At 46.8% G+C, this 57,671-nt stretch carries 46 protein-coding genes, 11 tRNA genes and 6 rRNA genes (2 of these 63 cut by a window edge); all 63 read left to right on the forward strand.

What is annotated here, in order from left to right; translation table 11 throughout:
- Positions 1-219, forward strand: the 3' portion of a protein-coding gene (gene rnmV, locus ACK1LH_RS00295) for a ribonuclease M5 (protein WP_029286041.1). 345 nt of this gene lie to the left of the window's left edge; only the last 219 of its 564 coding nucleotides appear in the window; the start codon falls outside the window, past its left edge; it ends in the stop codon at positions 217-219.
- On the forward strand, positions 212-1,093 hold the full coding sequence (gene rsmA, locus ACK1LH_RS00300; RefSeq protein ID WP_411334265.1) for a 16S rRNA (adenine(1518)-N(6)/adenine(1519)-N(6))-dimethyltransferase RsmA: 882 nt from the start codon (positions 212-214) through the stop codon (positions 1,091-1,093). The genes rnmV and rsmA overlap by 8 nt, the downstream gene beginning before the upstream one ends.
- Before the next feature lie 231 nt (positions 1,094-1,324).
- The gene (yabG, locus tag ACK1LH_RS00305) at positions 1,325-2,215 is read left to right on the forward strand and encodes a sporulation peptidase YabG (protein ID WP_029286045.1); all 891 of its coding nucleotides are present in this window, start codon (positions 1,325-1,327) and stop codon (positions 2,213-2,215) included.
- Between the two features lie 230 nt (positions 2,216-2,445).
- Positions 2,446-2,715, forward strand: a complete 270-nt coding sequence (gene veg, locus ACK1LH_RS00310; protein ID WP_029286047.1) for a biofilm formation stimulator Veg — start codon at positions 2,446-2,448, stop codon at positions 2,713-2,715.
- A 183-nt stretch (positions 2,716-2,898) separates the two neighbouring features.
- Positions 2,899-3,084 (forward strand): small, acid-soluble spore protein, alpha/beta type, encoded by a 186-nt coding sequence (locus ACK1LH_RS00315; protein WP_029286049.1) that lies wholly within the window; start codon positions 2,899-2,901, stop codon positions 3,082-3,084.
- 169 nt (positions 3,085-3,253) lie between these two features.
- Entirely contained in the window at positions 3,254-4,123 is an 870-nt protein-coding gene (ispE, locus tag ACK1LH_RS00320; RefSeq protein ID WP_029566235.1) for a 4-(cytidine 5'-diphospho)-2-C-methyl-D-erythritol kinase, read from the forward strand.
- Positions 4,124-4,178: 55 nt separating this feature from the next.
- Positions 4,179-5,012, forward strand: a complete 834-nt coding sequence (purR, locus tag ACK1LH_RS00325) for a pur operon repressor (RefSeq protein WP_029286053.1) — start codon at positions 4,179-4,181, stop codon at positions 5,010-5,012.
- Positions 5,013-5,028: 16 nt separating this feature from the next.
- Positions 5,029-5,403, forward strand: a complete 375-nt coding sequence (locus ACK1LH_RS00330; RefSeq protein WP_029286055.1) for a RidA family protein — start codon at positions 5,029-5,031, stop codon at positions 5,401-5,403.
- A gap of 191 nt (positions 5,404-5,594) precedes the next feature.
- Complete coding sequence (spoVG, locus tag ACK1LH_RS00335) at positions 5,595-5,885, forward strand: septation regulator SpoVG (protein ID WP_029286057.1); 291 nt, start codon at positions 5,595-5,597, stop codon at positions 5,883-5,885.
- Between the two features lie 217 nt (positions 5,886-6,102).
- Positions 6,103-7,458 carry a bifunctional UDP-N-acetylglucosamine diphosphorylase/glucosamine-1-phosphate N-acetyltransferase GlmU gene (gene glmU, locus ACK1LH_RS00340; protein WP_029286059.1) on the forward strand — a complete coding sequence of 452 codons (1,356 nt, stop codon included), beginning with the start codon at positions 6,103-6,105 and terminating at the stop codon, positions 7,456-7,458.
- Between the two features lie 91 nt (positions 7,459-7,549).
- Complete coding sequence (locus ACK1LH_RS00345) at positions 7,550-8,503, forward strand: ribose-phosphate diphosphokinase (protein WP_029286061.1); 954 nt, start codon at positions 7,550-7,552, stop codon at positions 8,501-8,503.
- A 988-nt stretch (positions 8,504-9,491) separates the two neighbouring features.
- Positions 9,492-10,142, forward strand: a complete 651-nt coding sequence (locus tag ACK1LH_RS00350) for a 50S ribosomal protein L25/general stress protein Ctc (protein WP_029286063.1) — start codon at positions 9,492-9,494, stop codon at positions 10,140-10,142.
- 192 nt (positions 10,143-10,334) lie between these two features.
- Positions 10,335-10,892, forward strand: coding sequence for an aminoacyl-tRNA hydrolase (gene pth / locus ACK1LH_RS00355; protein WP_029286065.1), 558 nt, complete (start codon positions 10,335-10,337; stop codon positions 10,890-10,892).
- A gap of 63 nt (positions 10,893-10,955) precedes the next feature.
- Complete coding sequence (locus tag ACK1LH_RS00360; RefSeq protein ID WP_029286067.1) at positions 10,956-11,186, forward strand: anti-sigma-F factor Fin family protein; 231 nt, start codon at positions 10,956-10,958, stop codon at positions 11,184-11,186.
- A 138-nt stretch (positions 11,187-11,324) separates the two neighbouring features.
- On the forward strand, positions 11,325-14,861 hold the full coding sequence (gene mfd / locus ACK1LH_RS00365; RefSeq protein WP_029286069.1) for a transcription-repair coupling factor: 3,537 nt from the start codon (positions 11,325-11,327) through the stop codon (positions 14,859-14,861).
- 188 nt (positions 14,862-15,049) lie between these two features.
- Positions 15,050-15,586 carry a stage V sporulation protein T gene (gene spoVT / locus ACK1LH_RS00370; protein WP_029286071.1) on the forward strand — a complete coding sequence of 179 codons (537 nt, stop codon included), beginning with the start codon at positions 15,050-15,052 and terminating at the stop codon, positions 15,584-15,586.
- A gap of 160 nt (positions 15,587-15,746) precedes the next feature.
- Positions 15,747-17,339, forward strand: a complete 1,593-nt coding sequence (locus ACK1LH_RS00375; protein ID WP_411334266.1) for an oligosaccharide flippase family protein — start codon at positions 15,747-15,749, stop codon at positions 17,337-17,339.
- A gap of 20 nt (positions 17,340-17,359) precedes the next feature.
- The gene (mazG, locus tag ACK1LH_RS00380; protein WP_411334267.1) at positions 17,360-18,823 is read left to right on the forward strand and encodes a nucleoside triphosphate pyrophosphohydrolase; all 1,464 of its coding nucleotides are present in this window, start codon (positions 17,360-17,362) and stop codon (positions 18,821-18,823) included.
- 18 nt (positions 18,824-18,841) lie between these two features.
- Positions 18,842-19,105, forward strand: coding sequence for an RNA-binding S4 domain-containing protein (locus ACK1LH_RS00385; RefSeq protein ID WP_029286077.1), 264 nt, complete (start codon positions 18,842-18,844; stop codon positions 19,103-19,105).
- A gap of 82 nt (positions 19,106-19,187) precedes the next feature.
- A complete protein-coding gene (gene yabP / locus ACK1LH_RS00390; protein ID WP_029286079.1) occupies positions 19,188-19,493 on the forward strand; it encodes a sporulation protein YabP in 306 nt (101 codons plus the stop codon).
- A complete protein-coding gene (yabQ, locus tag ACK1LH_RS00395; RefSeq protein ID WP_029286081.1) occupies positions 19,490-20,119 on the forward strand; it encodes a spore cortex biosynthesis protein YabQ in 630 nt (209 codons plus the stop codon). The genes yabP and yabQ overlap by 4 nt, the downstream gene beginning before the upstream one ends.
- A gap of 12 nt (positions 20,120-20,131) precedes the next feature.
- Positions 20,132-20,512 (forward strand): septum formation initiator family protein, encoded by a 381-nt coding sequence (locus tag ACK1LH_RS00400; protein WP_029286083.1) that lies wholly within the window; start codon positions 20,132-20,134, stop codon positions 20,510-20,512.
- A gap of 81 nt (positions 20,513-20,593) precedes the next feature.
- A complete protein-coding gene (locus ACK1LH_RS00405) occupies positions 20,594-21,046 on the forward strand; it encodes a S1 domain-containing RNA-binding protein (protein WP_029286085.1) in 453 nt (150 codons plus the stop codon).
- Positions 21,047-21,217: 171 nt separating this feature from the next.
- A tRNA-Met gene (locus ACK1LH_RS00410) sits at positions 21,218-21,294 on the forward strand.
- A gap of 9 nt (positions 21,295-21,303) precedes the next feature.
- Positions 21,304-21,375, forward strand: a tRNA-Glu gene (locus tag ACK1LH_RS00415).
- Between the two features lie 267 nt (positions 21,376-21,642).
- Positions 21,643-24,123 (forward strand): stage II sporulation protein E, encoded by a 2,481-nt coding sequence (gene spoIIE / locus ACK1LH_RS00420; protein ID WP_029286087.1) that lies wholly within the window; start codon positions 21,643-21,645, stop codon positions 24,121-24,123.
- Between the two features lie 103 nt (positions 24,124-24,226).
- On the forward strand, positions 24,227-24,964 hold the full coding sequence (locus tag ACK1LH_RS00425; protein WP_029286089.1) for a VWA domain-containing protein: 738 nt from the start codon (positions 24,227-24,229) through the stop codon (positions 24,962-24,964).
- Positions 24,930-26,012, forward strand: coding sequence for a serine/threonine-protein kinase (locus ACK1LH_RS00430; RefSeq protein ID WP_282035230.1), 1,083 nt, complete (start codon positions 24,930-24,932; stop codon positions 26,010-26,012). Before ACK1LH_RS00425 ends, ACK1LH_RS00430 begins: the two co-directional genes overlap by 35 nt.
- Positions 26,013-26,120: 108 nt before the next feature.
- The gene (tilS, locus tag ACK1LH_RS00435; RefSeq protein WP_411334268.1) at positions 26,121-27,509 is read left to right on the forward strand and encodes a tRNA lysidine(34) synthetase TilS; all 1,389 of its coding nucleotides are present in this window, start codon (positions 26,121-26,123) and stop codon (positions 27,507-27,509) included.
- A 21-nt stretch (positions 27,510-27,530) separates the two neighbouring features.
- Complete coding sequence (gene hpt, locus ACK1LH_RS00440; protein WP_029566244.1) at positions 27,531-28,073, forward strand: hypoxanthine phosphoribosyltransferase; 543 nt, start codon at positions 27,531-27,533, stop codon at positions 28,071-28,073.
- Positions 28,074-28,176: 103 nt separating this feature from the next.
- Positions 28,177-30,108, forward strand: a complete 1,932-nt coding sequence (ftsH, locus tag ACK1LH_RS00445; RefSeq protein ID WP_203289326.1) for an ATP-dependent zinc metalloprotease FtsH — start codon at positions 28,177-28,179, stop codon at positions 30,106-30,108.
- 214 nt (positions 30,109-30,322) lie between these two features.
- Entirely contained in the window at positions 30,323-31,090 is a 768-nt protein-coding gene (locus ACK1LH_RS00450) for a type III pantothenate kinase (RefSeq protein WP_029286099.1), read from the forward strand.
- Between the two features lie 18 nt (positions 31,091-31,108).
- Positions 31,109-31,984: an Hsp33 family molecular chaperone HslO gene (gene hslO, locus ACK1LH_RS00455; protein WP_029566245.1), complete on the forward strand. Its 876-nt coding sequence runs from the start codon at positions 31,109-31,111 to the stop codon at positions 31,982-31,984.
- 23 nt (positions 31,985-32,007) lie between these two features.
- Positions 32,008-32,916: a peptidyl-prolyl cis-trans isomerase gene (locus ACK1LH_RS00460; protein WP_411334269.1), complete on the forward strand. Its 909-nt coding sequence runs from the start codon at positions 32,008-32,010 to the stop codon at positions 32,914-32,916.
- A gap of 119 nt (positions 32,917-33,035) precedes the next feature.
- Positions 33,036-33,959: a cysteine synthase A gene (cysK, locus tag ACK1LH_RS00465; RefSeq protein WP_029286105.1), complete on the forward strand. Its 924-nt coding sequence runs from the start codon at positions 33,036-33,038 to the stop codon at positions 33,957-33,959.
- 112 nt (positions 33,960-34,071) lie between these two features.
- Positions 34,072-35,490 carry an anthranilate synthase component I gene (gene trpE, locus ACK1LH_RS00470; RefSeq protein WP_411334270.1) on the forward strand — a complete coding sequence of 473 codons (1,419 nt, stop codon included), beginning with the start codon at positions 34,072-34,074 and terminating at the stop codon, positions 35,488-35,490.
- Positions 35,491-35,501: 11 nt separating this feature from the next.
- Positions 35,502-36,086: an aminodeoxychorismate/anthranilate synthase component II gene (gene pabA, locus ACK1LH_RS00475; RefSeq protein ID WP_029286109.1), complete on the forward strand. Its 585-nt coding sequence runs from the start codon at positions 35,502-35,504 to the stop codon at positions 36,084-36,086.
- Positions 36,086-36,946 carry an aminodeoxychorismate lyase gene (gene pabC, locus ACK1LH_RS00480; protein WP_203289330.1) on the forward strand — a complete coding sequence of 287 codons (861 nt, stop codon included), beginning with the start codon at positions 36,086-36,088 and terminating at the stop codon, positions 36,944-36,946. Before pabA ends, pabC begins: the two co-directional genes overlap by 1 nt.
- 14 nt (positions 36,947-36,960) lie before the next feature.
- Positions 36,961-37,818 (forward strand): dihydropteroate synthase, encoded by an 858-nt coding sequence (gene folP, locus ACK1LH_RS00485; RefSeq protein ID WP_029566251.1) that lies wholly within the window; start codon positions 36,961-36,963, stop codon positions 37,816-37,818.
- Positions 37,811-38,173 (forward strand): dihydroneopterin aldolase, encoded by a 363-nt coding sequence (gene folB / locus ACK1LH_RS00490; RefSeq protein WP_029566252.1) that lies wholly within the window; start codon positions 37,811-37,813, stop codon positions 38,171-38,173. The genes folP and folB overlap by 8 nt, the downstream gene beginning before the upstream one ends.
- Positions 38,170-38,697 (forward strand): 2-amino-4-hydroxy-6-hydroxymethyldihydropteridine diphosphokinase, encoded by a 528-nt coding sequence (gene folK / locus ACK1LH_RS00495; RefSeq protein WP_029286116.1) that lies wholly within the window; start codon positions 38,170-38,172, stop codon positions 38,695-38,697. The genes folB and folK overlap by 4 nt, the downstream gene beginning before the upstream one ends.
- Positions 38,646-38,855 carry a helix-turn-helix domain-containing protein gene (locus ACK1LH_RS00500; RefSeq protein ID WP_029286118.1) on the forward strand — a complete coding sequence of 70 codons (210 nt, stop codon included), beginning with the start codon at positions 38,646-38,648 and terminating at the stop codon, positions 38,853-38,855. The genes folK and ACK1LH_RS00500 overlap by 52 nt, the downstream gene beginning before the upstream one ends.
- Before the next feature lie 22 nt (positions 38,856-38,877).
- A complete protein-coding gene (gene dusB, locus ACK1LH_RS00505; RefSeq protein WP_029286120.1) occupies positions 38,878-39,879 on the forward strand; it encodes a tRNA dihydrouridine synthase DusB in 1,002 nt (333 codons plus the stop codon).
- A gap of 109 nt (positions 39,880-39,988) precedes the next feature.
- Entirely contained in the window at positions 39,989-41,488 is a 1,500-nt protein-coding gene (gene lysS, locus ACK1LH_RS00510; RefSeq protein ID WP_029286122.1) for a lysine--tRNA ligase, read from the forward strand.
- Positions 41,489-41,776: 288 nt separating this feature from the next.
- Positions 41,777-43,314: ribosomal RNA gene (locus ACK1LH_RS00515) — 16S ribosomal RNA — on the forward strand.
- A 203-nt stretch (positions 43,315-43,517) separates the two neighbouring features.
- A 23S ribosomal RNA gene (locus ACK1LH_RS00520) occupies positions 43,518-46,448 on the forward strand.
- Positions 46,449-46,538: 90 nt separating this feature from the next.
- Positions 46,539-46,654: ribosomal RNA gene (rrf, locus tag ACK1LH_RS00525) — 5S ribosomal RNA — on the forward strand.
- A 32-nt stretch (positions 46,655-46,686) separates the two neighbouring features.
- Positions 46,687-46,762 (forward strand) — tRNA-Val (locus ACK1LH_RS00530).
- Positions 46,763-46,791: 29 nt separating this feature from the next.
- Positions 46,792-46,867, forward strand: a tRNA-Thr gene (locus tag ACK1LH_RS00535).
- Positions 46,868-46,884: 17 nt separating this feature from the next.
- Positions 46,885-46,960, forward strand: a tRNA-Lys gene (locus ACK1LH_RS00540).
- A 14-nt stretch (positions 46,961-46,974) separates the two neighbouring features.
- Positions 46,975-47,055, forward strand: a tRNA-Leu gene (locus ACK1LH_RS00545).
- A gap of 7 nt (positions 47,056-47,062) precedes the next feature.
- A tRNA-Gly gene (locus ACK1LH_RS00550) sits at positions 47,063-47,134 on the forward strand.
- 10 nt (positions 47,135-47,144) lie between these two features.
- Positions 47,145-47,233 (forward strand) — tRNA-Leu (locus tag ACK1LH_RS00555).
- Between the two features lie 15 nt (positions 47,234-47,248).
- A tRNA-Arg gene (locus ACK1LH_RS00560) sits at positions 47,249-47,325 on the forward strand.
- A 5-nt stretch (positions 47,326-47,330) separates the two neighbouring features.
- Positions 47,331-47,407: transfer RNA gene (locus tag ACK1LH_RS00565), tRNA-Pro, on the forward strand.
- 15 nt (positions 47,408-47,422) lie between these two features.
- A tRNA-Ala gene (locus tag ACK1LH_RS00570) sits at positions 47,423-47,498 on the forward strand.
- 159 nt (positions 47,499-47,657) lie between these two features.
- A 16S ribosomal RNA gene (locus ACK1LH_RS00575) occupies positions 47,658-49,195 on the forward strand.
- A 203-nt stretch (positions 49,196-49,398) separates the two neighbouring features.
- Positions 49,399-52,329 (forward strand): 23S ribosomal RNA (locus tag ACK1LH_RS00580).
- Positions 52,330-52,419: 90 nt separating this feature from the next.
- A 5S ribosomal RNA gene (gene rrf / locus ACK1LH_RS00585) occupies positions 52,420-52,535 on the forward strand.
- Together the 16S, 23S and 5S rRNA genes with 9 tRNA genes alongside form the textbook arrangement of a ribosomal RNA operon.
- 579 nt (positions 52,536-53,114) lie before the next feature.
- Positions 53,115-53,576 (forward strand): CtsR family transcriptional regulator, encoded by a 462-nt coding sequence (locus ACK1LH_RS00590; protein WP_029282894.1) that lies wholly within the window; start codon positions 53,115-53,117, stop codon positions 53,574-53,576.
- A gap of 15 nt (positions 53,577-53,591) precedes the next feature.
- On the forward strand, positions 53,592-54,137 hold the full coding sequence (locus ACK1LH_RS00595; protein WP_029282892.1) for a UvrB/UvrC motif-containing protein: 546 nt from the start codon (positions 53,592-53,594) through the stop codon (positions 54,135-54,137).
- 1 nt (position 54,138) lies between these two features.
- Positions 54,139-55,230: a protein arginine kinase gene (locus ACK1LH_RS00600; RefSeq protein ID WP_029282890.1), complete on the forward strand. Its 1,092-nt coding sequence runs from the start codon at positions 54,139-54,141 to the stop codon at positions 55,228-55,230.
- Positions 55,227-57,671: the 5' portion of an ATP-dependent protease ATP-binding subunit ClpC gene (clpC, locus tag ACK1LH_RS00605; RefSeq protein ID WP_029566224.1), read on the forward strand. 6 nt of this gene lie beyond the right edge of the window; 2,445 of the gene's 2,451 nt are visible here — the first part of the coding sequence; its start codon is at positions 55,227-55,229; the stop codon falls past the right edge of the window. The genes ACK1LH_RS00600 and clpC overlap by 4 nt, the downstream gene beginning before the upstream one ends.

Consider the following 57,671-nt stretch of genomic DNA (forward strand, 5'->3'; position numbering starts at 1 on the left):
GATACTGATCCTGTCATTCTTAAAAGCGATTTGCTCACAGCGGGTCTAATCGGAGGTCCAAAAGCAAAGGACCGGAGAGAAAGACTTGGCGTGCTTTTGAAAATAGGTTACACAAACGGCAAGCAGCTTGAAAAAAGACTTCATATGTTCAAGATAACAAGAGAAGCTTTTGCACAAGCTATTGAGGAGATTGTTCGGGAGGAGCAGCAGAATGATTAAAGATATTGCAACACCGGTCCGCACGAAGGCCATTTTAGAAAAGTACGGCTTTTCATTTAAAAAGAGTCTTGGGCAGAACTTTCTGATCGATCCGAATGTCCTGACAAGAATTGTTGACCATGCAGGGGTAACGGAAGAAACGGGTGTTATTGAAATTGGCCCCGGAATAGGGGCACTGACAGAACAGCTGGCAAAGCGGGCCAAGAAAGTTGTTGCCTTTGAGATTGACCAGCGGCTGATCCCGATTTTAGAGGATACTCTGTCTCCTTATGATAACGTTTCTGTCATTCACCAGGATGTCCTGCAGGCTGATGTCAAAGCGGTCATGATTGATCAGTTTAAAGACTGCAAGGAAGTCATGGTCGTTGCTAATCTTCCTTACTACGTGACGACTCCGATCATTATGAAGCTGCTTGAAGATCAGATTCCTTTAAAAGGAATCGTTGTTATGCTCCAAAAAGAGGTTGCAGACAGAATTGAGGCGTCTCCGTCTTCTAAAGACTACGGATCCCTTTCTATAGCAGTGCAGTACTACACAGAGGCCAAAACCGTCATGACAGTCCCAAGAACAGTCTTCATGCCGCAGCCGAACGTGGACTCGGCCATCATCAGGCTTCTGCTCCGAAACGAAGCGAAAGTAACGGTGAAAGATGAGTCGTTTTTCTTTAAAGTGGTCAGAGGAAGCTTTGCTCAAAGGAGAAAAACCCTGCTCAACAATTTGCAGCACTCCCTCCAAAACGGAAAAGAAAAGAAAGCTGCCATTGAAGAGGCCCTTGAGAAGGCCGGCATCGACGGCAGAAGGCGGGGAGAAACGCTTTCTATCGAAGAATTTGCTTTGCTCAGTGATCAGCTCATTGAGGAATTTAAGGAATAACGGCAAGGTGAACCCTGCAGTCCATTAGGCTGCAGGGTTTTTCTGTGTATATGCTGCGGACTGAAGGAAGGAAGCTTCCAAATTATCACACTTTTGCTGAAATGTCATAGGCTAGAAAAGGAGTTCTAAGCACACTGATGTTTACGGATCGGGCACAGCGAGTCCTCTCTTGGTCTGTGCAGTGTCCTGTATGGGAATGTTTCAGCGAATCGGTCATTTGGAGTGAAGAACATGCAAGTTAAAATAGGTGATATTGTAGCCCGCAAATCGTATCAGTGCGATGTCCTGTTCAGGGTCATAGACCTGAAGCAGACAGAAGACGGCAATTGGGCTGCTATTTTATACGGAGAAGAAGTACGTCTGATCGCTGATGCTCTCTGCGATGATTTAGCGGTGATCGATGACCGCGAGCGCATGGAGAGGAAAGTGCACGAAAAAGAAAAGCTTGAGCAGTCTCTCTATCTGCTGAAACAGGATTACCGGCTGCTGCAGGAAAAAAGGGAGTACCAGGCAACAGCAAACTACAGCCATAATGAGGAGTTTTTTCATCTTCCGGGAAAGGTTCTTCACCTGGACGGAGATCCGACTTACTTGCAGAAGTGCCTGTCGCTTTACGAACGGGTGGGCGTTCCTGTTTTTGGCGTTCACGTGAAAGAAACGGAAATGGAAAATGTTGTGGCGGAGCTGATTGAAGAATACCGGCCGAACATTCTGGTCATAACGGGCCATGATGCTTATTCAAAGCATAAAGGGCCGATCAATGACCTGAATGCGTACCGCCATTCAAAGCACTTTGTTCAGACCGTCAGAAATGCGCGGAAAGCGGTGCCGCATCTAGATCAGCTGGTCATTTTTGCCGGTGCGTGCCAGTCGCATTTTGAGTCGATTATAAGAGCGGGAGCCAATTTTGCCAGTTCCCCGTCAAGAGTGAATATTCATGCGCTTGACCCTGTTTATATTGTAGCCAAAATCAGTTTTACGCCATTTTCAGAACGAATCAACGTCTGGGATGTGCTGCGCAATACCCTGACAAGGGAAAAGGGGCTTGGCGGCATTGAAACAAAAGGAGTACTAAGAACAGGAATGCCTTATCGCAGGCACGAAGACAACAGTTCTTCGTGAGACCGCTTCTCGTGAGACAGCGGTCTTTTCCCCCTTAAATCTCTTTATGGAAACAATTTTTCCTTTCTTTACATAAAACAAGAGAATTAGGTAAATCCTACATTGTAGAGATAGAGGGAATTTTGTTGAAAATATTTTGTTGACAGTGATCTTTCATCACTGATATAATTTAAATTTTATTTGACTTAATTTGGGCGGTAGTGTATACTGAATGTAGTGAGGTGGTTGCAATGGCAAAAACGTTAGGCGATATCAAAAACTCCCTGGAGTCCAATCTTGGCAAGCGGCTTACGCTGAAAGCAAACGGCGGCCGAAGAAAAACGATTGAACGTTCAGGTGTTCTTACAGAGACGTACCCAGCTGTTTTCGTTGTACAACTAGATCAGGATGAAAATGCATTTGAACGCGTATCATACAGTTATGCAGATGTCTTAACTGAAACCGTGCAATTAACTTTTTTTGAAGATACATCAGGTTCAGTAGCAGTTGCTGGGCAGTAGACACTCGTTTGCTGCTTTTTTTGTTGCCTTAAAAGGCTTGCAGGCAATTGAAGGATATACATACATGAAGCGGCACATACTAATGGTGCTGCTTTTTTTATTTTAAATAAAAGCAGACTGCCGTCCGGCCGGGCTTCGGTCTTTCCGGCTGCAGCAAAAGCCAGGGGATAGGAGTGTTCTGTGATGGGAAGACGTCGTCAAGGAATTATGTCCGAAGAGTTTAAATACGAGCTGGCAAAGGATTTAGGGTTTTACGACACGGTCAAACAGGATGGCTGGGGGGCAATCAGATCCCGTGATGCAGGAAATATGGTAAAGCGGGCAATTGAATTTGCGGAACAGCATATGGCCGGTCAGGTGAAAAAGTAACGAACTTATAAAGCCGGGGCGCATTCCGCTCCGGCTTTTTCTGCAAGAAAATCTTTTGAAATGCCGAAATATCGCGCCTTACAGCGGTTTTGCCGGAAAAACCCGTTATATTCGCCTTTTTTGTGGTACAATGTGGATAATTTCAGTTCGTTAAAAGTAGGTGAAAATGTTGCGTATTTTGGAAAAAGCGCCGGCTAAAATCAACCTTTCGCTTGATGTGCTCCATAAAAGACCAGATGGATTTCATGAAGTGAAGATGATCATGACAACGATAGATTTAGCTGACCGCGTTGAACTTGTGGAACTGCCTGAAGATACGATTCAAATTATCTCCCACAACCGCTTTGTTCCGGATGATCAGCGGAACCTTGCGTATCAGGCCGCCCTGCTTCTAAAAACGAGGTACGGGGTGAAAAAGGGCGTTTCCATCGCCATTACGAAAGTTATTCCGGTCGCTGCGGGACTTGCAGGAGGAAGCAGCGATGCAGCTGCCGCTCTCAGAGGTCTGAACCGGCTGTGGAAGCTTGGTTTAAGTCTGGACGAGCTTGCAGAGCTTGGAGCGGAAATCGGTTCCGACGTATCATTCTGTGTATATGGGGGAACGGCTCTTGCTACCGGCCGCGGGGAGAAGATTCAGCATATTGATACTCCTCCGCACTGCTGGGTTGTGCTTGCCAAGCCGACAATCGGCGTATCAACGGCAGATGTATACCGGAACCTGAAGCTTGACTCTGTTAAACATCCTGATGTTGACGGAATGATAGAGGGAATTAAGGAACAGGATTTTGACAAAATCTGCAGCCTTCTCGGCAATGTGCTGGAAGATGTCACGCTGAATATGTACCCTGAGGTTGCGAATATTAAAGATCAAATGAAACGCTTTGGTGCGGATGCCGTTCTGATGAGCGGAAGCGGGCCCACTGTTTTCGGGCTGGTCCGCTATGAGTCAAGGCTGCACCGGGTGTATAACGGATTAAGAGGTTTCTGTGATCAGGTTTTTGCTGTAAGGTTGATTGGAGAACGGAATAGCCTTGATTAAATCCGTATATTAAGTTATATTTACTTTAAAATATTCGGATTTTGGAGGTTATTCCATGAAATTTCGTCGCAGTGGACGGCTTGTTGATATGACTTATTACTTGCTACAACATCCACATGCACTTGTTCCTTTAACTTTTTTCTCTGATCAGTACCAATCTGCCAAATCGTCCATCAGTGAGGATTTGACTATTATAAAGCAAACATTTGAACAAAGAGGCATTGGTTCTCTTTTAACGGTGCCGGGAGCAGCCGGCGGGGTGAAGTTTATCCCGAGAATCGGAGCTTCAGAAGCAAGAGAGATCATTGACGAGCTGTGCAGTCTCATGGCTAAACCGGAAAGACTGCTGCCTGGAGGATATTTATACTTAACAGATATTCTTGGCAACCCTTCCATTGTGAACCAGATTGGAAGACTTTTCGCGTCTGTTTTCGCGGACCGGAAAATTGACCTTGTCATGACGGTCGCTACGAAGGGGATTCCTGTTGCCTATGCTGTGGCTAATCAGCTTGATGTGCCCGTTGTCATTGTCAGACGCGACAGCAAGGTTACAGAAGGTCCTACAGTCAGCATTAATTATGTCTCAGGCTCTTCAAAACGGATTCAAACGATGGTTCTCTCAAAGAGAAGCCTCAAAACAGGGTCAAATGTCCTGATCATTGATGACTTTATGAAAGCCGGCGGGACGATTAACGGAATGGTCAGCATGCTCGAGGAGTTCAATGCAAACCTTGCAGGCATCGGTGTACTGGTAGAATCAGAGGGCGTTGAAGAGCGTCTTGTTGATGAGTACATATCAGTAGTCAAACTGACAGACGTTGATGTAAAGGAAAAACAGATAGAAGTTTCGGACGGAAATTATTTCCGGTTTTTAAATAAAACGAACTGACAGGGGAGAGGGTAAGATGAGAACAATCGATACGAAAAAGGCGCCGGCTGCCATTGGTCCATACTGCCAGGGGATCGTCATCAACGGATTATTTTACAGCTCCGGCCAGATTCCGCTTACTCCAGAAGGAGAAATGGTTACAGGCACTGTTGAAGAGCAGACTCATCAGGTTTTCTCAAACCTGAAGGCTGTACTTGAAGAAGCTGGCGCTTCACTTGAAAGTGTCATTAAAGCCACCGTTTTCTTGAAAGATATGAATTCATTCGCCGCTTTCAATGATGTCTATGCCCAGTACTTCAGCGGTCACAAGCCTGCACGTTCATGCGTGGAGGTTGCCAGACTTCCGAAAGATGCGCTTGTGGAGATAGAAGTTATTGCTGCTGTAAGCTGATTTACGCGCTGCTGATCGGTCTGTAAACCTTTTGTACCATACAAACCTGCTGAAGAAATATGAAATGGTATACAAGACTCCATAAAATCACCTGATTTTTCAAAATATTTTTCTGTTCTTGCAGGAAATAGAAAGATTCCGTTGAATAACTTAACTAAAGTTTTTCATACAGGGAAAAGGTGGTGAACAGAATGGAAGTTACTGACGTAAGATTACGCCGCGTAAACACCGAAGGCCGCATGAGAGCGATTGCATCCATCACACTTGATCATGAATTTGTTGTTCATGACATCCGCGTTATTGATGGCAACAACGGGCTGTTTGTTGCAATGCCCAGCAAAAGAACTCCTGATGGTGAGTTCCGTGATATCGCGCATCCGATCAATTCTGGAACTCGAGGGAAAATTCAGGAAGCTGTATTAACAGAGTATCATCGTTTAGGTGAACTTGAAGTTGAATTTGAAGAAGCAGGTGCTTCTTGATTATATGAAGCTTAAAAAAGCCGGTCAGGACAAGATCCTGACCGGCTTTTTACGTAGTGCAAAGAAGATTTTTTAAAATAGGGAATGCTATAAATAAAGCTTGACAGATCATGACAATTTTATGAAATATTATGTACTTTCTCATGTTTTCTTGAAATAAAGGGTTATTTGAGATATATTTTTCTATGGATAAAAAGGGATACTGGAGGCCTCGATAATGGATAACCGATACGCAGTTATTTTAGCTGCAGGACAAGGCACAAGGATGAAATCAAAGCTTTATAAAGTGCTTCATCCAGTTGGCGGCAAGCCAATGGTTCAGCACGTAGCAGATGAAGTTTCAAAACTTGACTTAAGCAAAATCGTTGCTGTAGTTGGTCACGGTGCGGAGAAAGTAAAAGATCAGCTTGGCGATACAGCAGAATATGCCCTTCAAAGTGAACAGCTTGGAACGGCTCATGCTGTTATGCAGGCTGCATCCCAGCTGGAAGGAAAAGAAGGGACAACCATTGTTATTTGCGGCGATACACCGTTAATTACGGCAGATACAATGGCATCCCTGCTTGCTCATCACGCAGAGACACATGCAAAAGCTACGATTCTTACAGCTAAAGCAGACGATCCTGCAGGCTATGGACGTGTTGTCAGAAACGCTGAAGGACATGTTGAGAAGATTGTTGAACACAAAGATTCAAACGAAGAGGAACTTCTTATTACAGAAATCAACACTGGAACATACTGCTTCGACAATAAGGCTCTTTTTGACACATTGAAGAAAGTGTCCAATGAAAATTCCCAAGGTGAATACTACCTTCCGGATGTTATTGAAATTTTAAAATCGGAAAATGAAATCATTTCGGCTTTTCAGACGGCATCTTTTGAAGAGACTCTAGGTGTTAATGACAGAGTGGCTCTTGCCCAGGCAGAGAAGTTCATGAAAAAGCGCGTTAATGCGTTCCATATGAAGAATGGTGTTTCTATCATTGATCCTGACAACACGTATATCTCAAGCGATGCAGTCATCGGAAGAGATACGGTTATCTATCCAGGTTCCGTCATTTCGGGGAAAACCGAAATCGGTGAAGATTCGGTTATCGGACCTCACACGGAAATTAAAAACTGCAAAATCGGAGACCGGACAACAATCCGCCAGTCCGCTGCACACGACAGCGAAATTGGCCATGATGTAAACATCGGACCGTTTGCACATATCAGACCGGATTCTTCAATCGGTGACGAAGTTAAGATCGGAAACTTTGTTGAAATCAAGAAATCATCCATGGGCAAAGCGAGCAAAGCTTCACATCTGAGCTATATTGGAGATGCTGAAGTGGGTGCAGACGTAAACCTGGGATGCGGATCGATTACAGTCAATTATGACGGCAAAAATAAATTCCTCACTAAGATTGAAGACGGAGCTTTCATCGGCTGCAATTCGAATTTAATCGCACCTGTAACAGTGGGCCAGGGAGCCTATGTTGCTGCAGGTTCTACGATTACAGATGATGTGCCAGGCAAAGCCCTTTCCATCGCACGTGCAAGACAAGTCAATAAAGATGATTATTTAAAATAAAAAGTTCAAAGAGCAGCGGCAGGCATTCTGCTGCTGTTCACCCGGCTACTACAGATTAACCAATAAAACCCAGTGGAGGTCTCCTTTAAAAATGTCAAATCGTTATGCAGATTCAAATTTAAAGATTTTTACATTAAACTCAAACACTGCCTTGGCTCAGGAAATTGCAGATGAAGTCGGTGTTGATTTAGGTAAATGTTCGGTAACACGCTTCAGTGACGGCGAAGTTCAGATCAACATTGAAGAAAGTATCCGCGGCTGTGATGTTTTTGTCATTCAGTCTACGAGTGCTCCGGTAAATGAGCACCTGATGGAAGTTCTGATCATGATTGATGCGTTAAAGCGTGCTTCTGCAAAAACAATCAACATTGTTATGCCTTATTACGGATATGCTCGCCAGGACCGCAAAGCCCGTGCACGCGAACCGATTACAGCTAAGCTTGTTGCAAACCTCCTTGAGACAGCAGGAGCGGACCGAGTAATTACTCTTGACCTGCACGCTCCTCAAATTCAAGGTTTCTTTGACATTTTAATTGACCATTTAATGGGTGTTCCAATTCTTGCTGAGTACTTCCAGGAGAAAGACCTTAAGGATATCGTCATTGTTTCTCCTGACCACGGCGGAGTAACCCGCGCCCGCAAACTTGCTGACCGTCTGAAAGCGCCGATTGCCATTATTGATAAACGCCGCCCAAGACCGAATGTTGCGGAAGTCATGAACATTGTCGGTAACATCGAAGGCAAAACAGCCATTTTGATCGACGACATCATCGACACAGCCGGAACAATCACTCTTGCTGCAAATGCACTAGTAGAAAACGGCGCGACAGATGTATACGCGTGCTGTACGCACCCTGTACTTTCAGGACCGGCCATCGAACGCATTCAAAACTCAAATATTAAAGAACTTGTAGTAACAAACTCTATTGCTCTCGGCGAAGAGAAAAAGATCGACAAGCTTAAGCAGCTTTCTGTTGCACCGCTTATCGGCGAAGCCATCATTCGTGTACACGAAGAGCAATCTGTTTCTACTTTGTTTGATTGATTATTACAGCCCCTTCTGCTTAGAGCAGTAGGGGTTTTTTATATATTTTTGTTTTATCGCAGTGTAAAGCTGAATACTCCAGTGGACTGGAGCGGAGGGGAGCGGGTACGTTTTTACAAAAGAGGAGTATCTGAGCTTGGTCTTATAAAGGGATAATAGATGGCACTTATCCGGAAGAATAGAACCCTCAAGCCGAGGAATCAGAAAGTTGATGACACTTATCGGCGAGAACAGAACCTCCAAGCCGAGGAATCAGAAAGTTGATGGCACTTATCGGGAAGAATAGGACCCTCAAGCAGAGGAATCAAAAAGTTGATGGCACTTATCCGGAAGAATAGAACCCTCAAGCGGAGGAAACAGAGAGTTGATGGCACTTATCGGAGAGAATAGAACCCCCAAGCTGAGGAATCAGAGAGTTGATGGCACTTATCGGCGAGAACAGAATCCCCAAGCGGAGGAAACAGAGAGTTGATGGCACTTATCGAGAAGAAAAGAACCCTCAAGCAGAGGAATCAGAAAGTTGATAGCACTTATCGGAGAGAATAGCACCCACAAGCAGAGGAATCAAAGAGTTGATGGCACTTATCGACGAGAACAGAACCCTCAAGCAGAGAAATCAGAAAGTTGATGGCACTTATCCGAGAGAATAGCACCCTCAAGCAGAGGAATCAGAAAGTTGATAGCACTTATCGGAGAGAATAGCACCCTCAAGAAGAGGAATCATAGAGTTGATGGGACTTATAGGCGAGAACAGAACCCTTAAAATGAGAGAGCCGGATGTTGAAAGCACTGATCCGGAAGTGATACAATTTTATTAGATCGGCGAAGATCTTCTTATGCGGCACCGCAAAATAAATGCTGTTTTAAGTAAAAAAAGCACGGTCCCGAGCCAAACAAATCCCCCTTTAAATAAGAAAAAATGTTTAGACCCATTCAATAATGGGAATTAAATAAGACATAACTTATCGTTAGGAAGGTGTTTTGGACTATGACAACTCTAAAAGTAAAAGAACGTACAGTATTTACGAACTCGGCGAGAAGAAAGGTCCGCGAAGAAGGACAAGTTCCCGCTGTGATTTACGGTAAAACAACAGAACCTAAATCTATTTCATTAGATAGCATAGAATTGATTAAAACGCTGCGCGACGAAGGCCGCAACGCGATCATTAAACTGGATCTTGACGGAAAGTCCCATTCTGTCATGCTGTATGAAATGCAGACGGATCCGCTTAAAAACGAAATCACTCATGCAGATTTCTACGTTGTAAACATGAAAGAGGATGTAGAAGTCGATGTGCCGATTACTCTTACTGGAGATGCACAGGGAGTCAAGGACGGCGGCGTTCTGCAGCAGCCTCTGTACCAGGCTTCCATCACAGCCAAACCGGGTGAAATCCCTCAGACAATTGAGGTTGATATTTCAGAGCTTGGCGTAAATGACACGCTGACAATCGGCGATGTGAAGATCTCGGGCAAATACTCATTCAACCATGAAAAGGACGAGGTCGTTGCTTCTATTCTTCCTCCTCAGCAGGAAGAGGAAATCGACAGCGGTGAGGAGCAGGAGCCTGGAGAGCCTGAGAATGCTGAAGGCAGAGAAAACGAAGAGGATGCTGCTGAAGGCGAAAAACAAGAGTAAATTACAAACGCAGCCGTTTAATGGCTGCGTTTTTTATGGTATTGTTGAACTGAAGACACATTGAAAATGACGGCAGCCTGATCTTAAAAGCTCGGGGCTTCATTGGCGCCTGATTTTAAACATAAGGTCCTTCCGGATGGATGGGCATACTGACAAAGAGCCGTTTGGCTTAAAGAATGGGCAGGTACAATCATGAAACTTTTCATTGGACTCGGAAATCCGGGAAAACAATATGAAAACACACGTCATAACGTAGGCTTTATCGCGATTGACGAGCTTTCCAGACGGTTCGGCATCCCTCTTGACCGCACGAAATTTAACGGGATTTACGGAATGGGGCATGTTTCGGGAGAGAAAGTCATATTATTAAAACCACTTACCTACATGAATCTCTCCGGTGAATGCATCAGGCCGTTAATGGACTATTATGAGATCGATGACCAGGATCTCGCCGTCATCTATGATGACCTAGATCTGCCGGCAGGGAAGGTCAGACTGAGAACAAAAGGGAGTGCCGGGGGACATAACGGAATCAAGTCGATGATCCAGCATTTGAATACACAGGAATTCAACCGCGTGAGAATCGGGATCGACCGTCCCTCAGGAGGGATGAGTGTATCCAATTACGTGCTTGGCTCTTTTGGAAAAGAAGAGTGGCCGAGCATTCAGGATGCAGTCGCTCTTTCTGCAGATGCATGCGAGAGTTTTATTAAAGAGCCTTTCCTTCAAGTGATGAACAAATACAATTGATTTAGTATAAGCGCCCCCCTGAAGGTTCATACTGTAACTAAAACCTTTCCAGGAGGGGCTAAAATGGCGCTACACTATACATGCCGCCATTGCGGCGTTAAGGTCGGAACAATTGAGAGCGTTTCAGTATACAGCGAGCAATTGGGTTTTCAGCACCTGTCGCAGGAAGAGAGACGAGAGATGATCTCCTATGAACAAAATGGCGATATTCAAGTAAAAACCATCTGCGAGGATTGTCAGGAAGCGCTCGAACGCAATCCGGACTATCACCAGCTGCAGCGATTTATTCAATAAGCGACGCTTTGGCTTTGTTATGAAGTCAAGGCATTTTTCTGTTAGTTGGCAGGCAGGGAGAAAGACGGCAGAATCCCTGTCCTGCTTCATTCGGATAGATAAACGGCTGAAACACTGCCGAACGGGGAGGTTCCACTTTTGCAAAGTTTGCAGCATTACTTTTATGAAAATGATGATTTTCAAACCATCTTACAGGGGATACAGGGAGGGTTAAAGGAGCAGCTTGTTGCAGGGCTCTCGGGGTCTGCACGCTCTTTGTTCACTTCTTCGCTCTTTAAGCATGCAGACAAACCGCTCCTTGTGATCACCCATAACCTTTTTCAGGCTCAGAAAATTTATGAGGACCTGACGAACCTTGCCGGCGATCAGGTGCTTCTCTACCCAGTTAACGAACTCATTGCATCTGAGCTTGCGATAGCAAGCCCTGAGCTTAAAGCGCAGCGTATGGATGTTTTAAACCAGCTTTCAGAAGATAAAAAGAGAGTGGTTGTTGCACCGATTGCGGCACTGAGACGATTTTTGCCGCCAAAAGAAGAATGGAAAAGAAATCAGTTTCACCTAAAGCTCGGTCAGGATCTTGACCTGGATGAAATTCTCGCCTCTTTGGTGACAATGGGTTACGCGAGGGCCGGTATGGTTTCTTCGCCGGGTGAGTTCAGTCTGCGCGGAGGGATTATCGACATATATCCGCTGACAGAAGAGTATCCTGTCCGCATCGAGCTGTTTGATACAGAAATCGATTCAATCCGCACTTTTAACAGCGAAGATCAGCGTTCGATTGAAAAATTGAAAGAGATCCATATAGGACCAGCAGAAGAGCTTGTTGTTAACGGGGAGCGAATCAAGAAATGCATTGAAAAGCTGGAACAGGCGCTTGCATACAGCCTGAAACGCCTTAAAGACGATAAGCAAAAAGAAATACTTGCTGAAAATATCGGATATGAGCTTGAACAGCTCAGAAACGGTCAGTTTAATCAGGAAATGGTGAAATATCTCACCTTCTTCTATGAGCAGCCTGCTAGTTTACTAGATTATTTTCCGGAGCAGACCATTGTTGTAATGGATGAGATCAGCCGGATACAGGAAATGTATGAGAGTCTTGAAAAAGAAGAGGCAGACTGGTATACAAGCCTGCTTGAGCACGGGAAGATCGTGAACAATATCAAGCTTTCGCACGACTATTCAGATGTGCTGACAAAGACGAAGCATCCGCTGGTCTATCTCTCTCTGTTTGTGCGCCACGTCCCGCATACCAGCCCTCAGAACATTCTTAATGTCTCGTGCAAGCAGATGCAGAATTTCCACGGGCAGATGAATGTGCTGAGAAGTGAAATTGAACGCTGGAAGAAAGCGAATTTTTCCGTCGTTTTCCTTGGCGCAACAGAAGAGCGGGTCAAAAAGCTTGAAGCTGTTTTAGGTGACTACGAAATTAATGCTGCCTTTTTAAAGAAAAATGAGACACCCAAGCTTGGCAATCTGTACATGATGGAGGGCGACCTTCAGACAGGCTTTGAACTCCCGATGCAAAAACTTGCAGTCGTAACGGAGGAGGAACTGTTTAAGAAGAGGGTCAAAAAGCAGCCGAGAAGCCAGAAAATCTCGAATGCTGAACGAATTAAAAGCTATTCAGAGCTTCAGGTCGGCGACCATGTCGTGCATGTCAATCACGGGATCGGGAAGTACCTCGGAATTGAAACGCTTGTCATCAACGGCGTTCACAAGGATTATCTTCACATCCGCTATCAGGGAAGCGACAAGCTGTATGTTCCTGTTGAGCAAATTGACCTTATCCAGAAATATGTTGGATCAGAAGGCAAAGAGCCTAAGATTTATAAACTTGGCGGCAGTGACTGGAAGCGTGTAAAACGGAAGGTTGAATCGTCTGTACAGGATATCGCAGATGATTTGATCAAGCTTTATGCTGAGCGTGAAGCAAGCGTTGGGTACGGATTTTCACCTGACAGCGAAATGCAGCGCGAGTTTGAAGCCGCTTTCCCTTATCAGGAAACCGATGATCAGCTTCGCTCCATTCATGAAATTAAACATGATATGGAACGGGAACGCCCGATGGACCGGCTGTTGTGCGGAGACGTGGGCTATGGAAAGACGGAGGTTGCCATCAGGGCTGCCTTTAAAGCGGTTGCTGACGGCAAACAGGTCGCACTGCTTGTACCTACGACCATTCTTGCCCAGCAGCACTATGAAACAGTCCGTGAGCGTTTTCAGGACTATCCCATTAATATCGGTCTGTTAAGCAGATTCAAAACGAGAAAAGAGATGAATGAAACCGTAAAAGGTCTTAAAAACGGAACGGTGGATATGGTGATAGGTACCCACCGCCTTCTTTCAAAAGACGTGCTGTATAAAGAGCTTGGGCTCCTCATCATTGACGAGGAACAGCGTTTTGGCGTGACGCATAAAGAAAAAATCAAGCAGATGAAAGCCAACATTGACGTACTTACGCTTACGGCTACACCAATTCCGCGGACGCTTCACATGTCCATGCTCGGAGTGCGTGATTTGTCTGTAATTGAAACGCCGCCTGAAAACAGGTTTCCGGTTCAGACGTATGTCGTTGAATACAACGGCGGTTTTGTCCGCGAAGCCATCGAGCGGGAACTTGCACGCGGCGGACAGGTCTATTTCCTCTATAACAGAGTGGATGATATTGACCGTAAAGCAGATGAGATTTCCATGCTTGTTCCTGACGCAAGGGTGACCTATGCACACGGGAAAATGACGGAAAATGAACTTGAGTCAACCATGCTTAATTTCCTTGACGGACAATTTGATGTGCTTGTCAGTACGACGATTATTGAAACCGGCGTTGATATTCCAAATGTAAATACGCTGATTGTCCATGATGCAGACAAGATGGGCCTCTCTCAGCTCTATCAGCTTAGAGGCCGGGTCGGACGTTCAAGCAGAATTGCCTATGCATATTTCACTTACCGGAAAGATAAAGTTCTGACAGAGGTGGCAGAGAAACGTCTGCAGGCGATCAAAGAATTTACGGAGCTTGGTTCAGGCTTTAAAATTGCCATGCGGGACCTCTCCATCCGCGGAGCTGGAAATCTGCTTGGTGCCCAGCAGCATGGATTTATTGATTCTGTCGGATTTGACCTGTACTCTCAAATGCTGAAAGAAGCCATTGAAGAGCGACGTGTGGAAGGGCCGAAAGAAAAGCCGTTCCAGGTTGAAATCGATCTTGAAGTCGATGCGTACCTTCCTGAAACATACATTTCAGACGGCAGACAGAAAATCGACATCTACAAGCGCTTTAGAGCAATCTCTTCTCTTGCCGATCTAGAAGAGCTGCAGGAGGAAATCATTGACCGCTTCGGGGACTATCCTCAGGAAGTAAATGACCTTATGCAGATTGCCAAGCTTAAAGTGTTCGCCGTTCAGGAAAAAGTGGAGATGATCAAGCAGGATAAGGACACGGTGTCCATCTATGTAAGCGAAGAGACAAGCGCGCAGGTAGACGGCCAGAAGCTGTTTGATCTGAGCAATCAATATGGACGCGCGGTCGGTCTTGGCATGGACGGGAAACGCCTGAAGATGACAATTCAGATTAAGGGCGTTAAGCCGGATAAATGGCTCAAGATCGCTGAAGGACTGCTGAACGGTCTTGGATCAGCAAAAAAAGAAGAGATTTCTGCAAAAGGGGTTTAGATCTGCCTCTGACTGTCAAAGCTGTAGAAGAAAATACTGCCTAATCAAGAAAATTTCACTGATGTTGTGTATATTGCGTGCAGGGCTGAAGGATACTATCCGTAAGAAATGGTGGTTGTTGCAAAGAGTTCCTGCGAGCAAGCAATCATCAACTACTCAATCATCAAGTGAAAGTGAGGCAGCATTAGATGAAAGCAACTGGTATAGTACGACGTATTGATGATTTAGGCCGCGTGGTGATTCCAAAGGAAATCCGCAGAACTCTGCGCATCCGTGAGGGAGATCCGCTTGAAATCTTTGTAGACCGCGACGGTGAAGTTATCTTAAAGAAATATTCCCCGATCAGTGAACTGAGTGACTTTGCAAAGGAATATGCAGACGCTCTGTATGACAGCCTTGGACATCCAGTCCTCATTTGTGACCGTGATACCTACATAGCAGTATCAGGCGGTTCAAAGAAGGAATACATGAACAAAAACATCAGCGAGCAGGTTGAAAAAGCAATGGAGGACCGCAGCTCTTTGCTGAATACTGAGGGCGGCAGCATCGAGCTTATCGACGGCAATGCAGAGGAACTTAAATCGTTCACAGTCGGACCGATCGTTGCAAATGGAGATCCAATCGGGGCGGTTGTCATTTTCTCGAAGGATCAGTCTGTTGGGGAAGTAGAACATAAAGCAGTAGAAACAGCTGCAGGCTTTTTAGCCCGTCAGATGGAACAATAGTCTTTATTTATACCGTTTTAATCAGGCAGCAGCTTTTGCTGCCTTTTCTTATGCCTGAAAGAGGGAAAAATAGACAAAAAGGGCCGCTGATTAAGATTTGAAGGGAGTTTCTTGTGATATAATAGGCTCGGTTAGCTTACTATGGAAGGAGAATTGGACGATGGACGTCCGTTCCGGGCCATCAAAACATCTTTTTTTGCAGGGGACAGCGGTATTAACCATTGCAGCTCTGCTTATTAAAATCATGAGTGCGGCATACCGTGTGCCTTATCAAAATATAGTCGGAGACATCGGCTTTTATATTTACCAGCAGGTCTATCCATTTTACGGAATAGCCATCATGCTCGCTACGACGGGATTCCCGGTCATCATTTCTAAGATGATGATTGAATTCGGAGAAAAAGGAAATGCTTCTTCAAACTCGAAAATTTTAAGGGTGTCCTTTCTGTTTTTATTTGCAGCGGGACTTATCTTTTATCTGATCTTATACATAGGCTCCGATCAGCTGGCTTCGTTCATGGGGGACCTTGAGCTTGCGCCGCTGATCAGAGTAATCTCTTTTTCTTTTTTGCTTGTTCCGTTTGTATCCATTTTAAGAGGCTATTTTCAGGGAGAGGAAAACATGCTGCCGACTGCCGTATCCCAGGTGGCGGAGCAGGGAATCAGAGTTTTGACGATTCTCCTCTTTTCCTACTTGCTCATCAATAACGGGTACTCATTGTATGAAGCAGGACAAGGAGCCCTTTTCGGTTCTCTTACAGGAGGATTTGCCGCTTTCATTCTGCTGGCCGTTTTTTTGTCAAAAGACAAAAGGGGCGTCTCCTTTTTCGGGAAAAATGACTCTTCAATAAGGACGTCACACATCCTTTCTTATTTGGTTAAGCACTCCCTAACCATTTCGATTACCAGCCTGATGATTATTTTTATTCAGTTGATTGATGCCATGCAGCTGTATTCAGAGCTTTTGAAAAACGGCTTTGAGATGTCTGATGCCAAAAGAATGAAAGGGATCTACGATCGGGGCCAGCCTTTGATTCAGCTTGGAACCGTTGTTGCTACTTCTTTTTCACTCTCGCTCGTCCCCTTGATTGCTTATGCTAAACGGAGCGGAAATCATGCGGTTATTTCTGAAAGGATCACAGCTTCATTAAAGATTTGTACCGTAGTCGGAGCAGGTGCATCAGCCGGTCTGATTATGATTATGGAACCGCTGAATATTATGCTCTTCAAAAATGAATCAGGGACAGAGGTTCTTGCTGTTCTGAGCCTGTCTGTCATCTTTACTTCCTATTCTCTGACGCTCACCGCCATACTCCAGGGTTTGAATTATACGGTCTTCCCTGCATTTGCTGTCCTAATTGGAACCGCTGCGAAACTAGCTTTGAATGAACTGCTCGTTCCGGAGTTTGGTACGGCAGGCGCAGCGTTTGCCACTGTAGCGGCTTATGGTGTGATTGCGGGACTGAATGCCGGCTACCTGAAGTCGAAAGGGTATGGGCTCGCCGGCAGGGTGAATACAGGAAAGGTTGCGGCTGCAGCGCTTATTATGATGGGAGCTCTCTTTGCCTATTCGGCTCTTTTTTCAGAAAGCTGGATGGCAGGAAACCGTTTGGCCGCATCAGCAGGGGCTCTTTGCGGAGCTTTATTCGGGGGAACAATCTACTTGATTGCCATCCTGAAATTATCTATTTTTACACAAAAAGAACTTGAAGCTTTTCCGGGCGGAAAGAAGCTCGGAGCGTTTTTAAAATAAAGGAAACGGGGTATGAATATATGGCCAGGAAGATTACGGTTGTCGGACTTGGCGGCTCTGATGCAAGCCATATGCCGCTTGGGGTATACCGCAGACTCACTTCAGCATCTGCGCTGTACTTAAGAACAAAGGAGCATCCTGTTGTAGCAGAGCTTGGGGCAGAGCTTCCGGGCTATGTGTCCTTTGATTCTGTCTATGAAGAAAACAGCCAGTTCGGTGATGTATATAAAATAATTGAAGAAGAGCTTTATAAAGAAGCAAGTGACAAGGACATTGTTTATGCTGTTCCCGGACATCCCCTCGTTGCAGAGCAAACCGTTCAATATCTTCTGCAAAACGGAAGAAAAAGAGGGTATGAGGTTGAGATTGCAGGAGGACAAAGCTTCCTGGATCCGACATTTACGGCACTTGGAATCGATCCGATTGACGGCTTTCAGATGGTGGACGGCCTCTCGATGAAAAGAGAGCAGCTGAACTACAGGCAGCACCTGATTATCTGCCAGGTCTATGATCAGATGGTTGCTTCTGAAGTAAAGCTGACGCTGATGGAAGATCTGCCTGATGAGTATGAAGTGATGATCGTCACTGAAGCCGGAGGACGGGACGAAAAGATTGTTAAAGTCCCTTTGTTTGAACTGGACAGAGCCGCGGCAGTGGATAATTTAACAAGTGTCTATGTTCCTCCGATAAAAGAAGAAGAGCAGCTGAATCATCAATTTCAGACTTTGCGTTCAGTCATTGCCGAGCTTCGGGGCCCAAACGGCTGTCCATGGGACAAAAAGCAGACACACAGCTCTCTTAAGCGGTACTTAATTGAAGAATGCTATGAGCTGATCGAAGCGATTGACGAAGAGGACGACGACCACATGGTTGAAGAGCTCGGGGATGTCCTGCTGCAGGTTATGCTGCATGCCCAAATCGGATCTGATGAAGGCATGTTTTCCATAGATGATGTGATTCGGACGCTGACGGATAAAATGATCCGGAGACACCCTCACGTCTTTGGGACGGCAGAGGCCCGTGATGAAGGAGAAGTCCTTGCCAACTGGCAGGAGATTAAGCGCGCAGAAAAAGGCTCACAGCAGAAGGAGCCGTTCCTGAAATCTGTAGCAGCTTCACTGCCTGCCCTGTCAAAGGCCTTTCATCTTCAGAAAAAAGCGGCCAAGGCAGGTTTTGACTGGGATGATGTGAACCCTGCATGGGACAAGGTGCAGGAGGAAATACAGGAATTCAAACACGAGGCAAAAGGAGCGGATTCCAAAAAAGTGCTTGAAGAATTCGGGGACATCCTTTTTGCACTCGTGAATATCGGCAGATTTTATGACGTAGAGCCAGAAACAGCGCTGACGTCTACTAACCATAAATTCACAAGACGATTCGAATATATTGAAAAGCGGGCTGAAGAGCTGAACAAACCGCTTGAGGACATGTCTTTAGAAGAAATGGACTCTTACTGGAATGAAGCGAAACAAAAGGGCCTGTAAAAGGGGAGTGCTTAAACCATGAGACTGGATAAATTTTTAAAAGTATCAAGATTAATTAAACGCCGGACGCTTGCAAAGGAAGTATCCGACCAGGGCAGGATTACTGTGAACGGAACGGTTGCAAAAGCCAGTTCAACTGTTAAAGAAGGGGACGAGCTCGCAATCCGCTTCGGACAAAAACGCATTACGGCCAAGGTCGAAAAACTCCAGGATTCTTCTAAGAAAGAAGATGCAGCCGGCATGTTCACAATCATAAAGGAAGAAAAGCTAAGCGAAGAATAGTCAGCAGGGGCTTGTTCTATTTTGCCTCCCTTTCTCATAGAAATAGATAAGAATATTTCTAAGAAGAATGCGGGGGCTGGCTATGAATCAATATTATGACAATGGATCACAGTCTAAAGGAACCATCCAGGAGCATGACGTGATTATGAGAGGCCGCAAGCTGCTGGACATCACAGGCGTAACCCATGTAGAAAGTTTTGACAACGAAGAGTTTCTTCTTGAGACGGTCATGGGCGCACTTGCCATTCGCGGGGAAAATCTGCAAATGAAAAACCTGGATGTCGACAAAGGCATTGTCTCCATCAAAGGGAGAGTTTTTGACCTTGTCTACCTAGATGACCAACAGACGGAGAAAGCTAAAGGGCTCTTTAGCAAGTTGTTTAAATGACGCTGTCCGTTCAATTCCTTACCATGCTCAGCATGGTCGGATCCGGCTGTTTTATCGGAGTTTCCCTTGATACATACAGCCGTTTCCTCATGCGGTCAAAAAGAGCAAAATGGATTGTGTTTATAAACGACGTCTTTTTCTGGCTGTTTCAGGGCCTTCTTTTATTTTACGTTCTTCTCCAGGTTAATGAAGGCGAGTTCAGGGTATACATTCTCCTTGCGCTGCTGTGCGGATATGCTGCCTACCAGAGTCTTTTGAAAAAAATGTACCTGGCTGTTTTGGAATGGATGATAAGGTTTGCTGTCGGTCTGTACAGAACAGCTTTAAGAATTGGTGATTTCATGTTGGTCAAGCCTGTCACAGGGCTGACAAAATTGCTCATTGCCATTGTCACCGGACTTGTCATCTTTTTATGGAAGTTGGTAAAATGGCTTTGCAGGCTGATATTCGGAACGCTTAAAGTGCTGATGGCTCCTGTCATTTGGATACTGAAAGGATTGCTTAAACTTGTTCCTGTTCGCATCCGGAAATTCTTTCACAATTATTTCAAAAAAGCGGCAGGATTTTGTTTGAAAATCTTGAATATGTGTGGTAACTTATGGATTTTACGGAAAAAGAAGAAGTAAGGAGGCTAATGGATGAGTCTCGCTAAAGAACGGAAAATTACCCAGCTTCAGTCACAGTACGTGCAGCAGCAGGAGCGAAAAGACCAGATCATGAAACGGCGGAAACGCGGCCTTATCAGACGGCTGACGTTATTTGGATTAATTGCAGCTGTAACTTCTGTTATTGTGCTTTCGACCCTGATTTCCCAATCAAGCGCCATTGAAGAAAAGGCAGAAGAAAAGAAAAAGCTTGAGAGTCAGCTTGCTGAGCTTGAGAAAGAAGAAAAGGTGCTCGAAGAAGAAATTGTGAAGCTGAACGACGATGATTATATTGCAAAAATCGCCCGCCGCGACTATTTTTTATCGGATGAGAACGAAATTATCTTCTCTTTGCCAAAAAAAGGTAAAGAGTAGTGTTGTTGACACTTGATTTTTACATTATGTATAATTAACTATAATGAGTTTTTATGTTTATTAAGGAGGAGCATTTTTTTTATGTCGATAGAAGTTGGCAGCAAGCTGCAAGGTAAGGTAACGGGCATTACAAATTTCGGAGCGTTCGTAGAGCTTTCTGGCGGCACTACAGGACTAGTCCATATCAGTGAAGTCGCTGATAATTACGTGAAGGATATTAACGATCACTTAAAAGTAGGTGACGAAGTTACTGTAAAAGTCATCAACGTAGAGAAAGACGGAAAAATCGGTTTATCCATCAAGAAAGCTATTGATCGTCCTGAGCGCCCAGAACGTCCAGACCGCCCGAACCGCTCAGACCGTCCAAACCGCCCAGATCGTCCAAGAGGAAGATCAAATACAAATGAGTTCCGTCCTAAAGAGAATTTCGAGCAAAAAATGAGCAGATTCCTTAAAGACAGCGAGGATCGCTTATCATCTCTAAAACGCAACACGGAATCAAAACGCGGCGGTCGCGGAGCAAGAAGAGGTTAACTTGCTGCTATCTGATATAAATGCTTAATCGTCAGGAGAGCACATGCGCGTGTGCTTTCTTTTTTTTATGGAAAAAATGGATCCTGAAAACTTTTTTAAACTTTTTGTTGACGAAAGGGACAATCCTTTGTATTATATATCTTGTGCCTAACACAAATGGCTTATAAAAATGGCGGTGTAGCTCAGCTGGCTAGAGCGTACGGTTCATACCCGTGAGGTCGTGGGTTCGACTCCCTCCGCCGCTACCATTTTTAACTGGCCCGTTGGTCAAGCGGTTAAGACACCGCCCTTTCACGGCGGTAACACGGGTTCGAATCCCGTACGGGTCATCTTGTAAACCCCGGTTCTCATATTGAGAGCCGGGGTTTTTTGTATGGATTTTTTCCTATCAGTTTCCTGCCATTTCCCCCGGTTGCGACTCATTTCTCAGACTGCTTACCCCCTTTTCCTGTAAAATGACCCTGTTTTTCGTGCATTTTGTCGCTATTCAAAAAAACAGTCGAACGTTTCTTGGTATACCGGCCCCTCGTTTGACAAATTCTTTTTTGAGCCTTTTATATAATAGCCGTAATATCAAAAAACGGGGGAATGAAAATATGGAAAAGGTAGAAAGAAGGGTAATCGAGCCGATGACCGAAGTCAGCCTTGAAAGAACGCATCAGTGGTTCAATCGTTCTTTGAACCGTTTTGGGACAAGAATGCAGCTTCTTTTTTTACATAGAGGCCTGCTGTTTGTGCTGATTGGCTTTCTTCTTGGACGGGCTTTAATTCTGACAGAGGTGCTTCCGTTTGCATTGCCTTTTTTCGGAGCCGTTCTGCTGATGAAAAAAGATAAAGCGCTTTTTGCTTCGCTTGCTCTGATCGGAGGAGCAGCCACCATCTCCTGGCAAACCTCTCTCTTTGTCACCGCCTCAATCTTCGTCTTCCTGGTGATGAAAAAGCTGACATCTATTCTTTACAAAGACAAGATGAAGGCACTGCCATTTGTTGTCTTTGCTTCTATGATGCTTACACGGATCGGGTACTTTTATCTTCAGGGCCCGCTTACTCTTTACGATTATATGATGGCAGGAGTCGAGTCCGGTCTTGCCTTTATTCTGTCGCTCATCTTCCTTCAGAGTCTGCCTCTTCTTACTGCAAAGAAGCACAAGCAGTCACTTAAAATAGAAGAAATTATCTGCATCATGATTCTTCTGGCTTCTGTCCTGACAGGGTTTGTCGGCGTCACTTATCAGGAGCTTCAGGCTGAGCACATCTTTTCTCGCTATATCGTCCTGCTGTTTGCCTTTATCGGGGGCTCAAGCATCGGCTGTACGGTCGGTGTAGTAACGGGATTGATTTTGAGCCTGGCAAACGTAGGGAATTTATATCAGATGAGCCTCCTTGCGTTTTCGGGGCTTCTTGGAGGTCTGCTGAAAGAAGGGCAGAAGTTTGGAGCGGCAATCGGATTGCTGATTGGATCGCTGCTTATTACCCTGTACGGAGAGGGTTCAACAGATCTAATGAAAAACCTGACAGAGTCCGTTATTGCCATCGGCCTGTTTTTGCTGACCCCGAAGGCGATCACCAATAAGCTTGCCAAGCACATTCCGGGTACGAACGAACACACCCAGGAGCAGCAGCAGTATGTGCGGAAAATCAGGGACGTGACCGCGCACAGAGTCGATCAGTTCTCCCAGGTTTTTTATGCTCTTTCTGAAAGCTTTGCCACCTTCTATGAAAAAAGCGAAGAATCAGAAGACCAGCGGGGAACAGATTTGTTCTTGAGCACGATTACCGAAAAAACGTGCCAGACCTGCTTTAAAAAAGAAAGGTGCTGGGTACAGAATTTTGATACAACCTATGAGTTTATGAAGGCCATTATGGATGAAAGCAAAGAAAATACGTATCACAGCAACCGCAAGCTGAAAAAAGAGTTTGAAAAGTACTGCTCCAAACCGAAAAAGGTGGAAGAGGCTATTGAGCAGGAAATCAACTATTATGATGCGAACGAAAAACTGAAGCAGCAAGTGCAGGAAAGCAGGCGGCTTGTAGCTGAACAGCTGCTTGGCGTGTCTCAGGTCATGGAGGATTTTTCAAAAGAAATCAAGCGTGAGCGTGAGAATCATTTTGTGCAGGAGGAGCAGATTCTTGAAGCGCTTCAGAGCTTTGGCATTGAGATAGGGCACGTTGATATATACAGTCTTGAACAGGGAAATGTCGATATTGAAATGAGCATCCCGTTTTGCAACGGCCACGGGGAGTGCGAAAAAATCATAGCTCCGATGCTTTCTGATATTCTGGAGGAATCCGTCATTGTGAAACATGAGGAATGCTCAAGCTATCCGAATGGCTACTGTCATGTATCGTTCGGGTCTTCAAGAACGTATCGGGTTGATTCAGGTGTGGCCCATGCGGCAAAAGGCGGGGGGCTCGTTTCGGGAGACAGCTACTCAACTATTGAACTTGGTTTCGGCAAATATGCGATTGCCATCAGCGACGGTATGGGAAACGGAGTAAGAGCCCATTTTGAGAGCAATGAAACCATCAAGCTGCTTCAGAAAATCCTTCAGTCCGGAATCGAAGAAAAGGTAGCGATTAAAACGATCAATTCCATCCTGTCCCTGAGAACGACAGATGAAATTTTTTCCACGCTTGACCTTGCGATTGTCGATTTGCAGGATGCTACGTGCAAGTTTCTGAAAATCGGTTCTACGCCAAGCTTCATTAAACGCGGAGACCAGATCATGAAGATACAGGCAAGCAATCTTCCGATGGGCATCATTGATGAGTTTGATGTGGAAGTTGTGGGAGAACAGCTGAAAGCGGGAGATCTGCTGATTATGATGAGCGACGGCATCTTTGAAGGGCCGAAGCATGTAGAGAATCACGATCTTTGGATGAAACGGAAGATTAAAGAGCTTGAGACAATGGATCCTCAGGAGGTCGCAGATTTAATTATGGAGGAGGTTATCCGGACTCGGGGCGGGAAAATTGAGGACGATATGACCGTTGTCGTTGCTAAAGTCGACCACAATACACCGAAATGGGCATCCATTCCGACTGCAAAACATATTAAAAAGCAAGGGGCGGTTTAAAGCTTTAAAGCCTTCTTTCAGAGTATAAAACTCTCTATTACTGGCGAGGATGATACTACATTATTTCCTTGGTGATAAGAGGATACCTGGAGGGGCTGAACCAATGAATAAAGGGAAACTGAAACAAATACTGCTGATAACAGACGGGTGTTCCAATCATGGCGAAGATCCGGTCGCGATGGCTGCTCTTGCAAAAGAACAGGGGATTACCGTTAACGTCATTGGAATACTGGAAGAAAACATTGTTGACCAGGATGCGATAAATGAAATCGAAGGAATTGCGATGTCCGGGGGCGGAGTGAGCCAGGTGGTGTATGCTGAACAGCTGTCTCAGACGGTTCAAATGGTCACCAGACAGGCGATGACTCAAACTCTGCAGGGTGTTGTGAACTCCGAACTGCAGCAGATTCTGGGCAAAAAAGTGACAATGGAGGAGCTCTCCCCCGAAAAACGGGGCGAGGTCATGGAAGTAGTCGATGAGCTTGGAGAAACAATCGGCATGGAGATCCTGATTCTTGTTGATACAAGCGGAAGCATGAAACCCAAGCTTCCGACCGTTAAAGAATCGCTGCTTGATTTATCAATCAGCCTGAATTCGAGAATAGGTGAAAATCAATTTTCAGTGTCTGTATTTCCTGGGAAAAAGGAAGAAGTTGAAACGGTCCTTGAGTGGACGCCGAAACTTGAATCTCTCTCTTCTATTTTCCCGAAGCTGACAACAGGCGGCATTACGCCTACGGGACCTGCCATTCGCGATGGCATTCATTCGTTTAAGAAAAAGCGTTCGTTAAGGAGCCTGCTTTCAGATGATGAACAATACTTCAATGAATCAAACATGTAATCTTCTGCCCGGCACTGTCGTCGAAGGAAAGTGGCATCATAACAAGTACCGCATCGTAAAGCCGCTTGGACAGGGTGCTACAGGGATCGTTTACTTGGCAGAAGGGAGAAGTGGACTTGCCGCTTTGAAGGTAAGCGGGAACAGCATGTCCATTACGTCTGAAGTGAATGTTCTTAAGCACTTTTCAAAGGTCCAGGGGAGTTCCCTTGGGCCTGCTTTAGTTGATGTAGATGACTGGATCCATCCTGGAACGGGGGAGCGGGTTCCGTTCTATGTAATGGAATATATAAGCGGAAAGCAGTACCTTGATTTCATCAGCAATCAGGGAATGGAATGGATAGGAGTCCTGACGGTTCAGCTGCTGTCGAATTTAGAGGAGCTGCACAGGGCCGGATGGGTATTCGGCGACTTGAAGCCTGAAAATCTGATGGTGGCAGAACGGCCGGTAAAGCTGCGGTTTATTGACGTTGGGGGCACAACTCTGAATGGAAGGTCGATCAAGGAGTTTACCGACTTTTTTGACAGAGGGTACTGGGGTCTCGGCACCCGCAGGGCTGAGCCGTCCTACGATTTGTTTGCGGCTGCCATGATCGTCATTAACTCTGTCCATCCCAAACGGTTTAAAAAGCAGGATGAGGGCGGCAGACAGCTCCTGGAAGTCATTCAGGACCACCCCTATTTAAGAAAGCATTCAGCTGTTTTGAAAAAAGCGTTATTGGGAAAATACCAATATGCCGCTGATATGAAAAAAGACTTTCTGACGTCGCTCTATGAGCAGGGTTCAGCAGCGCAAAAACAGCAGAAGAGCCGCGTGCAGACAGGACAGGCTCAAGCGGCAAAACCGTCTCAGGTGCATGGACGGCAAAGCAGAGCGTCCAAACAGGCGAAAGCGGGGAGGCCCGTGCCGTCAGGCAATGCCGCAAGTCAGGGGCCGGTCCGTGTAAAAGCAAAAAAGAGAAGCAGGGCAGGAGGATGGGTAGAAACCATCATGATCCTTGCCGCACTGTGCATTATCTACTCGTTTTACGTCTATCACTATCTGATGTAGCGCGAATTTATGGTAAATATGTGAACGGGGGACTTCTTTTTTGCAGGGCTGAAAGCTGTCATGATAGTATGAAGGTACGCAAAGACTATGCTATAAAAGAGGAATGCCATGCTAGAACGTTTCAGACGTTTTCTTACACACTATGCAGTGAAAGACACAGCAGTCGTCATAGGTGTATCAGGAGGTCCTGATTCACTCGCCCTGCTTCATTTATTTATCCGGCTTAGGTCCGAATTCGGCCTGAGTCTTGCTGTCGCTCATGTTGATCACATGTTCCGGGGAGCTGAATCCGCTCTTGAAATGGGATTTGTAAAGGACTTTTGCAGGAACCATGATGTTCTGTGCGAAGCTGTGCAGATCGATGTCCCGAAGTATGCGGAGGAAAACCCTGAAATGAGCCTTCAGAGCGCGGCAAGAGAATGCCGCTATTCCTTCTTTGAAAGTGTCATGAAGAAGCATCATGCCCCGTTCATAGCTTTAGGCCATCATGGCGATGATCAGATTGAGACGATTCTGATGAGAATGACAAGGGGCAGCGCGGGAACAGCGCTTGCCGGGATATCGGAACAAAGGGAGTTTGCAGGCGGAAGCATTATCCGGCCCCTGCTTTCAGCTGATAAAAGGGAAATCCTCGAATACTGCAGCCTGAACCATCTGGCTCCAAGGTTTGACCCAAGCAACGAAAAGCTTGATTACACCCGAAACCGCTTCCGTAAACAGGTTCTTCCATTCCTGAAGGAAGAGAACCCGAAAGTGCACGGGAGATTTCAGTATTTCAGCAGGACTTTCAAAGAAGATGAAGAGTTCTTACAGGAATTATCGAAAGAAAAGTTGAATACAGTATTGAAAAGGAAAGAAAAGCACGAAGCCGAACTCGATATCGATTTGTTCAACACCCTGCCTATGCCTTTACAAAGAAGATGTATTCAACTAATATTAAACTATCTTTATGAAGACCAACCATCTTCCCTTTCTTCTATACATATTGAGAGTCTACAATCCTTACTCTCGCATACACATCCTTCCGGTTCACTAGATTATCCAGACGGCCTTAAAGTAATCAAATCCTACCAAACGTGTTTGTTTACTTTTGAACAAATAAAGGACCAGTCATTTTCAAGGACAGTGCAGATCCCGTCAAGCACAGTACTTCCAGACGGGCATCTCCTCACTTGTAAGATCATCAGCGGAAAGCCTGATGAATGGATAGCTGGAAACGATGTGTTCGTCATGCCGGCCAAGTCTTTGACCAAGCCTCTGCTTATCCGTACCAGAAGGCAGGGCGATAAAATCAAACTCAAGGGCATGAACGGTACGAAAAAAGTAAAAGATATATTTATTGATGCAAAAGTACCGGTCCATAGAAGGAACAGCTGGCCTGTTTTAGAAGATGGCAGCGGCAAGATCCTTTGGCTTCCCGGCCTTAAAAAGTCTTCATTTGAAGATGCCGGGTGCGGCGCAGGTGACTACGTTGTTTTGCAATATAAAGAGCAATGATTTTGTAGGGGGCAACTTGTAATGAAGCAGGATATCGAAAAAGTATTAATAACAGAAGAAGAAATCAGCCGCAAGGTAAAGGAACTTGGAGCGCAGCTTACTGAAGAGTACAAAGACCGCTTCCCTCTTGCTATTGGAGTGCTGAAAGGCGCTATGCCGTTTATGGCAGATCTGCTGAAGAACATTGATACATACTTGGAAATGGACTTTATGGATGTTTCGAGTTATGGTACTTCTACAGTATCTTCCGGTGAAGTGAAAATCCTGAAAGACCTTGACACTTCAGTAGAAGGCAGAGACATCCTGATTATTGAAGATATCATCGACAGCGGGCTTACACTGAGCTACCTTGTAGAGCTTTTCCGCTACCGCAAGGCAAAAACGATCAGCATTGTGACGCTTCTTGATAAGCCAACAGGACGCAAAGCGGATATTCAGGCTGATTATGTGGGCTTTGAAGTGCCGGATGCATTTGTTGTAGGATATGGACTTGACTACATCGAACGCTACCGCAATCTTCCTTATATTGGAGTTCTGAAGCCTGAAATTTATGAAAATAAGTAATTGCTGCATTTGTCAAGTACCAAAACGGCCAATCAGTTGTATTGGAATGATTTTCTATGATACTATTTAAAATAGTTGTGTTTACTGTGGGAGGAGGTAAGGAATGAATCGGATCTTCCGTAATACCATATTTTATTTGCTAATCTTTTTAGTGGTTATTGGAGTCGTCAGTTTTTTCCAGGGAAACAACACAAAAACTGAGCCATTAACTTACAGTACGTTCATTTCCAAACTTGAAGCTGGTGACGTGAAAGAAATTACGATACAGCCGCTTCGCGGAGTATATGAAGTAAAGGGCCAGCTGGATGATTATAAAAAAGATGAGCTGTTTGTAACACATGTACTGAGCGACAAAGCTCTGGACCGTGTGGATGCTGCAGCGCAGGGCAAAACAAGTGTTAAATTTGTTCCTGCAGAAGAAACGAGCGGATGGGTAACATTCTTTACATCCATCATACCGTTTGTCATTATCTTTATTCTTTTCTTCTTCCTGCTCAACCAGGCTCAGGGCGGCGGAAGCCGTGTCATGAATTTCGGCAAGAGCAAAGCGAAGCTCTACAGCGAAGAAAAGAAAAAAGTGCGCTTTAAAGATGTTGCCGGTGCAGATGAGGAAAAACAAGAGCTTGTCGAAGTTGTTGAGTTCCTTAAAGACCCGCGCAAATTTGCCGAGCTTGGCGCCCGTATTCCAAAAGGCGTTCTGCTAGTAGGACCTCCGGGTACAGGTAAAACCCTGCTTGCCCGTGCTGCAGCAGGTGAAGCCGGCGTTCCGTTCTTCTCTATAAGCGGATCTGACTTTGTTGAAATGTTCGTAGGGGTGGGAGCTTCCCGTGTCCGCGACCTGTTCGAAAATGCAAAGAAAAATGCACCTTGTATCATCTTTATCGATGAAATCGATGCTGTTGGACGCCAGCGCGGCGCCGGTCTTGGCGGCGGCCATGACGAGCGCGAGCAGACGCTGAACCAATTGCTCGTTGAAATGGATGGATTCGGCGGAAATGAAGGCATCATCATGATTGCTGCAACGAACCGTCCGGATATTCTTGACCCGGCATTGCTTCGTCCGGGACGTTTTGACCGTCAAATCACAGTTGACCGTCCGGATCTTAAGGGCCGTGAAGCGGTGCTTGAAGTTCATGCCCGCAATAAGCCTCTGGATGACACGGTTAACCTGAAATCCATCGCAGCCCGTACACCTGGTTTTTCTGGTGCAGACCTTGAGAACCTGCTGAACGAAGCAGCGCTTGTTGCAGCACGCCGCAACAAGAAGAAAGTGGATATGACGGATATAGACGAGGCGACAGACCGCGTAATTGCAGGTCCAGCCAAGAAAAGCCGCGTTATTTCCAAAAAAGAACGCAATATTGTTGCCTATCATGAAGGCGGACATACGATTATCGGTGTAGTTCTTGATGAAGCCGATATGGTTCATAAAGTAACAATCGTGCCTCGCGGGCAGGCTGGCGGCTATGCCGTTATGCTTCCAAAAGAGGACCGTTATTTCATGACAAAGCCTGAACTTCTTGATAAAATCACAGGACTTCTCGGCGGCCGTGTGGCTGAGGATATCGTCTTCGGCGAAGTGAGCACAGGTGCGACGAACGACTTCCAGCGTGCCACTGGCATTGCAAGACGCATGGTAACGGAGTTCGGTATGAGTGACAAGCTTGGACCGCTTCAATTCGGACAGTCCCAGGGACAGGTGTTCTTAGGCCGCGACTTTAACAGCGAGCAGAATTACAGTGATGCGATTGCCCATGAAATCGACATGGAAGTACAGCGCATTATCAAAGAATGCTACGAGCGCGCTAAGAAAATCCTTACTGAAAACCGCGATAAGCTTGAACTGATTGCTCAGACCCTGCTTGAAATCGAAACTCTCGATGCAGAGCAGATCAAGCATTTAGTGGATCACGGCACACTGCCTGACCGTCCGGTTTCAGAACATGAGAAGAAAGAAGATGTAAAAGTGAACATCCTTCCAAAAAAGGATGAAGAGCAGACATCTGAGATTCATGAAGACCGAAAAGAAGACTGATCATACATCAAAACCGCATGTTCACATTGAACATGCGGTTTTTTAACGCCGTTTCAGGTTCTTCCTTTTGCATTCCACTGTCTAAAAAGACTAAAATGAGTGAGGGAAGACAGGGCTGCACACATAAATTTTGCATAAATTTAAGTTGGCTTCATGATATGATGAAAGAGTATTGAATACAGAGAAAAAGAATTTGGATAAAGTGGTGATACATATGTTTTTAGTGCTGGATGTAGGGAATACAAATACCGTTTTAGGCGTTTTTGAAGGAGATGCTCTCAAGCATCACTGGCGCATTGAGACGACGCGCAACAAAACAGAAGATGAATTTGGCATGCTCATCAAATCCCTCTTTGAACATGAAGGCATTCATCTGACCGATATTAAAGGAATCATTATCTCCTCTGTTGTTCCGCCGATTATGTTCTCGCTTGAGCGGATGTGCACAAAATATTTCAAACAAAAGCCCCTTGTTGTCGGACCTGGCATCAAGACAGGCTTGAACATTAAATATGAGAATCCCCGTGAAGTAGGGGCAGACCGGATTGTAAATGCGGTGGCAGGCATCCATTTATACGGCGGTCCTCTGATTATTGTTGATTTTGGCACAGCGACGACCTACTGCTATATCAACGAGGAAAAACAATATATGGGCGGCGCCATTGCTCCGGGCATCAATATCTCAACCGAGGCTCTCTATTCGAGGGCAGCCAAGCTTCCAAGAATCGAAATTGCACGACCTGATGATATTATCGGCAAAAATACTGTCAGCGCTATGCAGGCGGGCATTCTTTATGGGTATGTCGGACAGGTTGAAGGTATTGTCGGGAGAATGAAACAGCAGTCTAAAGCAGAGCCTAAGGTTATTGCAACAGGAGGACTTTCAACGCTGATCGCTTCTGAGTCGAAGGTGATTGACATCGTTGATCCGTTCCTCACATTAAAAGGGCTTCAGCTGATTTTTGAACGAAACAGCATTTAATTGGAAAGGTGATAAAACATGGATTATCTTGTAAAGGCACTTGCGTTTGACGGACAAGTGCGTGCATACGCAGCCAAAACAACAGACACAGTTGGAGAGGCGCAAAGAAGGCATCAGACATGGCCGACTGCATCTGCAGCCCTCGGCCGTTCAATGACGGCTGGTGTCCTGATGGGCTCAATGCTTAAAGGCGAAAGCAAAATGACGATTAAAGTGGAGGGAGGCGGGCCTATAGGCGTGATTGTCGTTGACAGCAATGCAAAAGGCGAGGTTCGCGGCTATGTGACAAACCCTCAAACACACTTTGACCTGAATGCAAAAGGAAAGCTTGATGTAGCAAGAGCGGTTGGAACATCCGGAACGCTTTCTGTTGTAAAGGATCTTGGCATGAAAGAACATTTCACAGGTTCAGTTGAACTTGTGTCAGGTGAACTTGGCGAAGACTTTACCTATTATCTTGTCAGCTCTGAGCAGGTTCCATCATCCGTTGGGGTAGGCGTACTTGTTAACCCTGACAACACAATCCTCGCGGCAGGCGGCTTCATCATTCAGCTCATGCCCGGCACGGACGAATCAACGATTGCGGAAATTGAAAAACGGCTTGGAAGTGTAGAGCCAATCTCGAAACTGATCCAAAAAGGGCTTACGCCGGAAGAAATTCTGTTTGAAATTCTCGGCAAAGACCACGTGAAGATTCTTGATCAGCACCCGGTTGCTTTTCACTGCCCTTGCTCACGCGAGAGAATTTCAAATGCCATTATCAGTCTGGGAGCTGATGAAATCCAAAGCATGATTGAAGAGGACGGCAAAGCAGAAGCAGAGTGCCACTTCTGTAATGAACGCTATCATTTTTCAAAAGAAGAACTGACAGAGCTGAAAGAAGAAGCGCGCTGAACATGCGGTCGGGAGATGGAGAGATGAACAGAAAAGCGGTCTGGCTGATAATCTTCGGACTCGTGATCATCAACTGTTTTACTCTGGCATATTTTCTAACAAAGGATGACAGCATCGCTGCAATCGGACCTGCTTCAAACGGAAGCTCAGAATCCATTGCATCTGTCGGAGATAAGGAAATAACAAGAGAGCAGTGGATGGCAGAGCTTGAAGATCGTTTCGGCAGGGAAACACTTGAAGAAATGATTAATTTTACGGTTGTTGAGGAGCTTGCTGAAAAGCATGACATCCGCATCCCTGATGAGGAGCTTGAACGTGAGCTTACAATGTATAAGTCCATGTACAATTCACTCGACAACGAGCAGCTTTCAGAAGACGGAGAGCTGCGCGAACAGATCAGGTACAGCATGCTTCTTGAAGAGCTGCTGACAAAAGATGTTGAAATACCGGAGAAGGAATTGAAGGCTTATTACGAGTCCAATCAAGATCTCTATTCCATTAAAGATACGTATCACCTTTTTCACATCGTGACAAAGACAGAAGCGGAAGCGAAAAAGGTAATCGAAGAGCTTGAGGGCGGTTCGAGCTTTGAAGCGCTCGCTGCGGAAAAATCAATCGATGAGTTTTCTGCAAACGAGGGCGGAGACCTTGGTTATGTTTCATCAGAAAACGATTATCTGCCTGCTCAATATATCGAAGAAGCTGAAATGCTGAAAAAAGATAAGTGGAGCAAGCCGATCAAAAGTGAAAGCGGCTATTCTGTCATCCTTCTGAAAGAGAAGGTTAATGGCGTGCAGTACTCATTTGAAGAAGCCAAGAACCAGATCAGACGGCAAATTGCCCTTGAGCAGATGGAATCAGCCGTTTCTGTAAAACCTTTATGGGAAGAAGCGGGAGTAACGTGGTTTTACGGCAGCGGCACATCTGAATAAGAAACAGAATTGAGTATTTTGCCCTATCCGAGAAGTAAGAAAAGATTGACAATTCAGACTGAGGTTTGGTACATTCTTTTTAAAGCCAATAAAAATACTCGGAAATAGAGGTGGTCAGATTGACGCGTGTAGCAAATTCTATACACGAACTGGTTGGGGAAACACCTATTGTCAAATTAAACCGCATTGTAGATGAAAACAGTGCAGATGTATATTTAAAGCTTGAGTTCATGAACCCTGGAAGCAGTGTAAAAGACCGCATAGCACTTGCGATGATTGAAGCTGCCGAAGAAAAAGGTCTTCTTAAAGAAGGCGATACAATCATTGAACCGACAAGCGGAAATACAGGCATCGGGCTTGCAATGGTTGCAGCTGCAAAAGGGATTAAGGCAATTCTTGTAATGCCTGAAACAATGAGCATGGAGCGCCGCAATCTTCTTCGGGCGTATGGTGCCGAGCTTGTTCTTACTCCTGGTCCTGAGGGCATGGGCGGAGCTATCAGAAAAGCGGAAGAACTTTCAAAAGAGCATGGCTATTTCATGCCTCAGCAGTTCAAAAATGAAGCAAATCCTGAAGTTCACCGCCGTACGACAGGTCCTGAGATTGTCAGTCAGATGGGCGGCCAGCTTGATGCATTCATAGCAGGAATCGGAACGGGCGGAACCATTACGGGTGCCGGCGAGGTTCTTAAAGAAGCTTATCCTGATATAAAAATCTATGCGGTGGAGCCTGCTGATTCACCTGTCCTTTCTGGAGGAAAACCGGGTCCTCATAAAATCCAGGGCATCGGAGCAGGATTTGTTCCGGATATCTTAAAAACGGATATTTACGACGGTGTCATTCAAGTGAAAAATGAAGAAGCTTTTGAAGTGGCGCGGAAAGCGGCAAGAGAAGAGGGTCTTCTTGGAGGCATTTCTTCCGGTGCAGCGATTAAAGCAGCCCTTCAAGTAGCGAAAGAGCTTGGTAAAGGCAAAAAGGTTCTTGCCATTATCCCAAGTAACGGGGAAAGATACTTAAGCACGCCGCTTTACCAATTTGATTAATCAAGAAACAGCCCTTGGGCTGTTTTTTTGTTTATGGGAGAAATTTTCAACATGTATTCTTCCGCCCTTTTATGTAAAATGAACTTATGAGTTTTTAAGGAGAGGGTTAAGCATGCACCTTGAGAGAAAACCGCTTGCAAAGAAAGCGGCTTACAATCTTGATTTCTTCAGACAATATCAGCATCTATCCAGAAACGAGGAGCGTCACGCGATCCTTGAAAGCGGCAGGGGCGGCCGGTACAGCATCGCGGGCCTTCACCCGGCAGCGGTCATTAAAGGGAAAGATTCGGTCCTTTCAATCCAGACAAAGAGCGGAACTGAACAGCGGACAGGAAATATTCTTGATGAGTTCAGGAGCTGGTTCAGTCAGTTTAACACCGTAAAGAATGATGAGCTTCCGGATTTCCAGGGAGGGGCGATCGGTTTTTTCAGCTATGATTGTGTAAGAGTGTTTGAGAAGCTTGAAAGCCGTTCGATCGACGATCTTGAAACACCGGATTTATATTTTCTGCTTTTTGATGATCTGGCCGTTTATGATCACCAGACAAAGGAAATCTGGTTCATTACCCACTATTCATCTGAAGCTGACCTAAAAGAGGCGCAAAACAGAATAGCTGAAATGGAGAAGAGCTGGTTTGAAAAACAGACAGCTGCATTTCTTCATAAGCCAGTAGGCGGAACCGGAAATCCTGCATCCCCGCACCGGTTTACAAAAGAGTCGTTTATGGATGCTGTTGAGACAATCAAGGAATACATCGCAAACGGAGATGTTTTTCAGGTGAACCTGTCTGTCAGGCAGACTGAACCTCTGAAGGTGCATCCGCTTAAAGTGTATGAAACCCTGAGGGAAGTAAATCCATCGCCGTATATGGCTTACCTGGATCTGCTGGATTTCCAGATTGTCAGCGGCTCGCCTGAGCTATTGGTAAAAATAGACGGCGAACACGCAAGCACAAGGCCGATTGCGGGAACAAGGTCAAGAGGGGAAAGTGAAGAAGAAGATCAAAAGCTTGCCTCGGAACTGATTGAAAATGAGAAAGAACGTGCCGAGCACGTTATGCTTGTCGATCTTGAACGGAATGACCTTGGAAGAGTATGCAAATACGGTACGGTCGAAGTAAACGAGTTTATGGTCATCGAAAAATATTCACATGTGATGCATATCGTTTCAAATGTCCGCGGCCTGCTTGCAGAAGGAAAAGATTATATGGACGTCCTTAAAGGTGTTTTTCCGGGAGGGACGATTACGGGAGCTCCCAAAATCAGAACGATGGAAATTATTGAGGAGCTTGAGCCGACAAGAAGAGGCATTTATACAGGATCGATCGGCTGGATTGGGTATAATGGAGATATGGAAATGAACATTGTCATCCGCACGCTGCTTGCGAAGGACGGACATGCCTATATCCAGTCTGGAGCCGGAATTGTCATCGATTCCAATCCTAAACACGAATATAAAGAATCGCTTAAGAAGGCGCAGGCCTTGCTTAGGGCGAAAGAGCTGAGCGAAGAAGAGACTATGACAGTATGAGGTGAGAGAGAATGATTTTAATGATTGATAACTATGATTCGTTTACGTTTAACCTGGTGCAGTATTTAGGGGAGCTTGGGGAGGAGCTTACCGTTCGCAGGAACGATGAGATCACGCTCGATGAAATTGAAGAGATGGCTCCGGATTTCCTCATGATATCTCCTGGCCCGTGCAGTCCGAATGAAGCTGGAATCAGCATGGCTGCCATTGAGCGCTTTGCGGGAAAAATTCCGATTTTCGGAGTTTGTCTTGGACATCAATCCATCGCGCAGGTTTTCGGGGGAGATGTTGTCCGCGCAGAACGCCTGATGCACGGAAAAACATCCGAAATGCACCACGACGGCAAAACGATCTTTCAAGATATTGAAAATCCATTTACAGCTACCCGCTATCATTCACTTATTGTGAAAAAAGAAACACTGCCTGACTGCTTTGATATCACAGCCTGGACCGAAGAAGGCGAAATCATGGCAATCCGCCATAAAACACTGCCGGTTGAAGGCGTGCAGTTCCACCCGGAGTCAATCATGACATCCTTTGGGAAAAATCTGCTCGGCAACTTCATTAAAACGCACCGGCCTGCTGAAAAAATCTGATGTATATTTACCTGAACTCCGAATTCATTCAGGCAGAGGATGCCAGGATCTCTCCCTTTGACCACGGGTATCTTTATGGTCTTGGGGTGTTTGAAACGTTCAGAGTCTATAAGGGGCATCCATTTTTGCTGAATGATCACATGAGCAGGCTGCAAAAAGCCATGGGAGAGCTGAATATTCAGTTGGATGATTCCGGCCTGAATATAGAAGAGGTCATTCAGCATCTGCTTCTGCTTAACGATCTGCAGGATGAGGATGTATCGGTGCGCCTTAACGTATCAGCGGGGGACGGCGGACTGATGTTCGGTGCACTGGAATATCGTGAGCCCACTGTCATGATGTTTATGAGGAAACTGCCGGAGCTGCCGGCTGACCTTGAAAAACGAGGGGTGCTTCTGTCTGTTCCGAGAAATACGCCTGAAGGAAAAGAACGAATCAAGTCCCATCATTATCTGAACAATGTTCTGGCGAAGCGTGAAGCAGGAAATGATCCTTCGGTTGAAGGGATTTTTCTTACGAAAGACGGGTTTGTGGCAGAAGGGATTGTCTCAAATCTCTTCTGGGTAAAAGATGAGTGTGTGTATACACCTTCTCTGGATACAGGGATCTTGAACGGCATCACCCGGCAGTTCGTCATCCGCTGTCTGGAAAAAGAGGAAATGAGATGGGTGGAAGGCAGTTTTACAGCAGATGAGCTGCTTCAGGCTGATGAAGTATTTGCCGTGAACTCTGTTCAGGAAATCATTCCGCTGAAAGAAATTGGCTCTAGCGTTTTTTCAGGAAAGAATGGCGCTGTAACGCAAACACTAAAAAGGATTTATAAGCAAAGCAGAATGCTGAAAAGCAGAGAAGAGCTGTAAAGGATTGATGAAAAATGGACACCATTTTAGCTGATGATAAAAAGGATCTGATCTGCGGACCGTACCGATTAAATCCTTATGAAAAGACATTGATTATGGGGATTTTGAATCTGACGCCTGACTCCTTTTCGGATGGAGGCAGGTTTAACCGCATAGAGACGGCGCTTGCCCACGCGAAGGAAATGATTGCAGACGGAGCGGATATCATTGATGTCGGGGGAGAGTCGACACGCCCAGGCGCGGATTTTGTCCCTGCTGAAGAAGAAATCCGGAGAGTTGTTCCAATTATTAAAGAGCTTTCTAAAGAAATCAGTGTTCCAATCTCCATTGATACTTACAAAGCAGAAGTGGCAGAGCAGGCTGTTCTTGCCGGAGCAACGATTCTAAACGATGTATGGGGGGCAAAAGCAGATCCTGAGATGGCTGCTGTTGCTGCAAAGTACGATGTGCCGATTATCCTCATGCATAACCGGCCGGAACGGAATTACAACGCGCTGATTCCGGACATGATCTCGGATTTGAATGAAAGTGTCTCGATCGCCAAAATAGCAGGTGTCAAGGACAGCAAAATTATTCTTGACCCGGGCATCGGGTTTGCGAAGACGATGGAGGATAATCTTGAGGTCATGAGAAATCTGGAGACTTTCACTCAATTGGGGTATCCGGTCCTGCTCGGAACATCAAGAAAATCCTTCATCGGCCGCATACTTGATCTCCCGCCTTCTGATAGAATGGAGGGTACAGGGGCTACAGTGTGCCTCGGAATCGAAAAAGGATGCAGCATTGTGAGGGTGCATGATGTGAAAGGAATTGCAAGAATGGCAAAAATGATGGATGCCATGATTGGAAAAGGAGCGGCTGAGCTTGGATAAAATTTTTGTGAACGGGATGGAGTTTTACGGGTATCATGGTGTTTTTCCTGAAGAGACGAAGCTCGGCCAGCGTTTTCGGGCTGACCTGACCATTGAGCTTGATTTAAAGCAGGCAGGGCAGACAGATGATCTGCAGCATACGGTCAATTATGCTTCGCTTTATAAAATTTGCAGGGGTGTTGCTGAAGGAAAGCCGTTCAAGCTTGTAGAAGCTGTCGCCGAGAAAATCGCGGCGGATGTTCTTGAAGAATTTCAGCAGGTAAGCTTCTGCACAGTAAAACTTTACAAGCCGGACCCGCCTATTCCCGGCCATTACGACTATGTTGCCGTGGAGATCAGGAGAGGACGCTCATGAACAGAGCCTTTCTTGCTCTTGGCAGCAACATCGGAGACAGAGAGCGCTATTTAAAAGATGCGATCCTGAGCTTGAATGAACATTCTTCTATTAAGGTGGAGGAAATTTCCTCTATTTATGAGACAGATCCGGTGGGTTATGAGAATCAGGATGCATTTTTAAATATGGTGCTCTCCGTCCGCACAGATCTGACAGCGTTTGAGCTGCTGTCTGTCATGCAGGGAATTGAACAGAGTCTCGGAAGAAAAAGGGACATCAGGTGGGGTCCCCGGACTTTGGACCTTGACATTTTACTCTATAATCATGAAAATATTGAAACAGAGCAACTAATTATTCCACACCCTAGGATGTTAGAGCGTTCGTTCGTATTAATCCCGTTATATGAGATAGACCAGAATATTCATATACAAGCAAGCAATCAGCCGCTTTCAGTCATAATCGATCAACTACCGGACAAAGAAGGGGTACGAATATGGAAGCAGCAGAAAAATGGGGAAGACGTATTCGCGCTTTTCGAAAATTAAAAGGATTTACCCAGGAAGGGTTTGCAAAAGACCTTGGCATATCCGTGTCTGTTTTAGGCGAGGTTGAACGCGGGAACAGGCTTCCGAATGATCAGCTTATTGAAGAAGTAGCGGCCGCGCTGAACGTCACGGTAGAAGAGCTTTCACCGAGAGAGTAAGGCCCTGAAAGGAGGTAACCCGATGTTTAATATCGGCGATATCCAATTGAAAAACCGCGTTGTCCTTGCGCCTATGGCCGGAGTCTGCAACTCGGCATTCCGCCTTACGGTGAAGGAATTCGGAGCGGGACTTGTCTGCGCTGAAATGGTCAGTGATAAAGCCATCCTTCTTAACAACGCAAGAACGATGGACATGCTCTACATTGATGAGCGTGAAAAGCCGCTCAGCCTCCAGATCTTCGGAGGAGAAAAAGAAACACTTGTAGAAGCTGCCAAGTTCGTTGATAAAAACACTACGGCCGATATCATTGATATCAATATGGGCTGTCCTGTTCCGAAAATCACAAAATGTGATGCAGGGGCTAGGTGGCTGCTTGATCCGGATAAAATCTATGACATGGTTTCTGCCGTTACAGATGCAGTAGATAAACCGGTTACCGTGAAAATGCGCATTGGATGGGACGACCAGCATATCTTTGCTGTCAAGAATGCGCAGGCTGTAGAAAAAGCCGGAGGCAAGGCAGTAGCTGTTCACGGGCGTACAAGAGTTCAAATGTATGAAGGAACGGCAGATTGGGCTATCATTAAAGAAGTAAAAGAATCTGTCGGCATTCCGGTTATTGGGAACGGGGATGTAGAAACACCTCAGGATGCCCAGAGAATGCTTGATGAAACAGGTGTTGACGGCGTGATGATCGGCCGTGCCGCACTGGGGAACCCCTGGATGATTTACCGTACGGTTCACTATCTTGAAACGGGTGAACTGATCAGCGAACCTTCAGTACGCGAAAAAATGGATGTATGCAAACTGCATCTCGACCGTCTGGTTGCCCTTAAAGGCGAAAAAACAGCTGTCAGAGAAATGAGGAAGCATGCTGCATGGTACTTGAAAGGAATCAGAGGGCATGCCATTGTAAGAAATGCCGTAAATACGACAGAAACAAGAGACGAGATTGTGAACCTGCTTGATGAATTTACATTGCAGGCAGAATCGAAAGAACAAAGCAGCATACAGGCAGGCTGAACTGCCTTTCCCCGCAGCGATTGCACACTGCCAGTTTGAACTGGCAGTTTTTCTGCATTCGCCGCTATAATTGACTAACAAGCCTTATAGAGGACAGGAGCTGATTTTTTTGAGTAATGAAGAATTGACACATGAAGAATTAAATGACCAGCTGAAAGTAAGACGGGAAAAGCTGAGTGTACTGCGTGAGAAGGGTCTCGATCCGTTTGGAAAACGTTTTGAGCGTACTGGATACACAGCACAGCTCGTTCGCGAATACGGCGAAATTTCTAAAGAAGACCTTGAGGAAAGATCTATTTCTGTCACGCTGGCAGGAAGAATCATGACAAAACGCGGCAAAGGAAAAGCTGGATTTGCCCACGTTAAGGACATTGAAGGTCAGATTCAGATTTATGTGCGCAAGGATGCAGTCGGTGATGAGCAGTATGAATTGTTCAACACAGCTGACCTTGGAGACATTGTCGGTGTTACAGGCGTTATGTTTAAAACGAAAGTCGGCGAGCTTTCCATTAAGGCTACAAGCTTTGAGCTTTTAACTAAGTCTCTTCGTCCGCTTCCTGATAAATTCCATGGCTTAAAAGACATTGAACAGCGCTACCGCCAGCGTTATCTCGACCTCATCATGAATGATGAAAGCAAAAGCACGTTCATTGCACGCAGTAAAATTATTCAATCTATGCGCCGCTACCTTGACCAAAACGGCTACCTTGAAGTTGAGACGCCAACGATGCACACCATTGCAGGCGGAGCTTCAGCACGTCCGTTCGTGACACATCACAATGCTCTTGATATGCAGCTTTACATGCGGATTGCAATTGAGCTTCACCTTAAGAGACTAATAGTGGGCGGCCTTGAAAAGGTATATGAGATTGGCCGTGTTTACAGAAACGAAGGAATCTCTACCCGTCATAATCCTGAGTTCACAATGATTGAACTTTATGAGGCTTATGCAGACTACAAAGATATCATGTCTTTGACAGAAAACCTGATTGCCCATATTGCCAAAGAAGTAACAGGCTCTACAAAAATCACATACGGTGAACATGAAATCGATCTTCAGCCGGAGTGGAAGAGACTTCACATGGTTGATGCGATCAAAGAGCGCACCGGTGTAGATTTCTGGGCTGAAATGTCAGTGGAAGATGCAAGAGCGCATGCGGCTGAGCATGACGTGGAAATCAACAAAAACATGACGGTCGGCCATATCATCAATGAATTCTTTGAGCAAAAAGTGGAAGAGCATCTGATTGAGCCTACTTTTATCTATGGCCACCCGGTTGAAATTTCGCCTCTTGCCAAGAAGAACGATGAAGACCCTCGTTTTACAGACAGATTTGAATTGTTCATCGTTGCCCGTGAGCATGCAAATGCATTTACTGAGCTGAATGATCCTATTGATCAAAAAGAACGCTTTGAAGCGCAGCTGCAGGAAAGAGAACAAGGAAATGACGAAGCGCACATGATGGATGAAGACTTTATTGAAGCACTGGAGTATGGAATGCCTCCAACAGGCGGTCTTGGGATTGGAATTGACCGTGTAGTCATGCTTCTGACAAACTCCGCTTCTATTAGGGACGTCCTTCTGTTCCCTCATATGAGACACCGTTAAATACACATGAAAACCTCCGCTGTTTCGGCGGAGGTTTTTTATTTTTATTTTTTATAAAAAAAGCCTTGCTTAATAGTGTCTGCGGTGATATATTATTAAACGTTGCCGCAAAAAACGGCGACGGCGAGAAATAAAAAAAGTGAAAAGAGTGCTTGACTTAATAACTGAGATTTGATATTATTATAAAGCTGCTCTTGAAGCAAATGATCTTTGAAAACTAAACAAAACCAAAAGCGTACCAAACGTTTTAAATTTTTTAAGTCAGCAACATTTATGAGTCACAAATTTTCTTCGGAGAGTTTGATCCTGGCTCAGGACGAACGCTGGCGGCGTGCCTAATACATGCAAGTCGAGCGGACCTCTTCGGAGGTCAGCGGCGGACGGGTGAGTAACACGTGGGCAACCTGCCTGTAAGACTGGGATAACTCCGGGAAACCGGAGCTAATACCGGATACTATGTCAAACCGCATGGTTTGACATTCAAAGACGGTTTCGGCTGTCACTTACAGATGGGCCCGCGGCGCATTAGCTAGTTGGTGAGGTAATGGCTCACCAAGGCGACGATGCGTAGCCGACCTGAGAGGGTGATCGGCCACACTGGGACTGAGACACGGCCCAGACTCCTACGGGAGGCAGCAGTAGGGAATCTTCCGCAATGGACGAAAGTCTGACGGAGCAACGCCGCGTGAGTGATGAAGGTTTTCGGATCGTAAAACTCTGTTGTCAGGGAAGAACAAGTGCCGGAGTAACTGCCGGCACCTTGACGGTACCTGACCAGAAAGCCACGGCTAACTACGTGCCAGCAGCCGCGGTAATACGTAGGTGGCAAGCGTTGTCCGGAATTATTGGGCGTAAAGCGCGCGCAGGCGGTTTCTTAAGTCTGATGTGAAAGCCCCCGGCTCAACCGGGGAGGGTCATTGGAAACTGGGAAACTTGAGTGCAGAAGAGGAGAGTGGAATTCCACGTGTAGCGGTGAAATGCGTAGAGATGTGGAGGAACACCAGTGGCGAAGGCGACTCTCTGGTCTGTAACTGACGCTGAGGCGCGAAAGCGTGGGGAGCGAACAGGATTAGATACCCTGGTAGTCCACGCCGTAAACGATGAGTGCTAAGTGTTAGAGGGTTTCCGCCCTTTAGTGCTGCAGCTAACGCATTAAGCACTCCGCCTGGGGAGTACGGTCGCAAGACTGAAACTCAAAGGAATTGACGGGGGCCCGCACAAGCGGTGGAGCATGTGGTTTAATTCGAAGCAACGCGAAGAACCTTACCAGGTCTTGACATCCTTTGCCACTTCTAGAGATAGAAGGTTCCCCTTCGGGGGACAAAGTGACAGGTGGTGCATGGTTGTCGTCAGCTCGTGTCGTGAGATGTTGGGTTAAGTCCCGCAACGAGCGCAACCCTTGATCTTAGTTGCCAGCATTCAGTTGGGCACTCTAAGGTGACTGCCGGTGACAAACCGGAGGAAGGTGGGGATGACGTCAAATCATCATGCCCCTTATGACCTGGGCTACACACGTGCTACAATGGATGGTACAAAGGGCTGCGAGACCGCGAGGTTTAGCCAATCCCATAAAACCATTCTCAGTTCGGATTGCAGGCTGCAACTCGCCTGCATGAAGCTGGAATCGCTAGTAATCGCGGATCAGCATGCCGCGGTGAATACGTTCCCGGGCCTTGTACACACCGCCCGTCACACCACGAGAGTTTGCAACACCCGAAGTCGGTGGGGTAACCGCAAGGAGCCAGCCGCCTAAGGTGGGGTAGATGATTGGGGTGAAGTCGTAACAAGGTAGCCGTATCGGAAGGTGCGGCTGGATCACCTCCTTTCTAAGGATATGAGGTCGCTTTTGGTTTTTGTTTAGTTTTGAGAGATCATTCTCTCTATATGAAAGAAGGCGATCATTTCTGATCTGCCGGTTGTTCTTTGAAAACTGGATAACGTAATTGATAACAAGTAATTCACTGAGATTTACGCTTACCATAGTGATTTTCTTAGACTTTACAGTCTAAACAAACGATTGACCAATTTTGGTTAAGTTATGAAGGGCGCACGGTGGATGCCTTGGCACTAGGAGCCGATGAAGGACGGGACTAACACCGATATGCTTTGGGGAGCTGTAAGTAAGCTTTGATCCAGAGATTTCCGAATGGGGAAACCCACTGTTCGTAATGGAACAGTATCTTTACCTGAATACATAGGGTACTGAAGGCAGACCCGGGGAACTGAAACATCTAAGTACCCGGAGGAAGAGAAAGCAAATGCGATTTCCCAAGTAGCGGCGAGCGAAACGGAATCAGCCCAAACCAAGAGGCTTGCCTCTTGGGGTTGTAGGACACTCTATACGGAGTTACAAAGGAACGGGGTAGATGAAGCGGCCTGGAAAGGCCTGTCATAGAAGGTAAAAACCCTGTAGTCGAAACTTCGTTCCCTCCAGAGTGGATCCTGAGTACGGCGGGACACGTGAAATCCCGTCGGAATCCGGGAGGACCATCTCCCAAGGCTAAATACTACCTAGTGACCGATAGTGAACCAGTACCGTGAGGGAAAGGTGAAAAGCACCCCGGAAGGGGAGTGAAAAGATCCTGAAACCGTGTGCTTACAAGTAGTCAGAGCCCGTTAACGGGTGATGGCGTGCCTTTTGTAGAATGAACCGGCGAGTTACGATCCCGTGCAAGGTTAAGTTGATGAGACGGAGCCGCAGCGAAAGCGAGTCTGAATAGGGCGAATTAGTACGTGGTCGTAGACCCGAAACCAGGTGATCTACCCATGTCCAGGGTGAAGTTCAGGTAACACTGAATGGAGGCCCGAACCCACGCACGTTGAAAAGTGCGGGGATGAGGTGTGGGTAGCGGAGAAATTCCAATCGAACTTGGAGATAGCTGGTTCTCTCCGAAATAGCTTTAGGGCTAGCCTCGAGTATGAGAGTCTTGGAGGTAGAGCACTGATTGGACTAGGGGCCCTCATCGGGTTACCGAATTCAGTCAAACTCCGAATGCCAAAGACTTGCTCCTCGGGAGTCAGACTGCGAGTGATAAGATCCGTAGTCAAGAGGGAAACAGCCCAGACCGCCAGCTAAGGTCCCAAAGTATACGTTAAGTGGAAAAGGATGTGGAGTTGCTTAGACAACCAGGATGTTGGCTTAGAAGCAGCCACCATTTAAAGAGTGCGTAATAGCTCACTGGTCGAGTGACTCTGCGCCGAAAATGTACCGGGGCTAAACGTATCACCGAAGCTGCGGACTGTTCTTACGAACAGTGGTAGGAGAGCGTTCTAAGGGCGTCGAAGCCAGACCGGAAGGACTGGTGGAGCGCTTAGAAGTGAGAATGCCGGTATGAGTAGCGAAAGAGGGGTGAGAATCCCCTCCACCGAATGCCTAAGGTTTCCTGAGGAAGGCTCGTCCGCTCAGGGTTAGTCGGGACCTAAGCCGAGGCCGAAAGGCGTAGGCGATGGACAACAGGTTGATATTCCTGTACCACCTCCTCACCATTTGAGCAATGGGGGGACGCAGGAGGATAGGGCAAGCGCGCTGTTGGATATGCGCGTCCAAGCAGTTAGGCCGGGAAGTAGGCAAATCCGCTTCCCATATAAGGCTGAGCTGTGATGGCGAGGGAAATTTAGTACCGAAGTTCCTGATTCCACACTGCCAAGAAAAGCCTCTAGCGAGGTGAGAGGTGCCCGTACCGCAAACCGACACAGGTAGGCGAGGAGAGAATCCTAAGGTGAGCGAGAGAACTCTCGTTAAGGAACTCGGCAAAATGACCCCGTAACTTCGGGAGAAGGGGTGCTTTTTAGGGTGAATAGCCCTGAAAAGCCGCAGTGAATAGGCCCAGGCGACTGTTTAGCAAAAACACAGGTCTCTGCGAAGCCGCAAGGCGAAGTATAGGGGCTGACGCCTGCCCGGTGCTGGAAGGTTAAGGGGAGAGGTTAGCGCAAGCGAAGCTTTGAACCGAAGCCCCAGTAAACGGCGGCCGTAACTATAACGGTCCTAAGGTAGCGAAATTCCTTGTCGGGTAAGTTCCGACCCGCACGAAAGGCGTAACGATCTGGGCACTGTCTCAACGAGAGACTCGGTGAAATTATAGTACCTGTGAAGATGCAGGTTACCCGCGACAGGACGGAAAGACCCCGTGGAGCTTTACTGCAGCCTGATATTGAATTTTGGTACAGCTTGTACAGGATAGGTAGGAGCCTTGGAAGCCGGAGCGCAAGCTTCGGTGGAGGCATTGGTGGGATACTACCCTTGCTGTATTGAAATTCTAACCCGCAGCCCTTACCGGGCTGGGAGACAGTGTCAGGCGGGCAGTTTGACTGGGGCGGTCGCCTCCTAAAATGTAACGGAGGCGCCCAAAGGTTCCCTCAGAATGGTTGGAAATCATTCGCAGAGTGTAAAGGCACAAGGGAGCTTGACTGCGAGACCTACAAGTCGAGCAGGGACGAAAGTCGGGCTTAGTGATCCGGTGGTTCCGCATGGAAGGGCCATCGCTCAACGGATAAAAGCTACCCCGGGGATAACAGGCTTATCTCCCCCAAGAGTCCACATCGACGGGGAGGTTTGGCACCTCGATGTCGGCTCATCGCATCCTGGGGCTGTAGTCGGTCCCAAGGGTTGGGCTGTTCGCCCATTAAAGCGGTACGCGAGCTGGGTTCAGAACGTCGTGAGACAGTTCGGTCCCTATCCGTCGTGGGCGCAGGAAATTTGAGAGGAGCTGTCCTTAGTACGAGAGGACCGGGATGGACGCACCGCTGGTGTACCAGTTGTCTTGCCAAAGGCATCGCTGGGTAGCTATGTGCGGAAGGGATAAGTGCTGAAAGCATCTAAGCATGAAGCCCCCCTCAAGATGAGATTTCCCATCACATTTGTGAGTAAGAACCCTGAAAGATGATCAGGTTGATAGGTCTGAGGTGGAAGCGCGGTGACGTGTGGAGCTGACAGATACTAATCGTTCGAGGACTTAACCACAGTCTAACTAAGCGTAAGTTGCACGTGAATCTTGTTATCAAACGTTACTCAGTTTTGAAAGAATAACACTTTCAACAAAAATGCATATTGTCTGGTGATGATGGCAAAGAGGTCACACCCGTTCCCATGCCGAACACGGAAGTTAAGCTCTTTAGCGCCGATGGTAGTTGGGGGTTTCCCCCTGTGAGAGTAGGACGTTGCCAGGCTGTATGTTTATAAGAGCACGCAAGTGCTGTATGGAGGATTAGCTCAGCTGGGAGAGCATCTGCCTTACAAGCAGAGGGTCGGCGGTTCGAGCCCGTCATCCTCCACCATATGATTTTAGGACATGCTTTTTATAAATGCCGGTGTAGCTCAATTGGTAGAGCAACTGACTTGTAATCAGTAGGTTGGGGGTTCAAGTCCTCTCGCCGGCACCACTAGGTTTGTTATATATGTGCCATTAGCTCAGTCGGTAGAGCATCTGACTTTTAATCAGAGGGTCGAAGGTTCGAGTCCTTCATGGCACACCATTTTTCCTTAATATGCGGGTGTGGCGGAATTGGCAGACGCGCTAGACTTAGGATCTAGTGTCTTTGACGTGGGGGTTCGAGTCCCTTCACCCGCATGATATTGCGGAAGTAGTTCAGTGGTAGAACACCACCTTGCCAAGGTGGGGGTCGCGGGTTCGAATCCCGTCTTCCGCTCTTTGAATAAGCCGGGGTGGCGGAACTGGCAGACGCACAGGACTTAAAATCCTGCGGTAGGTGACTACCGTACCGGTTCGATTCCGGTCCTCGGCACCACACACATTTTTATATGCGCCCGTAGCTCAATTGGATAGAGCGTTTGACTACGGATCAAAAGGTTATGGGTTCGACTCCTATCGGGCGCGCCATATTACGGGAAGTAGCTCAGCTTGGTAGAGCACTTGGTTTGGGACCAAGGGGTCGCAGGTTCGAATCCTGTCTTCCCGACCATTTCCATTTTTATTCGGGGCCTTAGCTCAGCTGGGAGAGCGCCTGCCTTGCACGCAGGAGGTCAGCGGTTCGATCCCGCTAGGCTCCACCAATTAATTTTAAAAAAGTTGTTGACTTAACCAGTCGGCAATGGTATGATTTAAAAGTTGCTCAACTGGGCAGCAAATGATCTTTGAAAACTAAACAAAACCAAAAGCGTACCAAACGTTTTAAATTTTTTAAGTCAGCAACATTTATGAGTCACAAATTTTCTTCGGAGAGTTTGATCCTGGCTCAGGACGAACGCTGGCGGCGTGCCTAATACATGCAAGTCGAGCGGACCTCTTCGGAGGTCAGCGGCGGACGGGTGAGTAACACGTGGGCAACCTGCCTGTAAGACTGGGATAACTCCGGGAAACCGGAGCTAATACCGGATACTATGTCAAACCGCATGGTTTGACATTCAAAGACGGTTTCGGCTGTCACTTACAGATGGGCCCGCGGCGCATTAGCTAGTTGGTGAGGTAATGGCTCACCAAGGCGACGATGCGTAGCCGACCTGAGAGGGTGATCGGCCACACTGGGACTGAGACACGGCCCAGACTCCTACGGGAGGCAGCAGTAGGGAATCTTCCGCAATGGACGAAAGTCTGACGGAGCAACGCCGCGTGAGTGATGAAGGTTTTCGGATCGTAAAACTCTGTTGTCAGGGAAGAACAAGTGCCGGAGTAACTGCCGGCACCTTGACGGTACCTGACCAGAAAGCCACGGCTAACTACGTGCCAGCAGCCGCGGTAATACGTAGGTGGCAAGCGTTGTCCGGAATTATTGGGCGTAAAGCGCGCGCAGGCGGTTTCTTAAGTCTGATGTGAAAGCCCCCGGCTCAACCGGGGAGGGTCATTGGAAACTGGGAAACTTGAGTGCAGAAGAGGAGAGTGGAATTCCACGTGTAGCGGTGAAATGCGTAGAGATGTGGAGGAACACCAGTGGCGAAGGCGACTCTCTGGTCTGTAACTGACGCTGAGGCGCGAAAGCGTGGGGAGCGAACAGGATTAGATACCCTGGTAGTCCACGCCGTAAACGATGAGTGCTAAGTGTTAGAGGGTTTCCGCCCTTTAGTGCTGCAGCTAACGCATTAAGCACTCCGCCTGGGGAGTACGGTCGCAAGACTGAAACTCAAAGGAATTGACGGGGGCCCGCACAAGCGGTGGAGCATGTGGTTTAATTCGAAGCAACGCGAAGAACCTTACCAGGTCTTGACATCCTTTGCCACTTCTAGAGATAGAAGGTTCCCCTTCGGGGGACAAAGTGACAGGTGGTGCATGGTTGTCGTCAGCTCGTGTCGTGAGATGTTGGGTTAAGTCCCGCAACGAGCGCAACCCTTGATCTTAGTTGCCAGCATTCAGTTGGGCACTCTAAGGTGACTGCCGGTGACAAACCGGAGGAAGGTGGGGATGACGTCAAATCATCATGCCCCTTATGACCTGGGCTACACACGTGCTACAATGGATGGTACAAAGGGCTGCGAGACCGCGAGGTTTAGCCAATCCCATAAAACCATTCTCAGTTCGGATTGCAGGCTGCAACTCGCCTGCATGAAGCTGGAATCGCTAGTAATCGCGGATCAGCATGCCGCGGTGAATACGTTCCCGGGCCTTGTACACACCGCCCGTCACACCACGAGAGTTTGCAACACCCGAAGTCGGTGGGGTAACCGCAAGGAGCCAGCCGCCTAAGGTGGGGTAGATGATTGGGGTGAAGTCGTAACAAGGTAGCCGTATCGGAAGGTGCGGCTGGATCACCTCCTTTCTAAGGATATGAGGTCGCTTTTGGTTTTTGTTTAGTTTTGAGAGATCATTCTCTCTATATGAAAGAAGGCGATCATTTCTGATCTGCCGGTTGTTCTTTGAAAACTGGATAACGTAATTGATAACAAGTAATTCACTGAGATTTACGCTTACCATAGTGATTTTCTTAGACTTTACAGTCTAAACAAACGATTGACCAATTTTGGTTAAGTTATGAAGGGCGCACGGTGGATGCCTTGGCACTAGGAGCCGATGAAGGACGGGACTAACACCGATATGCTTTGGGGAGCTGTAAGTAAGCTTTGATCCAGAGATTTCCGAATGGGGAAACCCACTGTTCGTAATGGAACAGTATCTTTACCTGAATACATAGGGTACTGAAGGCAGACCCGGGGAACTGAAACATCTAAGTACCCGGAGGAAGAGAAAGCAAATGCGATTTCCCAAGTAGCGGCGAGCGAAACGGAATCAGCCCAAACCAAGAGGCTTGCCTCTTGGGGTTGTAGGACACTCTATACGGAGTTACAAAGGAACGGGGTAGATGAAGCGGCCTGGAAAGGCCTGTCATAGAAGGTAAAAACCCTGTAGTCGAAACTTCGTTCCCTCCAGAGTGGATCCTGAGTACGGCGGGACACGTGAAATCCCGTCGGAATCCGGGAGGACCATCTCCCAAGGCTAAATACTACCTAGTGACCGATAGTGAACCAGTACCGTGAGGGAAAGGTGAAAAGCACCCCGGAAGGGGAGTGAAAAGATCCTGAAACCGTGTGCTTACAAGTAGTCAGAGCCCGTTAACGGGTGATGGCGTGCCTTTTGTAGAATGAACCGGCGAGTTACGATCCCGTGCAAGGTTAAGTTGATGAGACGGAGCCGCAGCGAAAGCGAGTCTGAATAGGGCGAATTAGTACGTGGTCGTAGACCCGAAACCAGGTGATCTACCCATGTCCAGGGTGAAGTTCAGGTAACACTGAATGGAGGCCCGAACCCACGCACGTTGAAAAGTGCGGGGATGAGGTGTGGGTAGCGGAGAAATTCCAATCGAACTTGGAGATAGCTGGTTCTCTCCGAAATAGCTTTAGGGCTAGCCTCGAGTATGAGAGTCTTGGAGGTAGAGCACTGATTGGACTAGGGGCCCTCATCGGGTTACCGAATTCAGTCAAACTCCGAATGCCAAAGACTTGCTCCTCGGGAGTCAGACTGCGAGTGATAAGATCCGTAGTCAAGAGGGAAACAGCCCAGACCGCCAGCTAAGGTCCCAAAGTATACGTTAAGTGGAAAAGGATGTGGAGTTGCTTAGACAACCAGGATGTTGGCTTAGAAGCAGCCACCATTTAAAGAGTGCGTAATAGCTCACTGGTCGAGTGACTCTGCGCCGAAAATGTACCGGGGCTAAACGTATCACCGAAGCTGCGGACTGTTCTTACGAACAGTGGTAGGAGAGCGTTCTAAGGGCGTCGAAGCCAGACCGGAAGGACTGGTGGAGCGCTTAGAAGTGAGAATGCCGGTATGAGTAGCGAAAGAGGGGTGAGAATCCCCTCCACCGAATGCCTAAGGTTTCCTGAGGAAGGCTCGTCCGCTCAGGGTTAGTCGGGACCTAAGCCGAGGCCGAAAGGCGTAGGCGATGGACAACAGGTTGATATTCCTGTACCACCTCCTCACCATTTGAGCAATGGGGGGACGCAGGAGGATAGGGCAAGCGCGCTGTTGGATATGCGCGTCCAAGCAGTTAGGCCGGGAAGTAGGCAAATCCGCTTCCCATATAAGGCTGAGCTGTGATGGCGAGGGAAATTTAGTACCGAAGTTCCTGATTCCACACTGCCAAGAAAAGCCTCTAGCGAGGTGAGAGGTGCCCGTACCGCAAACCGACACAGGTAGGCGAGGAGAGAATCCTAAGGTGAGCGAGAGAACTCTCGTTAAGGAACTCGGCAAAATGACCCCGTAACTTCGGGAGAAGGGGTGCTTTTTAGGGTGAATAGCCCTGAAAAGCCGCAGTGAATAGGCCCAGGCGACTGTTTAGCAAAAACACAGGTCTCTGCGAAGCCGCAAGGCGAAGTATAGGGGCTGACGCCTGCCCGGTGCTGGAAGGTTAAGGGGAGAGGTTAGCGCAAGCGAAGCTTTGAACCGAAGCCCCAGTAAACGGCGGCCGTAACTATAACGGTCCTAAGGTAGCGAAATTCCTTGTCGGGTAAGTTCCGACCCGCACGAAAGGCGTAACGATCTGGGCACTGTCTCAACGAGAGACTCGGTGAAATTATAGTACCTGTGAAGATGCAGGTTACCCGCGACAGGACGGAAAGACCCCGTGGAGCTTTACTGCAGCCTGATATTGAATTTTGGTACAGCTTGTACAGGATAGGTAGGAGCCTTGGAAGCCGGAGCGCAAGCTTCGGTGGAGGCATTGGTGGGATACTACCCTTGCTGTATTGAAATTCTAACCCGCAGCCCTTACCGGGCTGGGAGACAGTGTCAGGCGGGCAGTTTGACTGGGGCGGTCGCCTCCTAAAATGTAACGGAGGCGCCCAAAGGTTCCCTCAGAATGGTTGGAAATCATTCGCAGAGTGTAAAGGCACAAGGGAGCTTGACTGCGAGACCTACAAGTCGAGCAGGGACGAAAGTCGGGCTTAGTGATCCGGTGGTTCCGCATGGAAGGGCCATCGCTCAACGGATAAAAGCTACCCCGGGGATAACAGGCTTATCTCCCCCAAGAGTCCACATCGACGGGGAGGTTTGGCACCTCGATGTCGGCTCATCGCATCCTGGGGCTGTAGTCGGTCCCAAGGGTTGGGCTGTTCGCCCATTAAAGCGGTACGCGAGCTGGGTTCAGAACGTCGTGAGACAGTTCGGTCCCTATCCGTCGTGGGCGCAGGAAATTTGAGAGGAGCTGTCCTTAGTACGAGAGGACCGGGATGGACGCACCGCTGGTGTACCAGTTGTCTTGCCAAAGGCATCGCTGGGTAGCTATGTGCGGAAGGGATAAGTGCTGAAAGCATCTAAGCATGAAGCCCCCCTCAAGATGAGATTTCCCATCACATTTGTGAGTAAGAACCCTGAAAGATGATCAGGTTGATAGGTCTGAGGTGGAAGCGCGGTGACGTGTGGAGCTGACAGATACTAATCGTTCGAGGACTTAACCACAGTCTAACTAAGCGTAAATTGCACGTGAATCTTGTTATCAAACGTTACTCAGTTTTGAAAGAATAACTCTTTCAACAAAAATGCATATTGTCTGGTGATGATGGCAAAGAGGTCACACCCGTTCCCATGCCGAACACGGAAGTTAAGCTCTTTAGCGCCGATGGTAGTTGGGGGTTTCCCCCTGTGAGAGTAGGACGTTGCCAGGCACGCAGAAAAAAGGACAGCAGAGATGCTGTCTTTTTTGTTGTTCTGAAGGAATGCAGGATTAATTAGTGCAAACAAATGGGGAATCGTACCCTGTGAAACTGTAAAACGATATCAGAGGGTAAGCAAATGCCCGAATCGTACCCTCCCAAACTGTAAATCGATATCCGAGGGTAAGCAAACTCTCAAAACATACCCTTCAAAACCGCAAAACAATTACAGAGCAGGCATGCATGTGAATACCATAGCAATTCCCGCTGGAAACTTATCCTTCTAACGAATTGCCCCTTGCCGCATACTTTTTATTCTTGCACAGAAAAGCTGCGTTTAATGGATCCCGGTCAGAAAAACAGCTCATCATTACCGATTCCTGACGTATACATAAAGTATTATCCTTCCTCCACCTTCCCTTAATTACTCTTCCCAATTAAAATAATGCGGCAAATTCTGTTTAAAAACGTTTCACTGCCGTTAATAATGGAAATAGATAGATGAGCAGTTATGAGTTGAAAAAAAGGTTCGTTCGTTTTATATTAGTGTTAAAGTCAAATATAGTCAAAGTCAAGTTAGGGGGAGGCGGAGTGCGTAACATCTCGGATGTCATTGAACAGTATTTGAAGCAGGTGCTTACGACTAGCGGCAAGGAGATCGTCGAAATCAAAAGAAGCGAAATTGCGGATAAGTTTCAGTGTGTGCCTTCACAGATCAATTATGTCATCAATACCCGTTTTACGATTGAAAGAGGATATATCGTAGAGAGCAAAAGGGGAGGCGGCGGCTACATTCGGATCATTAAGGTGAAATCGAATGATGCTGCGCATTTAATTGATCAGATTATGGGCATTATTGACAGGCGGATCTCGCAGTCATCTGCTGAAGATCTCATTTTAAGGCTTGTAAGTGAAGATGTGATTTCAGAACGGGAAGCAAAGATCATGCTGAGTGTGATTGACAGATCCGTTTTATATATTGAACTGCCGCACAGGGATGAATTGCGGGCAAGAATGATAAAGGCCATGCTGACTTCCTTGAAATATCGATGAGAGCAGGTGACAGACTTGATATGCCAGGAATGCAATGAGAGACCGGCAACATTTCATTTTACGAAGGTTGTAAACGGGGAAAAAACTGAGGTTCATATTTGTGATAAGTGTGCGCAGAACAACAGTTCCATGTTCATTGACACCAGCACGGGATTTTCTATTAATAACTTGCTGGCAGGCCTTTTGAACATGAATACATCCGTTTCCGAGTCAAAGCAGGATGTTTTTAAAAAAAATGAAGTTCTGCAGTGTCCCGGCTGCGAGATGACGTTCCAGCAGTTTACAAAAGTGGGGCGGTTTGGATGTTCCGAGTGCTACCGGACGTTTAAAGATCAAATTAACCCGATTTTAAGAAGAGTTCACAGCGGCAATACGGTGCATGCGGGAAAGATTCCAGAGCGAATTGGCGGTAGCATTCACATCCGCAAACGAATAGAGTTATTAAAACAGAATCTAAAAGAACAAATTCAGCAGGAAGAGTTTGAAAAGGCTGCTGAAATTAGGGATGAGATCCGTTCGCTTGAACTTTCGTTAAAAAGTTCCAGAGGGGGTGAATCCTGATATGTCACTTCAGCAGTTTATTAACCAGGCGATGAGTGCCTGGATGAGCAAGGATGGGCCAGATTCAGACATTGTTCTCAGCAGCCGTGTCAGACTGGCAAGAAACATTGAGAAGTACAGGTTTCCGACTTTTGCTTCGAATGAAGAGCTGCAGGGAATTCTCTCTCTTTTTGAAGAGACGTTTGCCGATAGAAGCGTAGATGAGATCGGCAAGCTTGAAATGCTTCGCATGGATGATTTGCAGCCTATTCAAAAAAGGGTGCTCGTCGAAAAGCATTTAATCAGTCCGAATTTAGCAGAGGATTCTTCGTTCGGCGCGTGTTTGCTGTCTGAGAATGAAGAGGTCAGCATCATGCTGAATGAAGAGGATCATATTCGCATTCAGTGTCTGTATCCAGGTCTGCAGCTGAAAGAAGCCTTAAAAGCAGCGAGCAGGCTTGATGACTGGATGGAAGGTTCGGTTGATTATGCGTTTGATGAACAAAGAGGATACTTAACAAGCTGCCCGACAAATGTGGGAACAGGGCTGAGGGCGTCGGTGATGATGCACTTGCCGGCTCTTGTGCTCACACAGCAGATGAACAGAATTATTCCGGCTATTAATCAATTAGGTCTGGTTGTTAGAGGAATTTACGGGGAAGGCAGCGAAGCATTAGGTAACATCTTTCAGATTTCCAATCAGATTACTCTCGGCAAGTCTGAGGATGATATTGCAGAAGATCTGCTGAGTGTGGTGCACCAGCTGATTGAAAAAGAGCGCTCTGCACGGGAGGCTTTATATAAAACGTCGCAGGTGCCGCTTGAGGACCGTGTGTTCAGATCCCTGGGCACGCTGACATACAGCAGGATCATTGAATCCAAAGAAGCAGCAAAATGTTTATCAGATGTGAGACTGGGAATTGATTTAAATATCATCAAAGATATTTCCAGAAATATTTTAAATGAGCTGATGATCCTGACTCAGCCGGGATTTCTCCAGCAGTACTCCGGAGGGGCATTGCGCCCGGATGAACGGGACATTAGAAGGGCTTCATTAATCAGAGAAAGACTAAACCTTGAAATGGTCAGAAGGATGGAGGATGATGAAGAATGATGTTTGGAAGATTTACTGAACGCGCTCAGAAGGTTCTTGCATTAGCACAAGAGGAAGCCGTCCGTCTTGGACATAACAATATCGGCACAGAGCATATTCTTCTCGGTCTTGTTAGAGAAGGTGAGGGCATCGCTGCAAAAGCGCTGACAGCTCTTGGCCTTGGATCAGATAAAATTCAAAAAGAAGTGGAGAGCCTCATCGGCAGAGGACAGGAAATTTCACAGACGATACACTATACTCCCCGAGCTAAAAAGGTGATTGAGCTTTCCATGGATGAAGCGAGAAAGCTTGGACATTCATACGTAGGAACAGAGCACATTCTTTTAGGTCTTATCCGCGAAGGTGAAGGTGTGGCTGCGCGGGTGCTTAATAACCTCGGTGTAAGCTTAAATAAAGCACGCCAGCAAGTGCTGCAGCTTCTTGGCAGCAATGAGTCAGGCTCAGGCCACCAGAGCGGATCGATGAACAATGCCAATACGCCGACTCTGGACAGTCTTGCACGCGATTTGACGGCCATTGCTCGCGAAGGCAGTCTTGATCCTGTTATTGGACGAAGCAAAGAAATCCAAAGGGTCATTGAAGTTCTAAGCCGCAGAACGAAAAACAATCCTGTTTTAATCGGGGAGCCTGGTGTCGGTAAAACGGCGATCGCAGAAGGCCTTGCCCAGCAGATCGTGAACAATGAGGTACCTGAGATTCTCCGCGACAAGCGTGTTATGACACTTGATATGGGTACTGTTGTTGCCGGTACGAAATACCGCGGTGAATTTGAAGACCGTCTGAAAAAAGTGATGGATGAAATTCGCCAGGCAGGAAACATCATCCTGTTTATCGACGAACTTCATACACTGATCGGTGCAGGAGGCGCTGAAGGCGCAATTGATGCTTCCAATATCCTTAAGCCGTCGCTTGCACGGGGAGAACTTCAGTGCATCGGGGCGACTACGCTTGATGAGTACCGCAAATATATTGAAAAGGATGCAGCGCTCGAACGCCGCTTCCAGCCGATTCAGGTTGATGAGCCGACAGCTGATGAAAGCATCCAGATTTTAAAAGGGCTTCGCGACCGTTATGAAGCTCATCACAGAGTATCCATCACGGATGAGGCAATTGATGCAGCGGTTAAGCTTTCAGACCGCTATATCTCAGACCGTTTCCTTCCGGATAAAGCAATCGATTTAATTGATGAAGCCGGTTCGAAAGTTCGCCTCCGTTCGTTCACAACTCCTCCGAACTTAAAAGAGCTTGAAATGAAGCTTGAGGAAGTGCGCAAGGAAAAAGATGCATCTGTTCAAAGCCAGGAATTTGAAAAAGCGGCTTCTCTCCGTGATACAGAGCAGCGTCTGCGCGAGCAGCTCGAGGAAACGAAGAAAACATGGAAAGAAAAACAGGGTCAGGAAAATTCTGAAGTGACAGTGGATGATATCGCAATGGTTGTTGCGAGCTGGACTGGAATTCCTGTATCGCGTCTTGCCCAGACAGAAACAGATAAGCTGCTGAACATGGAGCAGATTCTTCATAACCGCGTGATTGGCCAGGATGAAGCAGTTGTAGCTGTTGCAAAGGCTGTGCGCCGTGCAAGAGCAGGGCTTAAAGATCCGAAGCGCCCGATTGGATCATTTGTTTTCCTCGGCCCTACAGGCGTAGGTAAAACAGAGCTTGCAAGAGCACTTGCAGAATCCATCTTCGGCGATGAGGATGCCATGATCCGGATTGATATGTCCGAGTATATGGAGAAGCACTCAACATCAAGACTCGTTGGTTCTCCTCCGGGATATGTCGGGTATGAAGAAGGCGGGCAGCTGACTGAAAAAGTACGCAGAAAGCCGTATTCAGTTGTTCTTCTCGATGAAATTGAAAAAGCTCACCCTGATGTTTTCAATATTCTTCTTCAAGTGCTTGAAGACGGACGATTAACAGATTCTAAAGGAAGAACGGTCGATTTCAGAAATACTATCTTAATCATGACGTCGAATGTCGGCGCAAGTGAACTGAAGCGCAACAAATACGTCGGCTTCAACGTTCAGGATGAGGCGCAGGATTACAAGGATATGAAGGGCAAGGTTATGAATGAGCTGAAAAAAGCATTCAGACCTGAGTTCCTGAACCGTATCGATGAAATTATCGTGTTCCACTCTCTTGAGAAGAAACACATTAAAGAGATTGTTACTCTTATGGCGGATCAGCTGATGAAGCGTCTTGCCGAACAGGATCTTGTGCTTGAACTGACAGATGCTGCACAGGAGAAAATTGCCGATGAAGGCTTTGATCCTGAGTACGGTGCCCGTCCGCTGAGAAGGGCGATCCAGAAGCATGTTGAAGACCGCCTGTCTGAAGAGCTGCTTAGAGGCACGATTGAAAAAGGCCAGAAAGTTGTGCTCGATGTGACAGAGGGAGAATTTACTGTAAAAAGTTCTTCAGAAGCTGAAACGGAGAAAATC

Origin of the sequence: Metabacillus indicus (genome assembly GCF_046603695.1) — a bacterium.
Taxonomy (GTDB): Bacteria; Bacillota; Bacilli; order Bacillales; family Bacillaceae; genus Bacillus_P; species Bacillus_P indicus.

Coding starts and splice junctions, on each gene's coding strand:
- rsmA (WP_411334265.1), top strand. CDS start 212: ATGATTAAAGATATTGCAACACCGGTCCGCACGAAGGCCATTTTAGAA.
- yabG (WP_029286045.1), top strand. CDS start 1,325: ATGCAAGTTAAAATAGGTGATATTGTAGCCCGCAAATCGTATCAGTGC.
- veg (WP_029286047.1), top strand. CDS start 2,446: ATGGCAAAAACGTTAGGCGATATCAAAAACTCCCTGGAGTCCAATCTT.
- ACK1LH_RS00315 (WP_029286049.1), top strand. CDS start 2,899: ATGGGAAGACGTCGTCAAGGAATTATGTCCGAAGAGTTTAAATACGAG.
- purR (WP_029286053.1), top strand. CDS start 4,179: ATGAAATTTCGTCGCAGTGGACGGCTTGTTGATATGACTTATTACTTG.
- ACK1LH_RS00330 (WP_029286055.1), top strand. CDS start 5,029: ATGAGAACAATCGATACGAAAAAGGCGCCGGCTGCCATTGGTCCATAC.
- spoVG (WP_029286057.1), top strand. CDS start 5,595: ATGGAAGTTACTGACGTAAGATTACGCCGCGTAAACACCGAAGGCCGC.
- glmU (WP_029286059.1), top strand. CDS start 6,103: ATGGATAACCGATACGCAGTTATTTTAGCTGCAGGACAAGGCACAAGG.
- ACK1LH_RS00345 (WP_029286061.1), top strand. CDS start 7,550: ATGTCAAATCGTTATGCAGATTCAAATTTAAAGATTTTTACATTAAAC.
- ACK1LH_RS00350 (WP_029286063.1), top strand. CDS start 9,492: ATGACAACTCTAAAAGTAAAAGAACGTACAGTATTTACGAACTCGGCG.
- pth (WP_029286065.1), top strand. CDS start 10,335: ATGAAACTTTTCATTGGACTCGGAAATCCGGGAAAACAATATGAAAAC.
- ACK1LH_RS00360 (WP_029286067.1), top strand. CDS start 10,956: ATGGCGCTACACTATACATGCCGCCATTGCGGCGTTAAGGTCGGAACA.
- spoVT (WP_029286071.1), top strand. CDS start 15,050: ATGAAAGCAACTGGTATAGTACGACGTATTGATGATTTAGGCCGCGTG.
- ACK1LH_RS00375 (WP_411334266.1), top strand. CDS start 15,747: ATGGACGTCCGTTCCGGGCCATCAAAACATCTTTTTTTGCAGGGGACA.
- mazG (WP_411334267.1), top strand. CDS start 17,360: ATGGCCAGGAAGATTACGGTTGTCGGACTTGGCGGCTCTGATGCAAGC.
- ACK1LH_RS00385 (WP_029286077.1), top strand. CDS start 18,842: ATGAGACTGGATAAATTTTTAAAAGTATCAAGATTAATTAAACGCCGG.
- yabP (WP_029286079.1), top strand. CDS start 19,188: ATGAATCAATATTATGACAATGGATCACAGTCTAAAGGAACCATCCAG.
- yabQ (WP_029286081.1), top strand. CDS start 19,490: ATGACGCTGTCCGTTCAATTCCTTACCATGCTCAGCATGGTCGGATCC.
- ACK1LH_RS00400 (WP_029286083.1), top strand. CDS start 20,132: ATGAGTCTCGCTAAAGAACGGAAAATTACCCAGCTTCAGTCACAGTAC.
- ACK1LH_RS00405 (WP_029286085.1), top strand. CDS start 20,594: ATGTCGATAGAAGTTGGCAGCAAGCTGCAAGGTAAGGTAACGGGCATT.
- spoIIE (WP_029286087.1), top strand. CDS start 21,643: ATGGAAAAGGTAGAAAGAAGGGTAATCGAGCCGATGACCGAAGTCAGC.
- ACK1LH_RS00425 (WP_029286089.1), top strand. CDS start 24,227: ATGAATAAAGGGAAACTGAAACAAATACTGCTGATAACAGACGGGTGT.
- ACK1LH_RS00430 (WP_282035230.1), top strand. CDS start 24,930: ATGATGAACAATACTTCAATGAATCAAACATGTAATCTTCTGCCCGGC.
- tilS (WP_411334268.1), top strand. CDS start 26,121: ATGCTAGAACGTTTCAGACGTTTTCTTACACACTATGCAGTGAAAGAC.
- hpt (WP_029566244.1), top strand. CDS start 27,531: ATGAAGCAGGATATCGAAAAAGTATTAATAACAGAAGAAGAAATCAGC.
- ftsH (WP_203289326.1), top strand. CDS start 28,177: ATGAATCGGATCTTCCGTAATACCATATTTTATTTGCTAATCTTTTTA.
- ACK1LH_RS00450 (WP_029286099.1), top strand. CDS start 30,323: ATGTTTTTAGTGCTGGATGTAGGGAATACAAATACCGTTTTAGGCGTT.
- hslO (WP_029566245.1), top strand. CDS start 31,109: ATGGATTATCTTGTAAAGGCACTTGCGTTTGACGGACAAGTGCGTGCA.
- ACK1LH_RS00460 (WP_411334269.1), top strand. CDS start 32,008: ATGAACAGAAAAGCGGTCTGGCTGATAATCTTCGGACTCGTGATCATC.
- trpE (WP_411334270.1), top strand. CDS start 34,072: ATGCACCTTGAGAGAAAACCGCTTGCAAAGAAAGCGGCTTACAATCTT.
- pabA (WP_029286109.1), top strand. CDS start 35,502: ATGATTTTAATGATTGATAACTATGATTCGTTTACGTTTAACCTGGTG.
- pabC (WP_203289330.1), top strand. CDS start 36,086: ATGTATATTTACCTGAACTCCGAATTCATTCAGGCAGAGGATGCCAGG.
- folP (WP_029566251.1), top strand. CDS start 36,961: ATGGACACCATTTTAGCTGATGATAAAAAGGATCTGATCTGCGGACCG.
- folK (WP_029286116.1), top strand. CDS start 38,170: ATGAACAGAGCCTTTCTTGCTCTTGGCAGCAACATCGGAGACAGAGAG.
- ACK1LH_RS00500 (WP_029286118.1), top strand. CDS start 38,646: ATGGAAGCAGCAGAAAAATGGGGAAGACGTATTCGCGCTTTTCGAAAA.
- dusB (WP_029286120.1), top strand. CDS start 38,878: ATGTTTAATATCGGCGATATCCAATTGAAAAACCGCGTTGTCCTTGCG.
- ACK1LH_RS00600 (WP_029282890.1), top strand. CDS start 54,139: ATGTCACTTCAGCAGTTTATTAACCAGGCGATGAGTGCCTGGATGAGC.